General features: G+C 74.2%; 48 protein-coding genes and 2 pseudogenes (1 of these 50 cut by a window edge). 27 read left to right on the top strand and 23 right to left on the bottom strand.

Translation table 11 applies throughout. From position 1 onward, the window contains the following. A protein-coding gene (locus AC02VZ_RS20785; RefSeq protein WP_432056703.1) for an I78 family peptidase inhibitor crosses the window boundary here: on the top strand, window positions 1-190 show its 3' portion. The gene continues 26 nt to the left of window position 1, outside the view; 190 of the gene's 216 nt are visible here — the last part of the coding sequence; its start codon lies off the left edge, out of view; its stop codon occupies window positions 188-190. A 91-nt stretch (window positions 191-281) separates the two neighbouring features. Here AC02VZ_RS20785 and AC02VZ_RS20780 read toward each other — a convergent pair whose 3' ends face one another. After that, window positions 282-1,295, bottom strand: a complete 1,014-nt coding sequence (locus tag AC02VZ_RS20780; protein ID WP_432056702.1) for a phosphatase PAP2 family protein — start codon at window positions 1,293-1,295, stop codon at window positions 282-284. 248 nt (window positions 1,296-1,543) lie between these two features. Further along, window positions 1,544-2,719: a mannosyltransferase family protein gene (locus AC02VZ_RS20775; RefSeq protein ID WP_432056701.1), complete on the bottom strand. Its 1,176-nt coding sequence runs from the start codon at window positions 2,717-2,719 to the stop codon at window positions 1,544-1,546. A gap of 264 nt (window positions 2,720-2,983) precedes the next feature. On the opposite strand from AC02VZ_RS20775, the gene AC02VZ_RS20770 reads away from it, so the two are divergent. Together AC02VZ_RS20770 and AC02VZ_RS20765 are read left to right on the top strand one after the other, a co-directional pair. Beyond that, window positions 2,984-4,639, top strand: coding sequence for an MFS transporter (locus tag AC02VZ_RS20770; protein WP_432056700.1), 1,656 nt, complete (start codon window positions 2,984-2,986; stop codon window positions 4,637-4,639). Window positions 4,640-4,741: 102 nt separating this feature from the next. Beyond that, a complete protein-coding gene (locus tag AC02VZ_RS20765; protein ID WP_432056699.1) occupies window positions 4,742-5,932 on the top strand; it encodes an acyl-CoA dehydrogenase family protein in 1,191 nt (396 codons plus the stop codon). Between the two features lie 51 nt (window positions 5,933-5,983). On the opposite strand, the gene AC02VZ_RS20760 is transcribed toward AC02VZ_RS20765, so the two are convergent. Beyond that, entirely contained in the window at window positions 5,984-6,421 is a 438-nt protein-coding gene (locus tag AC02VZ_RS20760; RefSeq protein ID WP_432056698.1) for a cell division protein SepF, read from the bottom strand. Between the two features lie 300 nt (window positions 6,422-6,721). Here AC02VZ_RS20760 and AC02VZ_RS20755 point away from each other — a divergent pair, with 300 nt between their 5' ends. The 4 genes from AC02VZ_RS20755 to AC02VZ_RS20740 all read left to right on the top strand — a co-directional run bounded on the left by AC02VZ_RS20755 (window position 6,722) and on the right by AC02VZ_RS20740 (window position 12,365). Then, window positions 6,722-7,906 carry a DUF5685 family protein gene (locus AC02VZ_RS20755; RefSeq protein WP_432056697.1) on the top strand — a complete coding sequence of 395 codons (1,185 nt, stop codon included), beginning with the start codon at window positions 6,722-6,724 and terminating at the stop codon, window positions 7,904-7,906. 857 nt (window positions 7,907-8,763) lie between these two features. Further along, window positions 8,764-9,669, top strand: coding sequence for a S1 family peptidase (locus AC02VZ_RS20750; RefSeq protein ID WP_432056696.1), 906 nt, complete (start codon window positions 8,764-8,766; stop codon window positions 9,667-9,669). 232 nt (window positions 9,670-9,901) lie between these two features. Beyond that, window positions 9,902-11,005 carry a slipin family protein gene (locus AC02VZ_RS20745; RefSeq protein WP_432056725.1) on the top strand — a complete coding sequence of 368 codons (1,104 nt, stop codon included), beginning with the start codon at window positions 9,902-9,904 and terminating at the stop codon, window positions 11,003-11,005. 277 nt (window positions 11,006-11,282) lie between these two features. Then, window positions 11,283-12,365, top strand: a complete 1,083-nt coding sequence (locus AC02VZ_RS20740; protein WP_432056695.1) for a S1 family peptidase — start codon at window positions 11,283-11,285, stop codon at window positions 12,363-12,365. Window positions 12,366-12,473: 108 nt separating this feature from the next. Here AC02VZ_RS20740 and AC02VZ_RS20735 read toward each other — a convergent pair whose 3' ends face one another. After that, on the bottom strand, window positions 12,474-13,550 hold the full coding sequence (locus AC02VZ_RS20735) for a DUF3533 domain-containing protein (RefSeq protein ID WP_432056694.1): 1,077 nt from the start codon (window positions 13,548-13,550) through the stop codon (window positions 12,474-12,476). Window positions 13,551-13,704: 154 nt separating this feature from the next. Between AC02VZ_RS20735 and AC02VZ_RS20730 the strand changes: the two genes are divergently transcribed. Next, on the top strand, window positions 13,705-17,427 hold the full coding sequence (locus tag AC02VZ_RS20730; RefSeq protein ID WP_476476080.1) for a DNA polymerase III subunit alpha: 3,723 nt from the start codon (window positions 13,705-13,707) through the stop codon (window positions 17,425-17,427). Further along, window positions 17,424-18,392, top strand: a complete 969-nt coding sequence (locus AC02VZ_RS20725; RefSeq protein WP_432056692.1) for a DNA polymerase Y family protein — start codon at window positions 17,424-17,426, stop codon at window positions 18,390-18,392. Before AC02VZ_RS20730 ends, AC02VZ_RS20725 begins: the two co-directional genes overlap by 4 nt. Window positions 18,393-18,463: 71 nt before the next feature. Here the strand turns inward: AC02VZ_RS20725 and AC02VZ_RS20720 are convergent, their stop codons facing one another. Continuing rightward, entirely contained in the window at window positions 18,464-18,838 is a 375-nt protein-coding gene (locus AC02VZ_RS20720; RefSeq protein ID WP_476476079.1) for a cupin domain-containing protein, read from the bottom strand. Between the two features lie 90 nt (window positions 18,839-18,928). Here AC02VZ_RS20720 and AC02VZ_RS20715 point away from each other — a divergent pair, with 90 nt between their 5' ends. Together AC02VZ_RS20715 and AC02VZ_RS20710 are read left to right on the top strand one after the other, a co-directional pair. Further along, window positions 18,929-19,375, top strand: coding sequence for a MarR family winged helix-turn-helix transcriptional regulator (locus AC02VZ_RS20715; protein ID WP_476476078.1), 447 nt, complete (start codon window positions 18,929-18,931; stop codon window positions 19,373-19,375). A 174-nt stretch (window positions 19,376-19,549) separates the two neighbouring features. Further along, entirely contained in the window at window positions 19,550-20,446 is an 897-nt protein-coding gene (locus tag AC02VZ_RS20710; RefSeq protein WP_432056690.1) for an esterase/lipase family protein, read from the top strand. A gap of 81 nt (window positions 20,447-20,527) precedes the next feature. On the opposite strand, the gene AC02VZ_RS20705 is transcribed toward AC02VZ_RS20710, so the two are convergent. The 4 genes from AC02VZ_RS20705 to AC02VZ_RS20690 form a co-directional block, all read right to left on the bottom strand. After that, window positions 20,528-21,583: a lytic polysaccharide monooxygenase auxiliary activity family 9 protein gene (locus tag AC02VZ_RS20705; protein WP_432056689.1), complete on the bottom strand. Its 1,056-nt coding sequence runs from the start codon at window positions 21,581-21,583 to the stop codon at window positions 20,528-20,530. Between the two features lie 185 nt (window positions 21,584-21,768). Continuing rightward, window positions 21,769-21,903, bottom strand: coding sequence for a hypothetical protein (locus AC02VZ_RS20700; RefSeq protein WP_432056688.1), 135 nt, complete (start codon window positions 21,901-21,903; stop codon window positions 21,769-21,771). 311 nt (window positions 21,904-22,214) lie between these two features. Next, window positions 22,215-22,724, bottom strand: a complete 510-nt coding sequence (locus tag AC02VZ_RS20695) for a ribonuclease FAU-1 family protein (RefSeq protein ID WP_432056687.1) — start codon at window positions 22,722-22,724, stop codon at window positions 22,215-22,217. After that, the gene (locus AC02VZ_RS20690) at window positions 22,705-23,634 is read right to left on the bottom strand and encodes a GNAT family N-acetyltransferase (protein WP_432056686.1); all 930 of its coding nucleotides are present in this window, start codon (window positions 23,632-23,634) and stop codon (window positions 22,705-22,707) included. Before AC02VZ_RS20690 ends, AC02VZ_RS20695 begins: the two co-directional genes overlap by 20 nt. Window positions 23,635-23,714: 80 nt before the next feature. Between AC02VZ_RS20690 and AC02VZ_RS20685 the strand changes: the two genes are divergently transcribed. After that, entirely contained in the window at window positions 23,715-24,083 is a 369-nt protein-coding gene (locus AC02VZ_RS20685; RefSeq protein WP_432056685.1) for a GntR family transcriptional regulator, read from the top strand. A 30-nt stretch (window positions 24,084-24,113) separates the two neighbouring features. Here AC02VZ_RS20685 and AC02VZ_RS20680 read toward each other — a convergent pair whose 3' ends face one another. From AC02VZ_RS20680 to AC02VZ_RS20660, 5 genes are all read right to left on the bottom strand, one after another. Continuing rightward, entirely contained in the window at window positions 24,114-24,884 is a 771-nt protein-coding gene (locus AC02VZ_RS20680; protein ID WP_476476077.1) for a DUF72 domain-containing protein, read from the bottom strand. Window positions 24,885-24,930: 46 nt separating this feature from the next. Then, window positions 24,931-26,022 (bottom strand): DUF5925 domain-containing protein, encoded by a 1,092-nt coding sequence (locus AC02VZ_RS20675; RefSeq protein WP_476476076.1) that lies wholly within the window; start codon window positions 26,020-26,022, stop codon window positions 24,931-24,933. Between the two features lie 539 nt (window positions 26,023-26,561). Continuing rightward, the gene (locus tag AC02VZ_RS20670; RefSeq protein ID WP_476476075.1) at window positions 26,562-27,413 is read right to left on the bottom strand and encodes a polysaccharide deacetylase family protein; all 852 of its coding nucleotides are present in this window, start codon (window positions 27,411-27,413) and stop codon (window positions 26,562-26,564) included. Beyond that, window positions 27,410-28,489 carry a glycosyltransferase family 2 protein gene (locus AC02VZ_RS20665; RefSeq protein ID WP_432056681.1) on the bottom strand — a complete coding sequence of 360 codons (1,080 nt, stop codon included), beginning with the start codon at window positions 28,487-28,489 and terminating at the stop codon, window positions 27,410-27,412. The genes AC02VZ_RS20670 and AC02VZ_RS20665 overlap by 4 nt, the downstream gene beginning before the upstream one ends. Next, window positions 28,486-29,310 carry a glycosyltransferase family 2 protein gene (locus tag AC02VZ_RS20660; protein WP_432056680.1) on the bottom strand — a complete coding sequence of 275 codons (825 nt, stop codon included), beginning with the start codon at window positions 29,308-29,310 and terminating at the stop codon, window positions 28,486-28,488. The genes AC02VZ_RS20665 and AC02VZ_RS20660 overlap by 4 nt, the downstream gene beginning before the upstream one ends. A 745-nt stretch (window positions 29,311-30,055) precedes the next feature. Between AC02VZ_RS20660 and AC02VZ_RS20655 the strand changes: the two genes are divergently transcribed. From AC02VZ_RS20655 to AC02VZ_RS20640, 4 genes are all read left to right on the top strand, one after another. Then, window positions 30,056-30,862, top strand: a complete 807-nt coding sequence (locus AC02VZ_RS20655) for an SGNH/GDSL hydrolase family protein (protein ID WP_432056679.1) — start codon at window positions 30,056-30,058, stop codon at window positions 30,860-30,862. 824 nt (window positions 30,863-31,686) lie between these two features. Continuing rightward, a complete protein-coding gene (locus tag AC02VZ_RS20650; protein WP_432056678.1) occupies window positions 31,687-32,229 on the top strand; it encodes a sigma-70 family RNA polymerase sigma factor in 543 nt (180 codons plus the stop codon). Next, on the top strand, window positions 32,226-33,044 hold the full coding sequence (locus AC02VZ_RS20645; protein ID WP_432056677.1) for an anti-sigma factor: 819 nt from the start codon (window positions 32,226-32,228) through the stop codon (window positions 33,042-33,044). The genes AC02VZ_RS20650 and AC02VZ_RS20645 overlap by 4 nt, the downstream gene beginning before the upstream one ends. Window positions 33,045-33,170: 126 nt before the next feature. After that, complete coding sequence (locus AC02VZ_RS20640) at window positions 33,171-33,446, top strand: hypothetical protein (protein ID WP_164332602.1); 276 nt, start codon at window positions 33,171-33,173, stop codon at window positions 33,444-33,446. A 183-nt stretch (window positions 33,447-33,629) separates the two neighbouring features. Here the strand turns inward: AC02VZ_RS20640 and AC02VZ_RS20635 are convergent. From AC02VZ_RS20635 to hmgA, 4 genes and pseudogenes are all read right to left on the bottom strand, one after another. Then, window positions 33,630-33,992, bottom strand: a pseudogene (locus tag AC02VZ_RS20635) (ABC transporter permease); the annotation flags it as partial. A 69-nt stretch (window positions 33,993-34,061) separates the two neighbouring features. Next, on the bottom strand, window positions 34,062-35,246 hold the full coding sequence (locus tag AC02VZ_RS20630) for a type ISP restriction/modification enzyme (protein WP_476476074.1): 1,185 nt from the start codon (window positions 35,244-35,246) through the stop codon (window positions 34,062-34,064). Between the two features lie 25 nt (window positions 35,247-35,271). Then, complete coding sequence (locus AC02VZ_RS20625; protein WP_432056675.1) at window positions 35,272-36,021, bottom strand: GntR family transcriptional regulator; 750 nt, start codon at window positions 36,019-36,021, stop codon at window positions 35,272-35,274. Between the two features lie 215 nt (window positions 36,022-36,236). After that, window positions 36,237-37,586: a homogentisate 1,2-dioxygenase gene (gene hmgA, locus AC02VZ_RS20620; protein ID WP_432056674.1), complete on the bottom strand. Its 1,350-nt coding sequence runs from the start codon at window positions 37,584-37,586 to the stop codon at window positions 36,237-36,239. A gap of 299 nt (window positions 37,587-37,885) precedes the next feature. Between hmgA and AC02VZ_RS20615 the strand changes: the two genes are divergently transcribed. The 5 genes from AC02VZ_RS20615 to AC02VZ_RS20595 all read left to right on the top strand — a co-directional run bounded on the left by AC02VZ_RS20615 (window position 37,886) and on the right by AC02VZ_RS20595 (window position 45,573). Then, entirely contained in the window at window positions 37,886-38,587 is a 702-nt protein-coding gene (locus tag AC02VZ_RS20615; RefSeq protein WP_476476073.1) for a hypothetical protein, read from the top strand. A 335-nt stretch (window positions 38,588-38,922) separates the two neighbouring features. After that, a complete protein-coding gene (locus AC02VZ_RS20610; RefSeq protein ID WP_476476072.1) occupies window positions 38,923-39,558 on the top strand; it encodes a TetR/AcrR family transcriptional regulator in 636 nt (211 codons plus the stop codon). Window positions 39,559-39,961: 403 nt separating this feature from the next. Further along, complete coding sequence (locus AC02VZ_RS20605; protein WP_476476071.1) at window positions 39,962-42,229, top strand: molybdopterin oxidoreductase family protein; 2,268 nt, start codon at window positions 39,962-39,964, stop codon at window positions 42,227-42,229. A 304-nt stretch (window positions 42,230-42,533) separates the two neighbouring features. Next, a complete protein-coding gene (locus AC02VZ_RS20600) occupies window positions 42,534-44,087 on the top strand; it encodes a CitMHS family transporter (protein WP_476476070.1) in 1,554 nt (517 codons plus the stop codon). A 199-nt stretch (window positions 44,088-44,286) separates the two neighbouring features. Continuing rightward, the gene (locus AC02VZ_RS20595) at window positions 44,287-45,573 is read left to right on the top strand and encodes an MFS transporter (protein ID WP_432056669.1); all 1,287 of its coding nucleotides are present in this window, start codon (window positions 44,287-44,289) and stop codon (window positions 45,571-45,573) included. A gap of 150 nt (window positions 45,574-45,723) precedes the next feature. Here AC02VZ_RS20595 and AC02VZ_RS20590 read toward each other — a convergent pair whose 3' ends face one another. After that, complete coding sequence (locus AC02VZ_RS20590; protein ID WP_432056668.1) at window positions 45,724-45,864, bottom strand: hypothetical protein; 141 nt, start codon at window positions 45,862-45,864, stop codon at window positions 45,724-45,726. A 12-nt stretch (window positions 45,865-45,876) separates the two neighbouring features. Here AC02VZ_RS20590 and AC02VZ_RS20585 point away from each other — a divergent pair, with 12 nt between their 5' ends. The 3 genes from AC02VZ_RS20585 to AC02VZ_RS20575 all read left to right on the top strand — a co-directional run bounded on the left by AC02VZ_RS20585 (window position 45,877) and on the right by AC02VZ_RS20575 (window position 49,953). After that, window positions 45,877-47,223, top strand: coding sequence for an ABC transporter ATP-binding protein (locus AC02VZ_RS20585; protein ID WP_432056667.1), 1,347 nt, complete (start codon window positions 45,877-45,879; stop codon window positions 47,221-47,223). A 239-nt stretch (window positions 47,224-47,462) separates the two neighbouring features. Continuing rightward, window positions 47,463-48,851, top strand: coding sequence for an aldehyde dehydrogenase family protein (locus tag AC02VZ_RS20580; protein ID WP_432056666.1), 1,389 nt, complete (start codon window positions 47,463-47,465; stop codon window positions 48,849-48,851). 16 nt (window positions 48,852-48,867) lie between these two features. Beyond that, window positions 48,868-49,953 (top strand): Zn-dependent alcohol dehydrogenase, encoded by a 1,086-nt coding sequence (locus AC02VZ_RS20575; RefSeq protein WP_432056665.1) that lies wholly within the window; start codon window positions 48,868-48,870, stop codon window positions 49,951-49,953. Window positions 49,954-50,205: 252 nt separating this feature from the next. Here the strand turns inward: AC02VZ_RS20575 and AC02VZ_RS20570 are convergent, their stop codons facing one another. From AC02VZ_RS20570 to AC02VZ_RS20560, 3 genes and pseudogenes are all read right to left on the bottom strand, one after another. Beyond that, window positions 50,206-51,231, bottom strand: coding sequence for a DMT family transporter (locus AC02VZ_RS20570; RefSeq protein ID WP_432056664.1), 1,026 nt, complete (start codon window positions 51,229-51,231; stop codon window positions 50,206-50,208). A gap of 393 nt (window positions 51,232-51,624) precedes the next feature. Beyond that, window positions 51,625-52,346: pseudogene (locus AC02VZ_RS20565) on the bottom strand (ArsR/SmtB family transcription factor). Between the two features lie 186 nt (window positions 52,347-52,532). After that, on the bottom strand, window positions 52,533-53,183 hold the full coding sequence (locus tag AC02VZ_RS20560; protein WP_432056663.1) for a TetR/AcrR family transcriptional regulator: 651 nt from the start codon (window positions 53,181-53,183) through the stop codon (window positions 52,533-52,535). Window positions 53,184-53,241: 58 nt separating this feature from the next. Between AC02VZ_RS20560 and AC02VZ_RS20555 the strand changes: the two genes are divergently transcribed. From AC02VZ_RS20555 to AC02VZ_RS20545, 3 genes are all read left to right on the top strand, one after another. Continuing rightward, window positions 53,242-54,393: an acyl-CoA dehydrogenase family protein gene (locus tag AC02VZ_RS20555; protein WP_476476094.1), complete on the top strand. Its 1,152-nt coding sequence runs from the start codon at window positions 53,242-53,244 to the stop codon at window positions 54,391-54,393. A 209-nt stretch (window positions 54,394-54,602) separates the two neighbouring features. Further along, window positions 54,603-54,890 carry a YiaA/YiaB family inner membrane protein gene (locus tag AC02VZ_RS20550; protein ID WP_432056662.1) on the top strand — a complete coding sequence of 96 codons (288 nt, stop codon included), beginning with the start codon at window positions 54,603-54,605 and terminating at the stop codon, window positions 54,888-54,890. A 91-nt stretch (window positions 54,891-54,981) separates the two neighbouring features. Beyond that, window positions 54,982-55,629, top strand: coding sequence for a TetR/AcrR family transcriptional regulator (locus AC02VZ_RS20545; protein WP_432056661.1), 648 nt, complete (start codon window positions 54,982-54,984; stop codon window positions 55,627-55,629). A 135-nt stretch (window positions 55,630-55,764) separates the two neighbouring features. Here AC02VZ_RS20545 and AC02VZ_RS20540 read toward each other — a convergent pair whose 3' ends face one another. After that, window positions 55,765-56,226 (bottom strand): MaoC family dehydratase, encoded by a 462-nt coding sequence (locus tag AC02VZ_RS20540; RefSeq protein WP_362092828.1) that lies wholly within the window; start codon window positions 56,224-56,226, stop codon window positions 55,765-55,767. Window positions 56,227-56,330: the final 104 nt, after the last annotated feature.

Genomic DNA, 56,330 nt, shown 5'->3' with positions numbered 1-56,330 from the left:
GGAACCCGACGACAGCCCGGACGCCTACGTCGGTCTCGACGCCGGCCGGGCCGAGCACCGCGCGCGCGAGCGCGGCTGGTCCACCGTGCGGTCCCTGCCCCCCGGCGCGATCATCACCATGGAGTACCGCGTGGGCCGGCTGAACTTCGAGGTCAGCGGCGGCCGGGTGGCCCGGGCCTGGAAGGGCTGAGGAGCGCCCGCGGACGACGACACGGCCCCGGCCCCCGCGGAAGCGGTGACCGGGGCCGGAGTCCGGGTGCGGCGGCCGGGCGGGCCCTCCGTCAGGGGCGGGTGGCCGACGTGGTGCCGCGCGGGTGCCGCTCCGTGTGCGGGGGCCGTCTGCTCCCCGCCGGGGTGACCGGACTGCGCTCGGCGCGCGTGGTGTGCGGGCCGGGGGCCAGGTAGACGGGCGGCCTGGCCGCCGGGCGGCCCGCCGGGACCGGGTCGGGGACCGCCGGGCCCTCGCGGCCGGGCAGCGGCCTGACCACCACCGCCGGCGGCGTCCTGCTGCCGGCCGGGCGCCGTGCTCCGCGTCCCCAGCGGGCGAACAGACGGTCCCGCCGGTCGAGGATCCAGGCCTCGGCGCGCGCGATCAGCGGCTCGAACCAGGGCAGCGCCAGCAGGATCAGCAGACCCGCGGCCCAGCCGAGCAGGACGTCGCTGAGCCAGTGCGTACCGAGGTAGACGGTCGCCATCCCCACACCGAGCGAGGTCACCGCGGACAGCGCGGACAGCCAGCGCCGGGCTCTGGGGGTGGAGGCCAGATAGGCCAGGATTCCCCAGGTCACCACGGCGTTCGCGGTGTGCCCGCTGGGAAATATGTCGCCGCCGAGCCACATCTCGTTCGAGCCGACCTCGGTCGCGTAGTGCGGCCCGAGCCGCCCCATGCCGTACTTGGCGGCGCCCACGGTGGCGTTGAGCAGCAGCAGGGAGACCCCGAGCGCGAGCAGCGGACGCAGGGTGTGCTGCCGCCAGGAGCGCCAGCCGAGCCAGGCCGCAACCATCACGGCGGTCGGGCCGCGCTGGCCGAGGACGACGTAGTAGTCGACGAAGGGGTGCAGCTCGGGCCACTGTTCGTAGGGGCGGAAGAACATCACCTGCCAGTCCAGCCGGACCAGCCAGGAGGTGATGACGACGGCCCACACGATCGCCAGGTAGAAGGCCAGGGTGGACCCGAAGAGCACCACCCGGTGCCGGCTCATCCGCGGCACGTCGATGTGAGCCGGTCGTTCCGGCTCACGATCCAGCCTCGCGAACACCCGGTCCAGACGGGTGGGCTTCCGTTCGGTACGCACCCGATCGACGTTACAGCGAGTGAGCGCCGAACCCCGTCGAATCAGCGGGGTTGTGATGACGATGTGATGTGGCATTCCTCTCAGGAACGGCTATCCCCGGGCCATGTCCATAATCTGCGAACGCTTCGGGCTTTCTTTTGTCCGATCGTTTCCGAAAGTCGTTCCGACGCGCTTATCAATTCGTTCACGCGGGCCTCGGACGGAATTGCGCCGGAGGTCACGGCCGCCTCCGCGGGGTCACGGAGGCGTCACGGCGGGCCCGAGCCGTTGAGCCAGAAGGCGCCGTACACCGCCGAGACCGCCGCCAGGCCCCCCAGGACCGCCGCCGACCTGGACGGACCCAGCCGGGCCAGGGGCCGGGCGAGCGGCAGCAGCAGGGGGAAGGCGGGCAGCAGCAGACGCGGTTTGGAACCGAAGTAGCTCGACGCGCACAGGGCGAGCGCGGTCACCACTCCGGCGTACACCAGCAGCGCGAGCGGCTGCCGCTGCCGTACGCACACCACGTACAGCCACACCAGGAGGACCACCCCCGCGGCCAGCGCCAGCCCCGCCGGGACCGTGGGGAGGGCGGTGAACTTCCCGCCCACGAAACGGGCGAAGGCGTACCCCCCGTCGAAACCGTTGCGCCAGCCCGCCTGGACGTCGAGATATCCCAGCGGGCCCTTTCCGGTCCGATGCCCCACCCACAGAACGTAACCGGCGGCCCCGAGCGGGGCCACGGCCAGAGCGGACAGCAGCGCCGCCCGCTCCCGGGGGCCCGCGCGGTCCGCCGGGGCCGCCCGCCGGTCCCGCCACAGAGCGGCGCAGCCCGCCGCCCACACCGCCGCCACCACCGCCAGGCCCACCGGCCGGGTCAGCCCGGCGCACGCCGCCAGCAGGCCCGCCGTCACCCAGCGGCCGGTCAGCACCGCGTACAGCGACCAGGCGGCGAGCGCCGTGAACAGGGACTCGCTGTACGCCATCGACTGCACGATCCCGACCGGCAGCGCCGCCCACAGCAGCACCGCGCACACCCCCGCCCGCGCGCCGTACAGCCGGTCCGCCACCGCGAAGATCCCCCCGGCCGCCGCCAGCGACGCCAGCAGGCTCACCAGGAAGCCGCCGTCCGCGTACGACAGCGGGGAGGCGGCCGCCACCAGCCGCTCCAGCCACGGCAGCAGCGGGAAGAAGGCCAGGTTGGAGTGCACGTCCCCGTTGGGCAGCCGCACCTCGTAGCCGTACCCCAGCTCGGCGACCCGGGTGTACCAGAGCGCGTCCCAGCGGGCGGTCAGCAGCGTGTACCAGCTCGTCCCGCGCGCCGCGCTCCACAGGGCCAGCACCAGCAGCCCCAGGGCGCGTACGGCCGCGTACCCCAGCAGTGCCGGGGCCGCCCGGCGCAGCAGGTCCGGGCGGGCCGGCCGGACGCGCGTGTCGAGATCGTTCACGGGCCCGATTATCGACTCCGCGGGGCACCGGGCCGCCCCGCGGAGCGTGAGCACGGCGGGGAGGAGTGGTGTACGCCACACCGATTCGCCGGTGGTGTGAGAGACCCGCCACTCGACCACGCCGCGTCCTCGCGTACGCTGACGTGTCACTCGCCACTCGTTGCGCGGGCCGGGGACCTTCCGCTCCTCCCCGGCCGAGTCACGGGGGAGTCCCCCACCCCGTGTGCCCGCCGAGACGCGAGGGAGCATCTGGGAGGTACGTACATGTCCGGGACGACCACGGCCGCCTCCGTGCTGCGCCGTCGGGCGACCGGGGCCGGCGCCAACCGCTGGCTGGTACTGGTCGTCCTCTGCGTCAGCCTGCTGCTCGTCGCCGTCGACGCCACCGTCCTGCACGTGGCGGTCCCCGCCGTCACCGAGGACCTCCGGCCGGGCGCGATGGAGCTGCTCTGGATCGTCGACGCCTATCCGCTGGTCTGCGCCTCGCTGCTGATCCTGTTCGGCACGCTGGGCGACCGCGTCGGGCGCAGACGCGTCCTCCTGCTCGGCTACGCCCTGTTCGGCGTCGCCTCCGGCATGGCGGCCCTCGCGGACAACGGCCCGGTGCTCATCGCGGCGCGGGCGCTGCTCGGCGTCGGCGGCGCCATGATCATGCCGGCCACGCTGTCCATCCTGCGGCAGGTCTTCCCGGACCGCCGGGAACGGGCGCTCGCCATCGGCGTCTGGAGCGCGGTCGCCGCGGTCGGCGCGGCCGTCGGCCCGCTGCTCGGCGGCTTCCTGCTGGAGCACTTCTGGTGGGGCTCGGTCTTCCTCGTCAACATCCCGCTGATGCTGGTCAGTCTGCCCGTGGGACGCCTCCTGCTGCCCGAGTCCAAGGGCGACGGCACCGGCCCCTGGGACCTGCTCGGCGCGCTGATGGCCGCCGCCGGACTCTTCGCCGTCGTCCTCGGCGTGAAGCGGCTGGGCGCCGCCGAGACGGCCGGGAGCGTGTGGACCGTCCTGCCGCTGCTCGCCGGGGGCGCCCTGCTGGCCGCCTTCGTGCGCCGGCAGCGGCGCCGCACCCACCCCCTGGTCGACCTGCGGATGTTCGCCCGCCCCGCGTTCAGCACGTCCGTGGGCTGCATCGTGCTGGCGATGCTCGCCCTGGTGGGCCTGCAACTGATCGCCGCGCAGTACCTCCAGCTCGTGCTGGGGCTGTCGCCGCTGGAGACCGGGCTGCGGCTGCTGCCGCTGACCTTCGCCGCGATGGGCGCCGGGCTCGCGGGCGCCCGGCTGCTGCGCCGGTTCGGTCCGCGCCGCATGGTCTCGGCGGGCTTCTGCCTGACGGCCGCCGCGGTGGTGCTGCTGACCGCGATGGGCGCGCAGGACAACTGGCCGCTGCTGCTGGCCGGTTTCGTCCTGCTCGGCTGGGGCCTGGAGACGACGCTGTTCGGCGCGTACGAGTCCATGCTGAGCGACGCGCCCGCGGACCGGGCCGGTGGGGCGGCGGCCATCGGCGAGACCTCCTACCAGCTCGGCGCCGGCATCGGCATCGCCCTGCTCGGCAGCGTCATGAACGCCGCCTACGCGCCCGGCCTGACCGGGGTGCCTGGGGTGCCCGCCTCGGCCACCGCGGCGGCCCGGCACTCCCTGGGGGAGGCCTACGAGGTGGCCGCGCAGCTCGGCGGCCCCGCCGGAGTCGCCCTGCGGCAGGCGGCCCGCGAGTCCTTCGTGCACGGGCTGCACGTGACGCTGCTGGTCAGCGCCGGCCTGCTGCTGCTCGGCGCGGTGATGGCGCTCCGGCTGCCCCGGGCGATGCAGTGCGAGGCCGCCGGCACGGAACCGTCCGGCGCGGGCGTGCCCGGCGGGGAGACGCCGGCGCCGGCCGTGCCCGCGCCCCGGGAGGCCGCGACCGCCCCGTTCAACGGCCTGAAGGTGTGAGCGGTGGGCACCGGGCCGGGGTGGACGCGCGCGGGAGCGCGTCGTAACGTCGCCCCGAGCCGTGATCGCACGGCAGGCCGACCGTCCCCGGAGGGTGTTCCCGTGTCCGCGTCCGCGAAGTTGCCGCCCTTCGACCCCGCCGACCCCCTCGGGCTCGACGATCTGCTGGAGCCGGAGGACCTCGCCGTCCGGGACACCGTGCGGAGCTGGGCCGCGGACCGGGTGCTGCCGCACATCGCCGACTGGTACGAGAAGGGCGAGCTGCCCGGCATCCGGGAACTGGCCCGCGAACTGGGCGGGATCGGCGCGCTGGGCATGTCCCTCGACGGCTACGGGTGCGCGGGCGCGAGCGCCGTCCAGTACGGACTGGCCTGCCTGGAGCTGGAGGCGGCCGACTCCGGGATCCGCTCGCTGGTCTCCGTGCAGGGCTCCCTGGCCATGTACGCCATCCACCGGTTCGGCAGCGAGGAGCAGAAGCGGCGCTGGCTGCCGTCGATGGCGGCCGGCGAGACCATCGGCTGCTTCGGCCTCACCGAGCCCGACCACGGCTCCGACCCCGCCGCCATGCGCACCTACGCCAAGCGCGACGGCGGCGACTGGCGGCTCACCGGGCGCAAGATGTGGATCACCAACGGGTCCGTGGCCGGGGTCGCCGTGGTGTGGGCCCAGACCGAGGAAGGCATCCGGGGCTTCGCCGTGCCGACCGACAGCCCCGGGTTCTCGGCGCCCGAGATCAAGCACAAGTGGTCGCTGCGCGCCTCCGTCACCAGCGAACTCGTCCTGGACGACGTGCGACTGCCCGCCGACGCCGTGCTGCCCGGGGTGACCGGACTGCGCGGCCCGCTCAGCTGCCTCTCCCACGCCCGGTACGGGATCGTGTGGGGCGCCATGGGCGCGGCGCGCAGCTGCTTCGAGACCGCCGTGGACTACGCGACGTCGCGGGAGCAGTTCGGGCGGCTCATCGGCGGGTTCCAGCTGACGCAGGCCAAGCTCGCCGACATGGCGGTCGAACTGCACAAGGGGATTCTGCTCGCCCACCACCTGGGGCGGCGCATGGACGCCGGCCGGCTCCGTCCGGAGCAGGTCAGTTTCGGCAAGCTGAACAACGTCCGCGAGGCCATCGACATCTGCCGGACGGCCCGCACGATCCTCGGTGCCAACGGGATCTCGCTCGAGTACCCGGTCATGCGGCACGCGACGAACCTCGAATCGGTGCTCACCTACGAGGGCACCGTCGAGATGCACCAGCTCGTGCTGGGCAAGGCGCTCACCGGGCTCGACGCCTTCCGGTGATCCCGCGTCCGGCGGTGGGGCCCGACGGCGGCGCCGGTGAGCGGCCCTGCCTCAGCTCTGGTTGTAGAAGCCGTCCGAGCGGTGGGCGGCGGGTTCCCCGCTCAGCACCTCGGTGTCGGCCGGGCTCAGCAGGAACACCCGGTGGGACACCCGCTCGATGGACCCGCGCAGACCGAAGATCAGCCCGGCGGCGAAGTCCACCACGCGCTTGGCGTCGGAGGCGTCCATGGCGGTGAGGTTGATGATGACGGGAACGCCGTCGCGGAACAGCTCGCCGATGGCGCGGGCGTCCCGGAAGCTGTCCGGGGTGACCGTGCCGATGCGGCGGCCCTTCTCCTCGGCCACGTCGGCGGCCACCTTCACCCGCGGATCGGTGACCCAGGCGTCCCCGGAGTCGTTTCCGTCGGAGTAGTCGTCGTCGTAGTAACGCTCGTCTTCGTTGTCGTCGACGAGGCCGAGCCAGGCACTCGCCTTGCGTACCGATCCCATGGACGCCTCCTCTCACAGCGGTCTTTCTTGCTTTCCGCATCCCTATGGTCATCCATGATGCGGATGGCGCGCCAAGTGGATAGACGCCGCGCGGGGGGTTTGTGACGGTACTGGTGCACAGCGAATCCGTCGAGAGTCCGTGTTTCCCAAGGGTCTTGATGTAAACGGCTGCTGACTGTGAGTGAAATAATATTCTTCGCGGCGTACGGGTGAGCGGCGGCGCGTCAGGGTGAAAGACACCGCCGGTCGGCGGCCCGATACGATGCCGCCGCTCATCTTGTACGACTCACGGGGGATGTCGTGTTCGGAATCGTCAGGCCCTGCCGGCATCGGCTGGGCGAGAAGCTCACCGCCCAGTGGATGGCGCACCTGTGCGGGCTCTGTCTCGCGCTCCGCAAGGACCACGGACAGTTCGCCCGCGTCGTCACCAACTACGACGGTCTGCTCGTCTCGGTCCTGACGGAGGCTCAGTCGGAGCGCGCCGGCACGGGACGGCGCACGGCGGGGCCCTGCCCGCTGCGCGGCATGCGCACCGCCTCCGTCGCCCACGGTGAGGGCGCCCGGCTGGCGGCGGCCGTCTCGCTCGTGCTCGCCTCGGCCAAGGTGCGCGACCACGTCGACGACGGGGACGGGCTGCTGGCCCGCCGTCCGGTGGCGCTCGCCGCCCGCCGGGTCGCGGCGGGCTGGGACCGCGCCGGGGCGCGCTCCGGCGCGGACGTCGGCTTCGACACGGCCGTTCTCGTCGACGCCGTCGACCGGCAGACCGGCATCGAGGCGCTCGCCGGGCCCGGCACGCCGGTCCTCACCGTCACCGAACCCACCGAGACCGCCACCGCGGCGGCCTTCGCGCACACCGCGGTACTCGCCGGCCGGCCGCACAACGCCGCGCCGCTCGCCGAGGCCGGACGCCTCTTCGGGCGGCTCGCCCACCTCCTCGACGCCGTCGAGGACCGGGAGGCCGACACCGCCTCGGGCGCCTGGAACCCGCTCACCGCCACCGGCACCCCGCTGCCGGAGGCGCGCCGGCTCGCCGACGACGCGGTGCACGGCATCCGTCTCGCGCTGGCCGAGGTCGACTGGGGATCCGGGCCGGACGGGAAGGGCGGCGGCCGCCTCGTGCACCGGCTCCTGGTGCACGAACTGCCGCGCTCCGTCGACCGGGCCTTCGGGGCCGGCACCGCCGCGCACGGCTCCCACCCCTACGCCCCGCCGGGCGGCCCGGCCGGCCCCGGCGCCCCGCCGCCGCCCCGGCCGCCGCGCCGGCGCGGTCTGCTCGCGGGGTGCGCGGTGTGGGCGGGGCTCGCCTGCACCTGCCAGCTGTGCTGCGGCAGTTACCACGACCCGTGGAGCGGCGAGCACAAGGAGGGCGTCTGCTCGCGGTACGACTGCAGCGGGTGCGGCGACTGCTGCAACTGCTGCGAGTGCTGCAACTGTTGCAACTGCTGCGGTGAGGACGGCGGCTGCGACTGCGGCTGCGACTGCTGACCGGGCGGGAGGGCGCGCGGGAGGAGCGCGCGAGAGCGGGCGCGGAGGTGGACGCGGGCCGGACGGTCGTGCGGGGGCCGGGGTGGTGCACCCCGAGTGGAGCCCGGGGCGGTGCATGCCTCGTGCGCCCGCGCGGTCCTGAACGGCGGTCACGAACGGTCACGAGCGGTCGCGTGCGCCGGTGTCGCTGGGCGCGGGTGGGCGTGCGGGTGGGGATGGGCGCGCGGGCGGGGGTGGCGCGCTTCGGGTGGCCGGGTCTCGGGCCCCCGAGGCGCCGCGTCCCTCGGCGGTCGCGCGGACGGGGGAGGGGATGCGCGCCTCCGGCGGTCGCGTCGACCGGTCCTGTGCCTCAAGGGGCGCGCGGGCCGTGCTTCCGGTGGTCGCGCGGGCCGGGGTTTCTCGTGCTTCCGGTGGTCGCGCGGGCCGGGGTTTCTCGTGCTTCCGGTGGTCGCGCGGGCCGGGGTTTCTCGTGCTTCCGGTGGTCGCGCGGGCCGGGGTTCCTGGCGCTTCCGGCGGTCGCGCGGCCCGGTGGTCCCGCGTCCTCCGGCGGTCGTGCGGGCCGGGCGGAGCGGATCCGGAGGGTCGACTTCCGGACACCGGTCCGACGGGCCGGGGGAGCGTGACACAGAGGTGGCCACGGATGACGCTGTGCACGTGAAGGGACCAAGGCGCACAGATGGTTCAAAGGTTGACGGCCGAAAGGCACCCTTGTGCCGACCGGCCGTTCGGCCGAATACTCACGGACAGCGCTTGTCAGGGGCACGGCACATCCGGAATCCGGACGGCCGTCCGCTGACTGCGCCTCACGGGCCCACAACCCCACGAGGGCCCCCTACTTCCTTTGTGGAGGACGAGAAGTGAGGATCAAGCGCACCACCCCCCGCAGCGGTATCACGAGACGTACCCGGCTGATCGCCGTCACGTCCGGCCTCGTGGCCGCTGCCGCGTTCGCGGTCCCCAGCGCGAACGCGGCCGACACCCCCACCACCTTCAGCTCCGCCGAGCTCAAGAGTGTGAGCAGCTCGGTGCTGAAGGCCGACGTCCCGGGCACCGCCTGGGCCGTCGACAGCAAGACCAACCGGGTCGTCGTGACCGTCGACAGCACGGTCTCCCAGGCCGAGATCAACAAGATCAGGCAGCAGGCCGGGAACGACGCCGACGCGATCACCATCAAGCGCACCCCGGGCAAGTTCACCAAGCTCATCCAGGGCGGCGACGCCATCTACTCCAACAGCGGCCGCTGTTCCCTGGGCTTCAACGTCCGCTCCAGCAGCGGGACCGAGTACTTCCTCACCGCCGGTCACTGCACCCAGGGCGCGGGCACCTGGTACGGCAACTCCGCGCGCAGCCAGGTGCTGGGCTCGACCGCCGGCTCCAGCTTCCCGGGCAACGACTACGGCATCGTGCGTTACACCGGGTCCGTCAGCCGCCCCGGCACCGCGAACGGCGTGGACATCACCCGTGCGGCCACCCCGAGCGTGGGCACCACCGTCATCCGTGACGGCTCCACCACGGGCACCCACAGCGGCCGGGTCACCGCCCTCAACGCGACCGTCAACTACGGCGGTGGCGACGTCGTCTACGGCCTCATCCAGACCACGGTCTGCGCCGAGCCCGGCGACTCCGGCGGCCCGCTCTACGGCAGCAACGGCACCGCGTACGGTCTGACCTCCGGTGGCAGCGGCAACTGCCGCACCGGTGGCACGACCTTCTTCCAGCCCGTCACGGAGGCCCTGAGCGCCTACGGCGTCAGCGTCTACTGACGGCCGGCCCCGGGACCGGCGGCCCGCGTCGCGGAGCGGGCCCCACCGGTCCCACGGGCCCCACGGGTCCCCCCGCGGACGGCGATCACGGCGAGCCCCCGCACGCAACCGGCGTGCGGGGGCTCGCCCCTGCGCGGGCCGCGGAGTTACCGTCGAGGGACACACCAGGACGCGCCGGGCGGCGCCGGACGCGGGCTCACCTGATGCGCCACTTCGGACCCTGGGGGCCGTGATGGTCGAGGAACTGGTGACGGCGGGAGTCGCGCTGGCGTCCGCCGGAGCCGTCTATCTGATGGCGGCGGCGCGGGTCGTCAAGCAGTACGAGCGCGGGGTCGTCTTCCGCCTCGGCCGGCTCCAGCCCGGGGAGCGGACCCCCGGGTTCACGATGATCGTTCCGTTCGTGGACCGGCTGCACAAGGTGAACCTGCAGATCGTCACGTTGCCGGTGCCGGCCCAGGAGGGCATCACGCGGGACAACGTGACGGTGCGCGTGGACGCGGTGGTGTACTTCAAGGTGGTCGACGCGGCCGACGCCCTGGTGGAGGTGGAGGACTACCGGTTCGCGGTCTCGCAGATGGCGCAGACCTCGCTGCGTTCGATCATCGGCAAGAGCGACCTGGACGATCTGCTGTCCAACCGGGAGAAGCTGAACCAGGGCCTGGAGCTGATGATCGACAGCCCGGCGGTGGGCTGGGGCGTGCACGTGGACCGGGTCGAGATCAAGGACGTCTCCCTGCCCGAGACGATGAAGCGTTCCATGGCCCGCCAGGCGGAGGCCGACCGCGAACGCCGGGCCCGCATCATCAACGCCGACGCCGAACTCCAGGCGTCGAAGAAGCTCGCCGAGGCCGCCCAGCAGATGGAGGACACCCCCTCCGCGCTCCAACTGCGGCTGCTCCAGACGGTCGTGGCCGTCGCCGCCGAGAAGAACTCCACCCTCGTCCTGCCCTTCCCCGTCGAACTCCTGCGGTTCCTGGAACGTGCCCAGCAGCCGCTGCCGACGGCGGCCCCCGAACCCCCGCGGGCCCGGGTGGCACCGAGGTCGGCCACGGAGGCGGCTTCCCCCGGGGCGGCCCCCGCCGAGGCACCTCTGGCGGGGACGGCGCCCGTGGAGGCGAGGCCCGCGGATCCGGCGCCCGTGGAGCCGGTCGCGGCGGGGCCGGTTCCTGTGGGGCCGGCCTCCGGCGCGGGGTCCGGCGCGGGGTCCGGAACGGTGCGTGAGGCGGGGATCGGTGCGGCTGGGGAGCCGGTGTCCGAAACGGTGCGGGAGCAACGGCGCGCCGTCCCGCCCCGCGGGGAACCGGACGGCGAAGGGTCGAATTCGAGCCACGCGTAGGCGGCGGGGGCGGCCCCCCGGGTTACTCGCTCGTACTGTTTGCAGTCCGAACCGCCCTGCGTCTCCATGACCTGTCAGGACATAGGGGGCGCACGGCCGTTGCCGTACGCGCGTCCTGAAGTCGACCTTGTGTGCTCCCCCGGGGGCTGGGAATAGTAGGCGGCGTTCCACCGGCACGAGCGCGGCTTTTTTCGTCTGCCGCCCTCGTGGCCGCACGCCTTCCGGCCCGCGAGGTCCCCACAACCTCCCGGGCCGTCCCCCCACAGGAGGACGTCAGTTGAAGCACCGACGCATACCCCGGCGGCGCGCAGCGCTGGCCGGTGCGGGCATCGCAGCCCTGGTCGCCGCGGGAGTCACCTTCCAGACTGCGAACGCCAGTGAGACACCGGAGACCTCCGCGCCCCGGACCCTCTCGGTCACGGCGGCCGGAAAGCTCGCCTCGACGCTCGCCGAGGACCTCGGCGCCGACGCGGCGGGAACGTACTACGACGCGAAGAGCAAGCGCCTCGTGGTGAACGTGCTCGACGAGGCCGCCGCGCGGACCGTCGAGTCGGCGGGAGCCGAGGCGAGAGTCGTGGCGCACTCCCTCGCCGAACTGAAGGGCGCGCGCACCACCCTGAAGCAGGACGCGAGCATCCCGGGCACCTCCTGGGTGACCGACCCGACCACCAACAAGGTCGTCGTCACGGCGGACCGCACGGTCTCCGGGGCGGACTGGTCCCGGCTGACCGAGGTCGTCGAAGGGCTCGGCGCCAAGGCCGAACTCAAGCGCACGAAGGGCGAGTACCAGCCCTTCATCGCGGGCGGCGACGCCATCACCGGCAACGGCGCGCGCTGCTCGCTCGGCTTCAACGTGACCAAGGGCGGGGAGCCGCACTTCCTCACCGCGGGCCACTGCACCGAAGGGGTCTCGACGTGGTCGGACTCCTCCGGCGACGTGATCGGCGAGAACGCGGCGTCCAGCTTCCCGGGCGACGACTACGGCCTGGTCAAGTACACCGCCGACGTGGACCACCCGAGCGAGGTGAACCTCTACGACGGCTCCACGCAGGCCATCTCCGGCGCCGCCGAGGCCACCGTCGGCATGCAGGTCACCCGCAGTGGCTCCACGACCCAGGTGCACTCGGGCACGGTCACCGGCCTGGACGCCACCGTGAACTACGGCAACGGCGACATCGTCAACGGTCTGATCCAGACCGACGTCTGCGCCGAGCCCGGCGACAGCGGCGGCTCGCTCTTCTCGGGCAGCAGCGCGGTCGGTCTGACCTCCGGCGGCAGCGGCGACTGCTCCTCGGGCGGTACGACCTTCTTCCAGCCGGTCACGGAGGCCCTGTCGGCCACCGGGACGCAGATCGGCTGACCCCCGGGTCCGTACGTGTCCGCGACGTCCCGTCCCGCTCGCGCGGGGCGGGACGTCCGCGTGTGCGGGGGCGGAGCGCCGGCCTGAGGGGGCGTGGGGGACGTGGGGTCAGGCCGTGGGCGGAGCGTCGGCGTGAGGGGGCGTGGGCGGCGTGGGGTCGGACCGGGCGTGCAGCAGCGCCGCCCCCATCGTCACCGCGACGCCCACGACGGCCCACGCCGACAGCACCAGCAGGGAGCCGGTCAGGGCGTTGCCGTCGAAGTAGGTGATCGAGCGGGCCGCCCAGGTGCCCGCCCCCGGTGGCAGCGCCGGTCCGATCGCCTCCCAGAACGGCGGGAGCAGCGGCGGCGGCAGCGCGCCGCCCGAACTCGGGTTGCCCAGGATCACCACGATCAGGATGGCCACGCCGATGCCGACGACCCCGAGCAGGCTCTGCAGGGCGAGGGTGGCCGCGCCCACCGCGAAGGTGATCAGTGCGCCGAGTCCCCACAGGGCGAGGAAGCCGCCCGGCACCGCACCCAGGGCCGGCCCGGCGATGAGCGCCCCGCCGAGGCCGCCGACGATCGCGACCAGGACCAGGGTGGCGAGCCGGATCCCCGCGCGCCTCGGGGTGGACGGGCGGGCGCCCGAACTGATGGCCAGGATCGACGCGCACAGGTAGCCGCCCACGCACCAGCCGACGACGACGTAGAAGGACGACAGGCCGTTGGCGTCCCGTGAGGAGGTCGGGGCCACGTCGACGACCCGCACCGTGCGCTGCTGTTCCTCCTCCAGGGTGACGGCCAGCTTCTCCAGGGCGGTGGCCAGCGAGGTGCCGCCGCCGGTGGCGACCAGCAGGGTGTCGGTGGTGCCGGAGGGGGCCACCACCAGGGCGCCGTCGATCTTCCGGTCCAGGATCTGCTGCCGCGCGGTCGCCTCGTCGGCCACCGCGCGCGGGTCCAGCGGGGAGCCGGGCAACTGCTCCAGCCGGGTCACCGCCTGCTCGGCGACGGCCGGCGGCGCGGCCACCCCGAAGGGCGCGTCCCGCAGCTTCGGCTGGTGCAGCGCGCCCACGTAGGAGGTGATGAACAGCAGCTGGAGGGCGAGCACGCCGAGCACCAGGAGCGTGGCGCGCGGGGTGACGGCGTTCCTCACCTCGGCGAGGAGCGAGGGGGAGGAGGGGCGGGCGCCGGTGGTCTGCGTCATGCCCCCACGGTCCGGGGGTTCGCGTGTTCCCGCAGGTGGGAAGGGGCCGAAAGGGGGTCGTACACACATTCGAGAATTGGTCTATGGTGGGGGTGAAGCAGTTGGGAACACATGTTCGAGAGTCGATCGGGGCTCACGAGTGCGGGAGGTGCGTGTGCCGGGTTTCACGCATCTGCACACCGTCTCCGGGTTCTCCCTGCGGTACGGCGCCTCCCACCCGGAACGGCTGGCCGAGCGGGCCGGCGAACGGGGCATGGACGCCCTCGCCCTCACCGACCGTGACACCCTCGCCGGGAGCGTCCGCTTCGCCAAGGCCTGCGCGAAGGCGGGGATCCGCCCCCTGTTCGGCGCCGAACTGGCGGTGGCGGCCCCTCCGGCCGCCCCGGCCGGCGCGACGGGGCCCGGCGGCGTCCGGGGGGACGAGGCGGTGCGCAGGGAACGGCGCCGCACGCCGGTGCGCGGGGGCGCCTTCGTCGACGACTCGGCGCCCCGGGTCACCTTCCTCGCCCGGGACGGCGCCCGGGGCTGGGCCGACCTGTGCCGCCTGGTCTCCGCCGCCCACGCCACCGGGCCCGCGGTCCCCTCCGGGCAGGGCGGACCGCCTTCCGGCGGGCTCCCGCTCCTGCCCTGGGAGGACAACCACGGCGACGGCCTGACCGTGCTGCTCGGCCCCGACTCCGACGTCGGCCGGGCCCTGGCCGCGGGCCGCCCCGACCGGGCCGCCCGGCTGCTCGCCCCCTGGCGGGAGGTCTACGGCGACGCCCTGCGCCTGGAGGCCGTGTGGCACGGCCGCGGGGGCACCGGCCCCGGCTCCCTGCGGCTGGCCGCGCGCACCCTCGGCTTCGCCGCCGACCAGCGGATCCGCCCGGTGCTCAGCAACGCCGTCCGCTACGCCGACCCCGGCCTCGGGCCGGTCGCCGACGTCCTGGACGCCGCCCGCCGCCTCGTCCCGGTCGACCCGGCCAAAGGGCTGGACTCCGGCGAGGCATGGCTCAAGGACGCGGGCGCCATGGAGCGGGCCGCCGAGCGGATGGTGGAGGCCGCGGGCTTCCGCCGTACGGCGGCCCGCCGGCTGCTGGAGCAGACGCAGGCCACGGCCGCCGAGTGCCTGGTCGACCCCGACGACGACCTCGGCATGGGAAGCGTCCACTTCCCCGAACCGCACCTCGTCGGCGCCGGCCGCCGTACCGCCCAGCGGGCCCTGGCCTCCCGGGCGACGGCGGGCATGGTACTGCGCGGCTACGCCGGGCGCCGGGACTACTGGGAGCGGATGCACCACGAGCTGGACATCATCGGCCACCACGGATTCGCCTCCTACTTCCTGACCGTCGCCCAGGTCGTGGACGACGTGCGGGACCTCGGTATCCGGGTGGCCGCGCGCGGCTCCGGCGCCGGCTCCCTGGTCAACCACCTCCTCGGCATCGCGCACGCCGACCCGGTCGAGCACGGGCTGCTGATGGAGCGCTTCCTGTCCAAGGAGCGGGTCGTGCTGCCCGACATCGACATCGACGTGGAGTCCGCCCGCCGGCTGGAGGTCTACCGGGCGATCATCGGCCGGTTCGGCACCGAGCGGGTCGCCACGGTGGCGATGCCCGAGACCTACCGGGTGCGGCACGCCGTCCGGGACGTCGGCGCGGCGCTGTCCATGGACCCGGCCGAGATCGACCGGATCGCCAAGTCCTTCCCGCACATCCGCGCCCGCGACGCCCGCGCGGCCCTCGACGAACTGCCCGAACTGCGGGAACTGGCGGGGGAGAAGGACCGGTACGGCAGGCTCTGGGAACTGGTCGAGGCCCTCGACGCGCTCCCCCGCGGCGTCGCCATGCACCCCTGTGGCGTGCTGCTGTCCGACGCCTCCCTGCTCACCCGCACGCCGGTGATGCCGACCAGCGGCGAGGGCTTCCCCATGGCCCAGTTCGACAAGGACGACGTCGAGGACCTCGGGCTGCTCAAGCTGGACGTGCTGGGGGTGCGGATGCAGTCGGCGATGGCGCACGCGGTCACCGAGGTGGAGCGGGCGACGGGGGAGCGGATCGACCTGGACGCGGTGCCGGAGGGCGACCCGGCGACGTACGGGCTCATCCGGTCCACCGAGACGCTCGGCTGCTTCCAGATCGAGTCGCCGGGCCAGCGGGACCTGGTCGGGCGGCTCCAGCCGGCCACCTTCCACGACCTCGTCGTCGACATCTCCCTCTTCCGTCCCGGCCCGGTCGCCGCCGACATGGTGCGGCCGTTCATCGAGGCCCGGCACGGGCGGGCGCCGGTGCGCTACCCGCACCCGGACCTGGAGGAACCGCTGAAGGGGACGTACGGGGTGGTGGTCTTCCACGAGCAGGTCATCGACATCGTCTCGATCATGACCGGCTGCGGACGCGGGGAGGCGGACCGGGTGCGGCGCGGGCTGTCCGACCCGGAGTCGCAGGGGCGGATCGCGGTGTGGTTCGCGCAGCACGCGGCGGCCCGGGGCTACGACGCAGAAACGATTCAGCGCACCTGGGAGATCGTGGCCGCGTTCGGCTCCTACGGCTTCTGCAAGGCGCACGCGGTCGCCTTCGCGGTCCCCACCTACCAGTCGGCGTGGCTGAAGGCGCACCACCCGGCCGCCTTCTACGCGGGGCTGCTCACCCACGACCCCGGGATGTACCCGAAGCGGCTGCTGCTGGCGGACGCGCGGCGGCGGGGGGTGCCGATCCTGCCGCTGGACGTGAACAAGTCGGGAGTCACCCACCGTGTCGAACTGGTGTCTGACGCAAAGAGGGGGAAAGGGGCGAAAGGGCAGCAGGCGCCGGAGGGCGGCGGGACGTGGGGCCTGCGGCTGGCGCTCTGCGACGTGCACGGCATCAGCGAGGCCGAGGCCGCGCGGATCGCCGACGGGCAGCCGTACGCCTCGCTGCTCGACTTCTGGGAGCGGGCCCGGCCCAGCAGGCCCGTCGCCCAGCGGCTCGCCCAGGTCGGCGCGCTGGACGCGTTCGGCGCCAACCGGCGCGATCTGCAACTGCACCTCACTGAGCTGCACCGGGGTGCCCGGGGCGGACGCGGCGACCAGCTCCCGCTGCCCGGCGGCCGGCGGACCGCCCCGGCCGGGCTGCCCGACCTCACCCCGCCGGAGCGGCTGAGCGCCGAACTGGGCGTGCTGTCCATGGACGCCTCGCGCAACCTGATGGACGACCACCGCGCCTTCCTCGACGAACTGGGCGTGGTCTCCGCGCGACGGCTGCGCGAGGCCCGGCACGGGGAGACGGTGCTGGTCGCGGGCGCCAAGGCGGCCACCCAGACCCCGCCCATCCGGTCCGGCAAGCGGGTCATCTTCTCCACCCTGGACGACGGCACGGGCCTGGTCGACCTCGCCTTCTTCGACGACTCCCACGACACCTGCGCCCACACCGTCTTCCACTCCTGGCTGCTGCTGGTCCGCGGAGTGGTGCAGCGCCGTGGGCCGCGCAGCCTCAGCATCGTCGGCTCCGCCGCCTGGAACCTCGCCGACCTGCTGGAGGTACGCCGGGAGGAGGGGCTGGAGGGCGTCGCGGCCCGGCTGGCCGGAACGGGCGGCACCGGCACCGGCGTGGACGACGGCGACGGCCCGGCCCGCCGACGGCTCACCGGCTCGGACGGCCGCCCGGCGCCCGCGGGCTCCGCGGCCCGCGACCCGATGGAGGCAGGACAAGGCCGGAGGGCCGGAGAGGGCCGGGAGGCCGGAGAGAGCGGGGAGGGCCGGGAGGACGGAGAGCGCCGGGGAGACCGGGAGGGCCGGGAGGACCGGACGATCCGTATGCCCACGGGGTACGAGATGCACCCCTGGGCCGATCTGCGTCCCGCGGGCGAAGGGCCCGCGGTCGGAAGGAAGTTGTGGCACCAGAGTCCAGGGAGTGCGGGATGACCATCCTCTGCGTACGTTTCCAGGCGCCGTCGGCGGACGAGACCGTCCTGCCCCGGCTGCTCGGCCTGCTCGAGGAGTTCACGCCCGTCGTGCAGGCCCTGCCGCCGGACGGGGCGCTGGCCGATCTGCGCGGCGCCGAACGGTACTTCGGGCGCACCGCCCTGGAACTGGCCTCGGTGATCCGCGTCCGCGCCCTCGCCCTGTACGGCGTCGACTGCGTGATCGGCGCCGGGCCCGGCCCGATGCTCGCCCGCATGGCCCTGCGGGACGCCCGGCCGGGACTGACCCGCGTGGTGGCCGGGGACGAGGTGCGGGAGTTCCTCGCCGGCCGGCCCGTCGTCGCGCTGCCCGGGGTCGGCACGAAGACCGCCCGCACCCTGTGCGAGTACGGACTCGACACCCTCGGCCGGGTCGCCGCCGCCCCCCTGTCCACGCTCCAGCGGCTGGTGGGCGCCCGGGCCGGACGCGAACTGCACGAGAGGGCGAACGGTGTCGACCGCGGCCGGGTCGTCCCGAACGCCGTCTCCCGGTCGCTGGCCGCCGAACGCCCCTTCACCCGCGACGAACTGGACCCCGACCGGCACCGCCGTGCCCTGCTGTCGGCCGCCGGGGAACTGGGCGCCCGGCTGCGCGCCCTCGACAAGGTCTGCCGCGGCCTCACCCTCACCGTCCGCTACGCGGACCGGTCCGCCACCACCCGCACCCGCACCCTCCCCGAGCCGACCGGCCACTCGGCCGCGCTCACCGCGGCGGCGTACGGCCTGTACGAGGCGCTCGGCCTGCAACGCGCCCGGGTGCGGGCGATCGCCCTCCGCGCGGAGGGGCTCGACCCCGCCGAGCGGGCCTCCCACCAGCTCACCTTCGATCCGGTGGACGAGAAAGTGCGCCGGATCGAGGAGGTCGCGGACCGCGCACGGGCGAAGTTCGGGCCCCGCGCGGTGATGCCGGGGACGCTGGCGGCCTGAGCAGTCCGGTCCGGGTGGCCCGCGGTCAGGCCCGGTGCGGCCGGGACGGCGTCGTCCCGGGGCGTGCGGTGTCAGTTGGCCCACGGCGGAGTGAGGCGGGTGCCGTCGGCCAGGGTCGCCCGCAGGCCGCGGGAGGTGGTGACCCAGGCGGCGGCGGGGCGGGCGGTGGGGTTCTCGACGGCGAGGGTCGTGCCCGGGTTGACGATCACGGTGTCGCCGGCGGTGATCCGGTGGGCGGTGCCGTCGAGGGTGATCCGCAGGTCGCCGTCGAGCAGGTGGAAGATCTCCTCCCGGCTGACGGTGTGCGCGGGTGCCCGGGTGCCGGCGGGGATCTCGCTCCGCCAGGCACACAGCTCCCTGCTGCCGGCCGCGGGGGTGGCGTGCGCGACGAAACGTACGCCGTGCACCTCGTGGACGACGGCTTCGGACGGGCGGACGACGGTCATGAGGAGCCTCCCGGCGGGCGATGATGGTCAAGTTGCCTGACCATATATTCAAGCTACTTGACCATATGGTCAAGGTGCTTGAATGTCCTCGTGCAGAATCCCGAAGCCATGGCCCTGTCCGCGGCGCTGCTCGCGGTCGCCGGTGACCTGACCCGGCGCATCGACGACGGTGTCGCCGCTCGCGGGTTCGACGGCCTGCGGCCGGCGCACGGATTCGCCTTCACCCGGCTCGCCCCGGACGGTGCGACGGTCACCGAGCTCGCCGTCCACCTCGGGGTCACCAAGCAGGCCGCGAGTCAGCTCGTGGACGAGCTGGTGCGCAAGGGGTATGCGGAGCGCCGCCCGCACCCCGCGGACGCGCGGGCGCGGCTGGTCGTGCTGACGGACGCGGGGTGGGCCTGCGCCCGGGCGGCCGAGGAAGCGGCGGCGGAGGCGGTGCGGGCCTGGAGCGCGGAGCTGGGGGAGGCCGAAGTGCGGGCGCTCGGGCGGGTGTTGCTGCGCATCGCACCCGGGGGGCCGATTCGTCCCGTTTGGTGACCTCATATCAGGTGCGGAGGGCTGTCCGGCAACTGAAGCCGGAAGTTTTTACCGACCCGTAACCTCCAGGGTTTCCTACTCGCCCGTAACTTGATGAGTGAACAGCATCCTCGTGATCCGGATCACAAGGCGTACGCCGTCGCATCCTCCCCTTGAGCGCAAGGAGATCACCCGATGCTGCCCTGGAAGCGAGTGATCAGACCGCTGGCCGCGTTCCTGCTGGCCGCCGCAGCCGTCACCGTCCCCACCGCCACCAGCGCCCAGGCCGCCCCCGCCGCCCAGGCCGCTCCCGCCGCCGCCCGCACCGCCCCCGACCGCGGCTGGAACGACTACTCCTGCAAGCCGTCCACCGCCCACCCCCGCCCGGTCGTCCTGGTCCACGGCACCCTGGGCAACTCCGTCGACAACTGGCTGGGCCTCGCGCCCTACCTGAAGCACCGCGGCTACTGCGTCTTCTCCCTGGACTACGGTCAGCTCCCCGGTGTCCCCTTCTTCCACGGGCTGGGCCCGGTCGAGAAGTCCGCGGAGCAGCTCGACGCCTACGTCGACCGGGTGCTCGCCGCCACCGGCGCCGACGAGGTCGACATCGTCGGCCACTCGCAGGGCGGCATGATGCCCCGCTACTACCTCAAGTTCCTCGGCGGCGCCGCCGAGGTGAACGCCCTCGTCGGGATCGCCCCCAACAACCACGGCACCACCCTCAGCGGGCTCGCCGAGCTCCTGCCGTACTTCCCCGGCGCGGCCGACCTGTTGAAGAAGGCCACCCCCGCCCTCACCGACCAGGTCGTCGGATCCGACTTCCTCACCAAGCTCAACGCGGGCGGCGACACCGTGCCCGGGGTCCGCTACACCGTCATCGCCACCCGCTACGACCAGGTGCTCACCCCGTACCGCAACCAGTTCCTCAGCGGCCCGAACGTGCGCAACGTCCTGCTCCAGGACCTGTGCCCGCTCGACCTGTCCGAGCACCTGGCGATCGCCCTGATCGACCGGATCGCCTTCCACGAGGTGGCCAACGCCCTCGACCCGGCGCGGGCCGAACGGACCACCTGCGCCTCGGTGTTCAGCTGACACGTGACGGACACGTGCCACCGCGCGCAGCGCGACGGGGCCTGTCCGGCCTGAGCCGCCGGACAGGCCCCGCTCGTCGGGTCAGCGACCGTGCCGCGCGCCCGCCGCACGCCGGCGGGTGGAGGCGAACAGCGCCGCCGAGCCCAGTGCCAGCGCCGCCGCACCGCCGACCATCAGGTACGGGGTCGTGCTGTCGCCGCCGGTCTCCGCCAGGTTCGCCGAGGCGCCCGCCGCCTTGGGCTGGTTGCCGGCCGAGCCGTCGTCGCCGTCGTCGCCCCCGGCCTCGGCCGGCGGCGTCGGGTCCGTCGTGGTGTGCGGGTCGTCGTCCCCGTGACCGTGGTTCTCGATGGTCGACTTCTCGGCGCCGTCCTTGATCTGCTGCTCGGACGGGGCGGACGCGACCGGGGCCGGGGCGTCCGCCTTCTTCGGCGTGTCGGCGGACGCGTCCCCGCCGGTCTCTCCGCCCGCCGCCTCGCCGCCGGCGTTGCCGCCGCTGCCGCTGCCGCCGCCGAAGGTGACGTCCGAGCACGAGTAGAACGCCTCCGGGCTGTCCGAGCGCTGCCACACCGCGTACAGCAGCTGCTTGCCGGAGCGCTCCGGGAGGGTGCCGGAGAAGGTGTAGAAGCCGCCGGAGGGCGCCGGGTCGGTGGACGTCGCGACCGGGTTCGCCAGGTCGAGGTCACCCCAGCCCAGCGGCTTCGACGGGTCGTAGCCGGGCTTGGTGATGTACACCTTGAAGGTGCCCTTGTGCGGGGCCGTCACCCGGTACTTGAACGTGTACGAGCCGCTGTCGACGCTCGTCGCGGGCCAGTCGGCGCGGGCCAGGTCGAGCCCCTTGAACGTCGGGTCGCCGGCGCTGCAGAGCTTGCCGTCCGGGATGAGCTCCTGGTGGCGGCCGCCCGCGTCGCCGATGCGGACGCCGTTCCAGTCGTAGAGCGCCTGGGTGCCGCCCGCCGCGACCGCGGCCTTGCAGGCGTCCGACTTCGGGCTCTCCGGGCCCTCGGCGTAGCACTGCGCGACCCGGCTCACCGGGTCGCCCATCGAGCCGTGCGCGGACGCGGGCGCGGCGGACAGCCCGGCCAGGGCGAGCGGGACGACACCGACGACGGCGACAGCGACCTTGCGGCGTGCGGGCATGGGGCAGCAACTCCTCGGAACGATCACAGGACTTGGGGAGGGGATCCCGTGGGGGATGGCTCAGAAGCTAGCCCCACGGAACCGGGAAAACGTCCGGTGAAAGCCGTCCGGGGTGATCCTTATGGCCCCGTTAAGGAAGTGCTCAGGCTGCGCTCAGGTACGCGGACCGGGAACATCCGTTCCGGTCAGTCCTCGGGCCACCAGGTCCGGGCGATGTCCTTGCGGATCTCCGGTCGCCCGGCGGGGCGCTCGTCGGTCTCCTCGCCGGTGCGGCGGGTGCCGGTCCTCTTCAGGGGCTTCTGCACGGTGGTGCGGCGCATGGCTGCCTCCTCCGGTCCGCCGGGTTCCGCGGTCTCACGGGGGCAGACCTTTCGGGCGAGAGTTCCTCATCGGTCCCGGTCTGTCTGTGGCCGCGGTCACCCCGGCGGTGTCCGTGGCGGGTGTCACCCTGGGGCGCATGAACGACGACAGTGACGGGGCGGGCACACCGGGTCCGCCTGGAGCGGCTCTCGGGCGACCCGGCGCTGTGGGGCCGGGCGGTGGACGACGAGCGCTACGCGGTGATCGCGGCGGTGGGCTGACGGCGACCGGCGCGGGGCTCGGGGGCGGGTGCGCCGGGCGTCGGCGGCGGTCAGGCGAACAGGGGCGCGAAGCCGTCGGCGCCGCGGGCCAGCGCGTCCAGTTCGTCGAGCGCCCGGACGGCGGCGGTCGCCGCGTCCGGGTCCGCCGTGGCCAGGCCGCTCGCGGCGAACTCGTCCTCGTCCAGCCGCAGAATCAGCCCACCGTCCGCGGAGCGCCACAGGTCCAGGTCGAGGTCCTCCACGACCAGTTCGCCGCCGGACCGCGCGGCCGGACGGGTGACGTCGCAGTAGTGCCCCTTCAGCACGCCCCGGGCGGTGCGCACCTCCTTCACCGCGTACCACCGGTCGCGCCAGAAGTGCTCGGTGAAGACGTCACCGGGCTCGAAGCGGACGAAGCCGAAGTCGCGCACGCCGTCGCCCGCCCAGGGCGCGCGCACGGTGATCCGGGTGCCGTCGTCGTGGAGCAGCTCGGCCGGGTAGCGGATCTTCGTGCGGCCCGCCTTGACCAGGACGACCTCCAGCCGGGCGGTGGCCGAGGGGTCAGCCGAGTTCGCGGGCATACCGCACCTCCGTCGCGCAGATGTCGTAGCCGAACCACGTGTTGACGGCGATCATCGGCTCGTTGCCGGTGTCGTTCCCCGTGAACGCCTCCCTGCACCCGGCGGCCCGCGCCCGGTGCAGGGACGTGTTCTTGACCAGCTTGGCCAGGCCCCGCCCCCGGTGGTCCCGGGCGGTCCCGGTCATCGCGGTGCCGTACCGGCCCTCCCCGTCGGTGTGCGCGGCGGTGAAGGCCACGGGACGGCCGTCGACGACCGCGACCGTGGTCAGGCGGAGGTCGAGCAGGGGGTGCCGCCAGGTGTCCTCCAGCCAGGCCGCGTAGTCGGACAGCTCCGAGGTCACGTCGCCCGGCTCGTCCGCCGTGACCTCGGCGTCCAGCTCGAACAGCGGGCGCGGATCGTCCGCGAAGTCGGCCCCGGTACGCAGCTCGACGCCGGGCGGCGGGCCGGCGAGCGGGGGCAGGGCGCCTCCGTCCAGACCGAGGCGCAGGAAGTACGCGGACCGCCCGGGGCGGTAACCGTGCCGTTCGGCGAAGGCGCGGTTGCCCGGTTCGTCCGGCACCCAGCTGAAGACCGTGTGGACGCCCAGGGAGGCCAGCCGTTCCTCGGCGGTGCGCAGCAGCAGCGAACCGGCGCCCCGCCCGGTCCGCTCCGGGTGCACGTAGACGTTGGCGGAGCCCCGACCCGGCTCGGGACTGTCGTGGGCCACGCCGAGCTGCGTCGTGCCGACGATCTCGCCGTCCGCCTCGGCCACGAGCTGGCCGAAGTGGGCGTCGGGGTGGGAGTGGCGCAGGTGGTGCAGGACGGAGTCCGGGGTGGACAGCATGAAGGGGACGGCGAGGCGGCGGACGCGGGAGAACCCCTCGGCGTCGGCTCGCACCTCCGGTCGCAGGTCGCGCACGATGACGGTCATGAGGGCGCACGCTATGCCGGGAGGGCCGCCGGCCGCCTCTCCTTTTCGACCGCGCGGACCGGGTGCGGGACAATCGGGACGTGAGCCTGACGATCCACATCGACGACAGTGCGCCACCGTACGAGCAGGTACGGGCGCAGATCTCCGAGCAGGCGCGGTCCGGGGCGCTGCCCGTGGGCTACCGCCTGCCGACCGTGCGGGGGCTGGCGGAGACCCTCGGTCTCGCCGCGAACACGGTGGCCAAGGCGTACCGCGCCCTGGAGGCGGACGGGGTGATCGAGACCCGGGGACGCAACGGCACCCTGGTCGCCGCCGCGGGGTCGGCGGCCGAACGGGAGGCGGCGACCGCCGCGCAGGCGTACGCCGAGCGGGCGCGCCGGCTCGGTCTCGACGAGGCGGACGCCCTCGCCGCGGTCCGGGACGCGCTGCGGGCGGCCTACGGCACGTGAGCCGACGGCGTGCCCCGCTGCCGCTCCGGGTCAGGCGGACGCGGGGAGCCGGGGGGTGCGGGTCACCTCCAGTCCCGCCGCTCGTGCCGTACGGGCGAAGAGGGCCGCGTCGCCGACCGCCGCGGCGTTCGGGTCGTTGTTGAAGTAGGCGTACACGTCCTGGCCGCCGGGCCAGGTGTCCGCGACGCGTTCGGCCCAGGTGCGCAGCGACCGGCGACCGTAGTGCGGCCAGGCCCGGGCCCGGCCCTGGTGGAAACGGACGTACCCCCAGTCGGCGGTGCGCCACAACGGGGTCGCCGGGCGGGCCAGGACGTCGGCCCAGCACAGGGCGGCGCCGCGGGCCTCCAGGACGCCGCGCACCTCGGGTGTCCACCAGGACGCGTGCCGTGGTTCGACGGCGATCCGCTGCCCGGCGGGGAAGCGGCGCAGGCAGGCGTCCAGGAGGGCCGGATCGGCCCGCAGGCTGGGCGGCAGCTGGAGCAGGACCGGACCGAGCCGGTCGCCGAGTCCCTCCGCGCGGCTCATCAGCCGTTCGACCGGCTCCTCCGGTTCCTTCAGCCGCTTGATGTGGGTGAGGTAGCGGCCGGCCTTCACCGCGACCACGAAGCCGGGCGGGGTGCGCTCCCGCCAGGACGCGAAGGTCTCCCTGGACGGCAGCCGGTAGAAGGCGTTGTTGACCTCGACGGTCGCGAACCGGGCGGCGTACTCCTCCAGCCAGAGCCGCACCGGCAGCCCCGACGGGTACAGCACGTCGCGCCAGTCCCGGTACTGCCAGCCCGAGGTCCCGACGAACACGGTCATACGGCCATCACACCACCGGGCGGCGACGCGGACCCCTCGGCCGGGCCTACAGGTACAGCCCGGCGTCCGCGTTCCCGCGCGGTTCGGGCAGGGCGGTGGGGGAGGTGCCGCGGCGCAGCGCGTACAGCTCGGCCAGGGTGGCGCCCTCGCGGCCGATGCCGTCCTCGCGGCCCAGCCAGTCGACCGCCTCGGCGCGGGTCAGCGGGCCCACCTCGATCCGGGCCAGGCAGCGTCCGGGGCGGACGACGGCCGGGTGGAGACGCTCCAGGTCCTCGTTGGTGGTCACCGCGACCAGGACGTTGCGGCCCTGGCCGAGCAGGCCGTCGGTGAGGTTCAGCAGCCGGGACAGGGCCTGGCCGGCCGCCTGCTTGGCCTCGCCGCGGATCAGTTCGTCGCAGTCCTCCAGGAGCAGCAGCCGCCAGCGGTCGTTGCCGTCCTCGTCCTCCTCGCCGATGGCGATGTCCATGAGGTACCCGACGTCGGCGAAGAGCCGCTCCGGGTCCAGCACGCAGTCCACCTGGCACCAGTCCCGCCAGGACCGGGCCAGGGTGCGCAGGGCCGAGGTCTTGCCGGTGCCCGGCGGGCCGTGCAGCAGCAGGAGCCGGCCGGAGATGTCCTCGGGAGTCGTCTTCATCAGGCGGTCCATGGCGTCCGCCACCGGACGGGTGTAGTTGGGCCGGACCTCCTCCCAGCTGCCGGCCGTGATCTGCCGGGTGGTGCGGTGCGGGCCGCGCGTCGGGGAGGCGTACCAGAAACCCATCCCGACGTTGTCCGGCCGGGGCTCCTGCTCGTCCGCCGCGCCGTCGGTCGCCTCGTCCAGGACCTTCGTGGCCAGCTCGGCGGAGGTCGCGGTGACGGTGACGTCGGCGCCGCGCTTCCACCGGGAGACGAGCAGGGTCCAGCCGTCCCCCTCGGCCAGGGTGGCGGCGCGGTGCTCCTCGCGGACGGCACGCAGCAGGCGGGCGCCGGCCGGGAGCAGGGTCGCGGCGGAGCGCACCCGGTCGAGGGTGACGCCGCGGGCATGGGGCTGCTCACCCGTGCTGAAACGGTCGAGGAACAGCGCGTTGACGACGTCGGTCGGGCAGTCACTGTCGACGGAGAGCTGGATCGGCGGTGCGTCGTGCGGGTGCGCAGGCATGCCGACATGATCCGGCACGGAGCTCCGGGGGCGCATCCGATTTCCCGCCCCGCCTCGCCCTGCCTCGTACCGGCCTGCGCTGCCTCGCCCCGCTCTGCCGCGTACCGGCCTGCCGTGCCTCGCCCCGGCTCGTACCGGCCTGCCGTGCCTCGCCCCGCCTCGTACCGCCTCGCCGCCCCCCAGCTCGACGCGCCGGCCGCCGTACCGCCCGCCCGTGCGGCCCCGCGCGCCCCGGCGTCATGCCGGTCCCGCCGTCGCCCGCGCCGTCTGACCCGCGCGCCCCGCCGTCACGGTCGGCGCCGCCCCCGTCCCGCTGGTGCCGGGCACCTGCCGGGTCTGGGCGGGACGGGCGGGGCGGGAAGCGAGGCCGGTCCCCGTCATCCGGTCCGGCCCGTGCGTCACGGCCCGCGCCTCATCCGGGACGTGCGCCACGCGGCCCGCGCCCACGCGGCCCGCGCCCACCCGGTCCGGGCCGCACCCGGTCCGGGCCGCACCCGGTCCGGGCCGCACCCGGCCCGTCCGTCACCCGGCTGGTCCGGTCACCCGCCCCGTCCGGCGGTCGAGCAGGTCCGGCACGGGGTCCCTCCCGCGCGGGCCGGGGCGGGCGTCAGCAGGTGTCCGGCGCGGCGGGCGCGCCGGAGCACCGCGTAGCCCTTGGTCAGGGCCCGGTCGCGGGCGAAGACGCGGGTCAGGGCCCGGCCGTCGAGGAGCCGTACGAACTCGGCCGCGTCCGTCGACCGGCGCACCGTGACGCGGCGCAGGGCGTACGGGCCCTGGGCGCGCCGGGCGAGGCCGTTGCCGACGGCGAGCGCCTGCGCGTACCCGGTCTCCCGCACGGCCTGCCGTACCCGGCGGCTGGAGTAGCCGTAGGGGTAGGCGAAGGAGACCGGGACCCGTCCGAGCCGGTCGGAGAGGATCTCCTTGCTGTGGATCAGCTCGGTGCGCAGCCGCCCGTCGTCGAGCTGGTCGAGCTGGGGATGGCTGTGGGTGTGCCCGCCGATCTCCACGCCGGCGTCGGCCAGCTCCCGCACCTGGCCCCAGTCCAGCATCCGGTCCGGCGCCTGTCCGGTCGCGTACGGACCGCGCAGCCAGCCGGTGGTGACGAACAGGGTGGCGGGGAAGCCGTGCCGGGCGAGCACCGGCAGGGCGTGCCGGTGCACCCCTTCGTAGCCGTCGTCGAAGGTGATCAGGACCGGTCGGCGGGGCAGCGGGCGCCCCGTACGCCAGTGCGCGGCCAGGTCGGCGGTGCCGACCGGGGTGAGACCCCGCCCGGCGATCAGCGCCATCTGCTCGGCGAACGCCCCCGGGGTGACGGACAGGGCCCGGGTGCCGGGGGGCGGGTCGGTGGCGACCGCGTGGTACATCAGGATCGGTACGCGCAGGTCGGTCACGGGTGCCCCCCTGGGTGTGCGGCCCCGTCCACCGGTTCCGTGCCGGCCGGGACCGTCGTGTCGGCCGGGACCGTCGTGTCGGCCGGGACCGCCGTACCGACCGGGACCACCGAGAAGGTGACCCCGTCGCGCCGGGCGCGCAGGCTGCCCACCAGGTAGCCGCCCGCCGCCGTGAGCACCCCGGTGACGATCGCCGCCGCGCGCCCGGCGCCGCCGGGGCGGGCCAGCAGGGCGTCCCGCAGGCCCCGCGCGACGCCGGCCGGCAGGACCCGCGTGGTGTAACGGCGTTCCGACTCCAGCCCCTTGGCGGCGCCGACGCTGCGCGCCACCAGCGCCTTCGACAGCCCTTCGGCGTAGGCGCGGGTGCGGAAGTAGCGGAACGTCTCCCGGGCCTCGGGCACCCGGTGGTGGATGACCGCCCGGTCGTCGATCAGCAGGACCGCGTCGGGCCGGGCCCGGCTCAGCCGGATGCACAGCTCCGTCTCCTCCCCGCCGAGGGGGAGCCGGTCGCCGTCCCGCCCGATGCCGGTGGCGAAGCCGCCCGCCGCGTCGAACGCGGTCCGCCGGAAGGAGGCGTTGCCGCCCAGCACGTTGCGCACCTCGACCCGGCCGGGCGGCAGACCGCGGTAGGTGCAGCCCACCACCCAGTCGAACTCCTCCGGGAACCAGGCCGGGCGCCGCCCGGACGCCCACAGGGGTTCGGTGCGCCCGCCGACCGCCAGCACGCGCGGGTCGGCGTACGCCTCGGCGAAGTGCCGGAGCCAGTCGCGTTCGGCGACGGCGTCGTCGTCGAGGAAGGCGACGACCTCGCCGCGCGCCGCCGCGATGCCGGTGTTGCGGCCGGCGGACAGGCCGCGGGGGCCCGCGTTGGCGAGCACCCGCACCTCCCCGGTCTCCTCGAACTCCTTCTCCAGACGGTCCAGGAGAGTCTGGTTGTGGTCCACGACCAGCAGGGTCTCCCGGGCGGGCCGTGACTGCGCGCGCACCGAGGCGACGGCCGCCAGGACGTCCGTCCAGCGGTCCTCGGTGTAGGCGCAGATCACGACCGAGACGTCCGGGGTGCCGGGTCCGCTCAAGACACCTTCCTCCGCACCGCGCCGGCCACCGCCGGCGAGGGGTGGGCGCGGCGGCGCAGGGCGCGCCGGTTGGACCGCTCCCCGAGGATCACCCCGAGCACCCGGAACCCGTCCCGCACGGCTCTCAGGTTGCTGGTGCCGTGGATCCGGAGGTACTCGTGGCTGGGGATCTCCTGCACCTTCAGGCCCGCCTTGACGACCCGGATGTTCATCAGGGTCTCGACCTCGAACCCGGTGCAGTCGAGGTCGATCTCGTCCAGGCAGTGCCGCCAGAACGCGTTGTAGCCGTAGCAGAGGTCGGTGTACCGGGCGCCGAACTTGCGGTTGACGACGGCGCACAGCACCCGGTTGCCCAGTTTGCGGACGAACGTCATGTCGTCGGTGCCGCCGCCGTTGGCGAAGCGCGACCCCTTGGCGAAGTCGGCGCCGGAGACGAGGGCGGACACGTAGGACACGATCTCGTTGCCGTCGGCGGAGCCGTCCGCGTCGACCATCACGATGATGTCGCCGGTGCACGCGCGGAACCCGGCGTTCAGGGCGTCGCCCTTGCCCTTGCCGCGCTGGGCGACGACCTTCACGCCGGGCCACAGCCCGCGCGCGACCTCGACGGTGTCGTCGGTGGAGTTGCCGTCGACCAGGACCACTTCGTGGATCCAGTCGGGAAGCGTCTTGAAGACGTACGGCAGGTTCTCCGCCTCGTTCATGGCCGGGATCACCACGCTCACCGGCGGTGCGATCGCCAGGTGCGAGGAGACGGGCCGGTACTGGCCGGCGGGCCGCGAACCCTGGTCCGCGGTCGTCGGCGGCAGAACGGAGCTCATGAGTCTGGTCCCTCTCGTCCGGTGGACCGCCCGCCCCTCGGGCGGCCCGGCTCTACTTCCGGTTCGAAAGGGGGGTTTTCACACACGGCACGACGGAACGGAGCTCCGTGCACGCCGGGTGAGCTGGCTGAACTGGCCGACTGCGGACACACCGCCGCCGGCCGCGCGGCACGGCCCGGTCACGCTGGCGCTCCCGAGCACGGCACCCCCCTACCGCGCCCCGCGCCGGTGCGTCGCGGTCCCGAGCCCTCCCCTGAAGCCGCGTACTGACGGACCGGTGCGGGTGAGATGAGATGGATGACGGTATGGACGACTGAACCCGAACGGCAGGACCGCCCCTGCGGCCTCGCCTCGGTGCGATGCGGCCCCTGTGCACACATTCCGCCCTGATGCGGATGCCTGCATGACCGACTTTGCCCCCCTAGGTGTCGGATGCCGGGCTTCAATGTGGCGCACCCCGTTGGGGGCGTCAAGGGCCGTAAGTCCCTCGGGCCGAATTTCGTTCCGGATTGAACGGGTGCGGGCGTGTGGTGGGTTGACCCCCCGGTTCGGTGCGGGGTCGGCGCGGCGGGTCGTCGTGCCGGGCGGGCTCCCGGCACCCCGGGGGGATCGAACAGGGCGTGAAGAAGTCCTGCAGGTTCAGGAGATGCGGGAAGGAGCGTCCCAATTTTGACATGGACACTTCCGTTCAACACGCGTAGTTGGTACGAAGGTTGCGGCAGAGATCCTGCTAAAGGGAGGTTCCATGAGACGTTCCCGACTTGTGCTCATTCTGAGCGCGTTCCTCCTCGCCCTCGCCACCGCCCTCACCGGTGCGGCTGCGGCACAGGCGTCCCCACAGGCCGCGAACGGGGGCTACGTGGCCCTCGGCGACTCCTACTCCTCCGGCGTCGGAGCCGGCAGCTACATCTCCGGCAGCGGCGACTGCAAGCGCAGCACGAAGGCCTACCCGTACCTCTGGCAGGCCGCCAACTCACCCTCGTCCTTCGACTTCGTGGCCTGCTCGGGCGCTCGAACGGGTGATGTTCTGTCCGGGCAGCTCGGCCCGCTCAGCGCCACCACCTCACTGGTCTCGATCAGCATCGGCGGCAACGACGCCGGCTTCGCCGACGTCATGACGACCTGTGTGCTCCAGTCCGACAGCTCCTGCCTCTCGCGGATCGCCACCGCGAAGGCGTACGTCGACTCGACGCTGCCCGGCAAGCTGGACAGCGTCTACACCGCCATCCGCACCCGGGCCCCGCACGCACACGTCGTGGTGCTCGGCTACCCCCGCTTCTACCAGCTCGGCACCACCTGCCTCGGCCTGTCCGAGACCAAGCGGAAGGCGATCAACGGCGCCGCCGACCACCTCGCCGCCGCGCTCGCCCAGCGCGCCGGCGCCCACGGGTTCACCTTCGGCGACGTGCGCACCACCTTCGCCGGCCATGAGATCTGCTCCGGCAACTCCTGGCTGCACAGCGTCGACTGGCTCAACATCGGCAACTCGTACCACCCGAAGGCGGCCGGCCAGTCCGGCGGCTACCTCCCGGCCCTGGCCAACGCGGTCTGACCCCTCCGCGCCCTCGGCGCGTCAGCGAGCGGACACCGAACCGGAAGGAGAGGAGGAGACCCCGCCCGACGGGGTCTCCGTCTCGCACGTCACGGAGAACGGCACCGAACCGGACGGCACGCGCACCGGTTCCCGCGCCTCCCCCCTCGATCCGGCTCGCGAACGTCGAACGTCCCCGCCTCCCCCCTCGATCCGGCTCGCGGACGTCCCCGCCTCCCCATGCGGGCCGGGACCGTACGTCGTCACGACCACCGTGTCCCGCTCCTCGGTCCCGCCGCCCGCCGGGAACGACAGCGTCCGCCGGCCCGGGTCGGCCACCGAACCGTCCTCGGCCACCCACCGTCCCCGTCCCGATGCCCAGGACCCCGCCCGCCACGCCCGGACCGGCAACCACCGAGGACGCCGCGGCCCGAGGAGCCCGCGACCGGCAGCCCCGGCGCCACCACCCCCGGGGTGTGGGTGACCGTCACGGAGACGGCCGGTGGCGGTACCCGAGACAGCCGGCGGCGGTGCTCGAGACAGGTGTCATGCCGTCCGTGCCGTCCGTCCTCCGTGCCGACGTGCCTCTGACGCAAGGGGACGCGGAGCGGTGACGGCGGCGGACCAGCCGAGTTCCCACGAGGCCCGCCCGCCCGGCCGCTGCCGCCGGATCGGACCGGATCGGACCGGATCGGACCGGACCCGACCCGACCGGCCGTGGGATTTCCCGCCGCCCGACCCGCGTTTTCGGCCCGGTGATCCGTAGTCCCCTCCGGAGGCGCGCTCGTTGCGCACGCCTCGCTCGGCAGGACGGCCCGGCGGTGCCCGGGAGAGGGGGGTGGCTGGTGGAGGCCGACGAGCTTCTGGTGCGCGTGGCGGGAGGCGACCAGACGGCATTCGAGGACCTGTACGCACTGGTGTCCGGGCCGGTGTTCGGACTGGTGCGGCGGGTGGTGCGCGACCCCGCCCAGTCCGAGGAGGTGGCCCAGGAGGTGCTGCTCGAACTGTGGCGGTCCGCCGCGCGGTTCGACCCCGCCCGGGGCAGCGCGCTGTCCTGGGTCCTCACCCTCGCCCACCGCCGCGCCGTCGACCGGGTGCGCAGTGCCCGGGCCGCGGGGGAACGCGAGGAGCGGGAGGCCCGGCGCGCCGGCGGCCCGGCCTTCGACCAGGTCGCCGAGGAGGTGGAGGCCGGTCTCGAACGCGAGTGGGTGCGGCGCTGCCTGGACCGCCTCACCGCCCTCCAGCGGCAGTCGGTCACCCTCGCCTACTACGACGGCTACACCTACCGTGAGGTGGCGGAGCGGCTCTCGCTGCCACTGGGCACGGTCAAGACCCGTATGCGCGACGGCCTGACCCGGCTGCGCGACTGCCTGGGAGGCGCCGTATGAGCCTGTTCGATCGGCTGGGGCGCCTCGGCGACCTGCACTCGCTGGCCGCTCCCTACGCGCTCGACGCCCTGGAGCCCGCCGAACGGGTCCGCTTCGAACGGCACCTGCGCACCTGCGGGCGCTGCCGGGCCGAGGTGCGCGACCTCGCCGAGGACGCCGTCCGCCTCGCCTGGTCCACCGCCGCCCCGCCGCCGGCCGCCCTGCGCGACCGGGTGCTGGCCGCCGTACGGACCACCCCGCAGGACCCGCCGCCGCAGGAGGCGGCCCGCGCGCGTGCGCCGCGACTGCCGCCGCACGTGTGGGGCGCCGGACCCCCGCCGGGCGACCGCGGACGCCGCCTGGCGCCGCTGTTCGTGCCGTTCGCCACGGCGACCGCCGCGGCGGCACTGGTCGTCGCCTCGCTGTTCGCCGTCCAGGCGAACCGCACCGAGGACGAACTGGCCGCGGAACGCGACCGGTCACGTGAGATCGCCCACGTCCTGTCCGCTCCGGACGCCCGCGTGGACAGCGGGCGCGACGCGGACGGCCGCACGATCGGAGTGATCGCCTCCGCGTCGACGGCGAGCGCGGTCGTCACCCTCGGCGGCTACGAGGACCCGCCGAACGGACGTGTGCGTCAGCTCTGGCTCATGCGCCCCGGCGCACCACCGCGCTCGCTGGGCCTCTTCGAGGGCGACACGCCCCTGGTCGCCTCCGATCTGGAGACCTCGGCGACGTCACTCGCCGTGACCGTCGAACCGGACGGAGGCTCTCCGCAACCCACTGCGCAGCCCATCGTCCAACTCGCCCTGAAAACGGTCGGATTCGGAGAGTAGTCGTCGAGTGTTCGTCAACCCCCTTGCGGGGAAGGTGAATCCCGTGGGCGCGATACACGTGTGCCGGTACGGGGCGATAGGGTTACCCTGCCCGGGCCGGGTGGACTCGTACGGGTGGGGAGTGACATGGAACAGATAACAGTGCGCAGCAGGGCCAGGGTCCCTGCGATCACCTGCGGGAGCAGCGCGACCAGTTCGCGCCTCGACCGCCATCTCGCGGTGCTGTCGGGACCGGCGGTCCCCCAGCGGGAGACGGCCGAGGCGACGTCACTGATGCGTGAGCTCACCGCGCGTGACCCCGCGCACGACCGCGGTGCCCGCGGTGTCCGGGCCCGCACCAGCCGCGTCTCGCTCTTCGCGCCGCTGCGCAGGCTGCGCCGCACGCTCTTCGGCGGCCGTTAGGCCCCGCGCGCCCGGAGACTGTGCCCTCCCCGGCGCGGCAGCGTCCCGGAGCACGCCACCCCCGCGCGCAGCGGCGCACCCGCACGGTGCGTCACGCGCGGGCACGTCCCCTCCCGGAGCCCCCGACCCCACCCGGCAATCGGCCGGGGGCCCGCCCACCGCCTCGCCGGTCCCGCCCGGAGTTCAGCGCTCGCCGCGCCCGTACTGCCGCACCGCCAACGGGGCGAACACGGCGAGCAGCACCGCGCACCACAACAGTGACCCGGCCACGGGATGCGCCACCGGCCACGCGGCGTCCGCGGGCACCGGAGCGTTGCCGAACAGCTCCCGCAGCGCCGTCGCCACCGCGCTGACCGGATTCCACTCCGCCACCGTGCGCAGCCCGCCCGGCAGCCCCTCGGTGGGGATGTACGCGCCGGAGAGCAGCGGCAGCAGGAAGCTCGCGCCCCCCAGCTGACCGGCGGCCTCCTCGTCGCGCGTGAGCAGCCCGAGATACATGCCGACCCAGACGCAGGAGAAACGGAACAGCAGGAGCAGCGCGACGGACGCCGGGCCGGGTGCTCGACGGGCTCGATCCGGCACCGCGACGCGGGACCGTGTGGGGCCGTGGCGGGGTCAGAGCAGGGCCAATTGGCCCTCCGGGCCCTCCTCGTGCACGTCCAGCACCGAGGCGGGACGGCGGGCGGTGGGCGGGACGGGCAGGACGCCCGCCGTGCGCAGTGCGGACCGGCCGACCGGAGCGGGCAGCGGGGCGTCGCTCAACGCGGCCCGCGCGGGGCCCAGTTCGGCGAGCAGGCTGAGCACGGTGATCAGCTCCAGCAGCTCCGACGTCCAGCTCTGCGGCCAGGCCGTCGGGCGCACCGCCTCCAGGGTGCCGGGCTCACCGGCGTCCGTGCGTGCGGCGAACCACTGCTCCAGTACGCGGATCCCGCCCGTCTCGAAGTCCCACGCCGCGGGCGGCACCGGCGCGATCCGGCCGTCGTCGAGGAGCAGGGCTTCCCCGTCACGGTCGTAGTCCAGGGTCACCGGCCGGGCCGGCAGCGGGGCCCGGACGTAGGGGCGGCGTCCGCCCGGCAGTTTGGGCCGCTCGCCGTCGCGGCGCATCAGCCACAGCATCCGGCGGCCCGCCGCCACCCCCGACGCCCAGGCGTCGGCGTCGGCGGTGAGCGGAACCACCGGCCCGTTCGGCCCCGGCCGCGCCACGGCGAGGATCCAGGCCAGCACGTCCGCCGCGTCGACCGCCCCGCCGAGGCGGGCCGCGAGGTGTGCGGTCAGGCCGGGGGTGAGATTCGGTTCGGCGCCCCGGGGCCTGCGGTACAGCGGCCGGATCCGGCCGGGACGCAGCAGCGGGACGTGCGGAGTCGCGAGCAGCGGCAGGCCCGGCGCACCGGCGGGGGCGGGCGTCTCCACGACGAACGTCTGCCGTTCGTCCGCCACCCGCCACAGCTCGGGCCGGGCCGCGTCGATCAGCCGGTGGTCCGGGATCAGCCACTGCTCGTCGAACGGGGCGGCCAGCACCCGTACCGGTTCCGGGCACGGCCCGGAGGCGCGGGCGAGCCGCTCGGTGCCACCGCCGCCCCCCGGCAGCTGGGCGACCGGGGTGTGCGGCGTACGGGCGCGCGTCGGCCGGAACAGGGCCTCGCGCTCGGCCCCCTCCGCGGCCACCAGGGCGTTCCAACGGGCCTTCAGGGACCCCGCGTCGGGGCCCGCCGGCCACGCCCGGCCGAGCCGCGGCGGTGCGACGGACCACGGCATGAGGTCCGCCAGCGGCGGAGCGTCGTCGTGCGTCACGCAGGGCATCGTACGGCCTGGGCGGGAGCCGGGATCAGTGGGCGTCGAGGGTCACGGTGAAGGAGAAACGGTCGCCCCGGTAGTGGATCACGGCCACGTCCAGGGGCCGCCCGTCGGTGCCGTAGGTGATGCCCGTGTAGTGCAGGATCGGGCTGAGCAGCGGGACCCGGAGCAGCCGTGCGGTCTCGGGGTCGGCGAGCCGCGCCTCCACGGTGTCGGTGATGCGGCTGATGTCGACGCCGACGACGTCCCGCAGCACCTTCGTCATCGGCCAACGCACCAGGTCCTCCGGGTCGATGCGGGCGGCGATTTCGGGGCGGACCCAGTTGCGGGCGTGGTTGGTCGGCTCCCCGGTCTGCTCGTCGCTGCGCAGCCGGTGGTAGGCCGCCGCCTCGGTCAGGTCCGGGAAGTGCTCGGCGAGTTCGGCCGGCACCGGGGCGGGCCCGTGCTCCAGCAGCTCGGTGGTCATCCCGGACTGCTGGGCCACGATGGCGTCCACCGAACCCAGCAGCCGCACCGGGGTGCCCCGGGTGGCGCCCGGCTCGATGAACGTGCCGCGCCGCCGGTGCCGGCTGATGAGCCCCTCGTCCTCCAGCTCCTTCAGCGCCTGCCGCATGGTCAGCACGCTCACGCCGTAGTGCCCGGCCAGTTGTTCCTCGGTGGGCAGGCGCAGCGGGTCCTGGGGCGAGCGGCCGAGGATCGAGGCGCGCAGTGACTGCGACACCTGGTACCAGAGCGGCAACTTGCGGTTCAGGACGATCGAATCCGGAGCGAAGGAAGTCACGGGTCATCCGTATCGGTCGGGAACGCTCAGTGCAATCCGCGTACGGCGGAGCCGGGCATTCCGCCCCTGCCACGCGCGGGGCTTCCGCCCCCGCTGGGGCGCGGGCCTTCCGTCCCCGCCGGGGCGAAGGTCTTCCGTCCCTGCCCGGGGGACGGGTGCCTCCGTCCCCGCCCGGGGCGCGAGGGCTTCCGCCCCGCCGTACGCGGCTGCCCGGCTCACTGCACGCGGAAGTGCCGTTCGAAGGAGTGCCACACGTCGTCGTACCCCTCCTGCAGGTGCTCCGCGCGCGCCGCGTGCGGGGTGAGCGACAGCGGCCAGCGGGTCTCGAACATGAAGGCCAGACCGTCGTCGATCTTCTGCGGCCGCAGCTCGGCCGCGCTCGCCCGCTCGAACGTCTCGTGGTCCGGTCCGTGCGCCGACATCATGTTGTGCAGTGAGCCGCCGCCCGGCACGAACCCCTCCGCCTTCGCGTCGTAGGCGCCCTCGATCAGGCCCATGTACTCGCTCATCACGTTCCGGTGGAAGTACGGCGGCCGGAAGGTGTCCTCGCCCACCAGCCAGCGCGGCGCGAACACCACGAAGTCCACCCCGGCCAGCCCCGGGGTGTCGCTCGGCGAGGTCAGCACCGTGAAGATGGACGGGTCCGGGTGGTCGTAGGAGATGGTGCCCATCACATTGAAGCGGCGCAGGTCATAGGCGTACGGCACATGGTTGCCGTGCCAGGCGACGACGTCGAGCGGGGAGTGGCCGTAGGTCGCCGACCACAGGTTGCCGCAGAACTTGTTCACCACCTCCACCGGCCCCTCCACGTCCTCGTACGCGGCGACCGGCACCCGGAAGTCCCGCGGGTTGGCGAGGCCGTTGGCGCCGATCGGGCCCAGCTCGGGGAGTTCGAAGGGGGCGCCGTAGTTCTCGCACACGTAGCCGCGGGCGGTGTCGTCCAGCAGCTCCACCCGGAACCGCACGCCGCGGGGGACGACCGCGATGTGACCCGGCTCCACGTGCAGCAGCCCGAACTCGGTGCGCAGCAGCAGCCCGCCGAGCTCCGGGACGACGAGCAGCTCACCGTCGGCGTTGCTGAACACCCGGTCCATCGAGGCGGTGGCGTGGTAGAGGTGCACGGCCATGCCCGTGCGCTGCGTGACGTCCCCGTTGCCGCCCAGCGTCCACAGGCCCGCCAGGAAGTCCGTGCCCTCCGGGGGCTCCGGGAGCGGGTCCCAGCGCAGCCGGTTGGGGTCCGGCACCGCCTGGTTGAAGGGCGCCGTGCGCAGCGTGCCGTTGCCCGTCCGGGTGAACGCCGGGTGGGCCGCCGAGGGACGGATCCGGTACAGCCAGGAGCGGCGGTTGACGGCCCGCGGCTCGGTGAAGGCGGAACCGCTCAACTGCTCCGCGTACAGCCCGAGCGGTGCGCGCTGCGGCGAGTTGCGGCCCTCGGGGAGAGCTCCCGGGACCGCCTCGGAGCTGTGCTGGTTGCCGAAGCCGGTCAGGTGTTCCAATCCTTCCACGGCCTTGCGCGCGCCCCCGCGCAGGTCCGTGCCCACGCGGGCGGTGCCCCCATCGGTCATGTCCGGTGCTCCCTTGCGTCCGATTCCTATGCAACACCGTAGGATTGCGATTTCCCGCGCGCAAGGGGGCCGGGCGAATCCGGCGCGTGTCCTGCCGGCGTCCCTCGTCCGGCGCACCTCGGAGGTCGTTCTCCCGCGCCGCCCGCCTCAGGCCGTCCTCCTCACGCCGTCCGCCTCTGGCCGTCCGCCTCAGGTGTCACCCCGTCCGGTGTCCTCCTCTTGGCGGAGGACACCGGACGGGCGCGGACCAGACTCCAGGGGGGATCCCCGCGGTCGCCCCCCGTTCTACGCTCCTCGGCATGTCGTCGACACGGACCCCGATCACCGTGCTCGCCGTCGCGCTGGCCCTGACGGCCGGACTCGTCGGCTGCGCTTCCCCGGACGCGCGGGGGCAGGACGGGGCGCCCCCTGCGGCCGGCCGACTGCTGGACACGCGGGACCCCGAGGGGCGCCCGTACCGCGAGGTCGACGAGGAGTTGGCGCCGCGGGTGGGCGTCGAGGTGACGTCCGACGCCGACGGCGGCTGGGCCGTCCGCCTGCGGGTGCGCGGCTTCCGCTTCTCCCCGCACGGCGCCACCGGACGCGCCGTCCCCGGGCGCGGGCTCGCCCACCTCTACGTCGACGACCGTCTCGTCGCCCGGCTGCGCACCCCCGGCCACCGGCTGTCCCCGGACTCCGTCCCCCGCGGCACGCACCGGGTCACCGCCCGGCTGTACGCCGACGACGGCTCGGTGTGGGCCGTGAACGGCGAGCCGGTGGAGAGCACCGCCGACGTCACGGTGTCCCGACCGGACGCGGCACCGTCGGCCGGGGGGAGCGGCAGCGGGACGGGAGGCGGTGCCGGGGTCGGTGACGGGGCGCCTGCCGGGGCCGGTGATGGGGCGTCTGCCGGGGCGGGAGACGGAGCTTCTGCCGGGGCCGGTGGTGGGGGTGGTGCCGAGGTCGGTTCCGGTACCGGGGCGCCCGGATCCACCCAGCCGCCGCGCTCTGCGGCGCCCTGATCCACTGCGTGCGCACTGCTGCTGGGCGATCTGCCCGGCCCCGTCCGGCCCCGCCCTGCGGGGCCCTGCCCGACCCCGTTCCGCTCGGCCCCGGCCGGTGACGTCGGTCCGCTCCGGTCCGCTCCGCCTCGCGTTCGCTCCCGTGCGGGAGGGCGGCAGACCGGGGGTGGAGGGGAGCGGTGGTGAGGGTGAAGGGGTGGTGGTGAGGGTGGGCAGATGGGGGGTGAAGGGGCGGTGGTGAGGGTGGCGGGTCCGGGGTGAAGGGGCGGCGGCGGTGGTGAGGAGGTGCGGAGGGTGAGGTTCACCCGAACGTGCGGACGAGGCATCATGAGGGCGTGCCCCATCCGAGAACGCTCCGCCGCGCGCCCGTCCAGCGGCGCAGTGCCGAACGGCTGACCCGCATACTCGACGCCTGCGCCGAACTCCTCGACGAGGCGGGCTACGACGAGCTGACCACCCGGGCCGTCGCGGAGCGCGCCGGGGTGCCCATCGGCTCGGTGTACCGGTTCTTCGGCAACAAGCGCCAGATGGCCGACGCCCTGGCGCAGCGCAACCTCGAACGGTTCACGGACCGGATCGCCGACCGGCTGCGGGGGACCGGTGACCGGGGCTGGCGGTACGCCCTGGACGCGGTGATCGGTGAGTACCTGCACATGAAGCGCACCGCGCCCGGCTTCTCCCTCGTCGACTTCGGCAACCAGATCCCCGTCGGTTCCCCCCGCACCGGTCCCAACCTGCGGGTGGCCGACCGCCTCACCGATCTGCTCTCCGGCTACCTCGGCCGCACCCCCGACGAGGACCTGCGCCGGACCTTCCTGGTCGCCGTCGAGACCGCCGACACCGTGATCCACCTGGCCTTCCGGATGGCGCCCGACGGCGACGCCAAGGTCATCGAGGAACTGCGGGGGATGCTGCGGGCGTATCTGGCGGGTGTCCTGGACCCGCCCGCACCGGAGGCCGAGCAGCTGTAGGGCGCGGGCGCGGATGGCCCTGAGCGTCCGGGGTCGGGCCGTGGGCGTACCGCTCCCCGTCGCCTGCGCGTTCCGGTTCGGGGCGGCCCACGGGGCGCTGCCGTTCCGGTCCCGGGCCGTCCACGGGTCGCGCTGTGCATTCCGGTTTCGGGCCGCCCGCGGGTCGCCGCGCGTTGCGGTCCCGGGCCCGCCACGGGTTGCTGTCCGTTCCCGTTCCCGGCCCTCCCGGGGGAGGGGGTGCCGCGCGTCCCGTTCCGGACGGTCCCGGGCGCCCCCCGGCCGCATCCCGGACCGTCTCGCGGACCGCTCCCCGGCCGCATTCGTCCGCCCCCTCCCCGGCATGCGTACCGGTCGGTATGCTCGACCCGTCCGAGCGTCACCGCCGCCGTACCCGGGAGGCCCCGTGCCCCGCACCGCCCTGCGCATCTGCCCCCTGTGCGAGGCCACCTGCGGCCTGACCCTCACCGTCGAAGACGGTCGGGTCACCCGCGCCCGGGGGGACCGGGACGACGTCTTCAGCAAGGGGTTCATCTGCCCCAAGGGCGCCGCCTTCCCCGCCCTCGACTCCGATCCCGACCGGCTGCGCGCCCCGCTCGTCCGGGTCGACGGCGTCCTGCGCGAAGCCACCTGGGACGAGGCGTTCGACGCCGTCGCCGCCGGCCTCCGGCCCGTCGTGGAGCGGCACGGCCCGCACGCCGTCGGGGTGGTCCTCGGCAACCCCAACGTGCACACCATGGCCGGCGCCCTGTACCCGCCGCTGCTGCTCGCCGGGCTCGGCACCCGCAGCCTGTTCACCGCCTCCACCGTCGACCAGATGCCCAAGCACGTCTCCAGCGGCCTGCTCTTCGGGGACGCCCAGGCGATCCCGGTGCCCGACCTCGACCGCACCGACCACCTGCTGCTGATCGGCGCCAACCCGCTCGAGTCCAACGGGAGTCTGTGCACCGCCCCCGACTTCCCCGGCCGCCTCAAGGCGCTCCGGGCCCGCGGCGGGACGCTCACGGTCGTCGATCCGCGTCGCACGCGCACCGCCCGTCTCGCCGACCGGCACGTGGCCGTCCGGCCCGGGACGGACGCGCTGCTGCTCGCCGCCATGGTGACCGTTCTGCTGGACGAGGACCTGACCGACCTCGGCGGACTCGCCCCGCACGTCCAGGGGGCGGACGAACTCGCCGCCGCCCTCGCCGACTTCACGCCCGAGACGGTCGCCCCGGCCTGCGACGTCGACGCCGGCACCGTCCGCGCCCTGGCCCGGGAACTCGCCGCCGCCCCCACCGCCGCCGTCTACGCCCGCATCGGCAGCTGCACCGTCCCGCACGGCACCCTCGCCAGCTGGCTCGTCGACGTGCTCAACACCCTCACCGGCAACCTCGACCGGCCCGGCGGCGCCCTGTTCCCCCAGGCCGCCACCGACCGGACGCCCCGCCCCGCCGGCCCCGGCCGCGGTTTCGCCCTCGGCCGGTGGCACTCCCGGGTGAGCCGTCATCCCGAGGCCAAGGGTGAACTGCCCCTGGCCGCACTCGCCGAGGAGATCGACACCCCGACGGACCACGGCACGCCGGTCCGCGCCCTGATCGCCGTGGCCGCCAACCCCGTCCTGTCCGCGCCCGACGGCGACCGGCTCGACCAGGCGCTGGAATCGCTGGACTTCATGGTCAGTGTCGACCCGTACCTCAACGAGACCTCCCGCCACGCCCACGTTGTTCTGCCACCGCCGCCGCCCGCGCAGAGTCCCCACCACGACTTCGCCTTCAACCGGCTCGCCGTGCGCCACCAGGTCCGCTACACCCGCCCCGCGGTCCCGCTCGAACCCGGCCGCATGGCCGAGACCGAGATCATGGCCCGGCTGATCCTCGCGGCCACCGGACAGCACGGCGCCGACCCGGCGGCGGTGGACGCCCTGGTCGTCGACCAGACCCTCGGCAAGGCGGTGCGGGACCCGAACTCCCCGGTGCACGGCCGCGATCCGCGGGAGCTGGCCGCCCGGCTCACCGGCGACAACGGCCCCGAACGCCGCCTCGACCTGATGCTCCGCCTCGGGCCCTACGGCGACGGTTTCGGCGCGCGGCCGGACGGCCTCACCCTGGAGCGGCTGCTGGCCCACCCCCACGGCATCGACCTGGGGCCGCTGCGCCCCCGGCTGCCGCAGCCCCTGAAGACCGTGAGCGGCAAGGTGGAACTGCTCCCGGAACCGATCGTCGACGACCTGCCCCGGCTCCGCGCCGCCCTCGCCGAACGCCCCGCCGGACTCGTCCTCGTGGGACGGCGGCACCTGCGTTCCAACAACAGCTGGATGCACAACGTGCCCGCCCTCACCGGCGGCACCAACCGCTGCACCCTGCACATCCACCCGGAGGACGCCGGACGCCTCGGGGTCCGGGACGGCGAGCCGGTACGGGTGAAGGGTGCCGGGGGAGAGGTGACCACGCCCGCCGAGGTCACCACCGAGGTGCGCCGGGGCGTGGTCAGCCTGCCGCACGGCTGGGGCCACGACCGCCCCGGCACCCGGCTGCGGCACGCCGCCACCGACCCCGGTGTCAACGTCAACCAGCTCCTGGACGGCAGTCTCCTCGACCCGTTGTCGGGCAACGCCGTCCTCAACGGCGTCCCGGTGGAGGTCACCGCCCAGGCGCCGGTCCGGCCGAAGGCATCCCGCAGCGCCGCGACGTGAGCCGGGACGGTGCCGCGCGCCCTGTCGGGGTGAGGCCCGTCCGGCCCCGTGCCCGGCCCCGCCGCCGGACCGGCGCGGCCCCACCGCAGCGCTGGACCGCAGCACTGCCGTGACCGGAGCACTGCCGTGACGGGCCAGGGCCGTGACCGGGTCAGCGCTGTGACCTCAGCAAAGCCCTGACCTGGAGTTTTGCGCTTATTGCTCGCGCTCCGACGTCTTGCTCACGCTTTTTCGTACCGCCTAACGTCTCGTCGCACCGCCGGCCCCGGTGGGAGTTCAAGGGCGAACGTTAGGTGTTCCCTTCATGCTGACCATTCTCGGCTTCACCATGATCGCGACCTTCCTGGTCCTGATCATGATGAAGAAGATGTCGCCGATCGCGGCGCTCGTGCTGATCCCCGCGCTGTTCTGCGTGTTCGTCGGCAAGGGCGCCCACCTGGGTGACTTCGTCATCGACGGCGTCGTCGCACTGGCGCCCACGGCGGCGATGCTCATGTTCGCGATCGTCTACTTCGGGGTGATGATCGACGTCGGTCTGTTCGACCCGATCGTCCGTGGCATCCTCCGCTTCTGCCGGGCCGACCCGATGCGGATCGTCGTCGGCACCGCGATGCTGGCCGCGATCGTCTCCCTCGACGGCGACGGGTCCACCACCTTCATGATCACCGTCTCGGCCATGTACCCGCTGTACAAGCGGCTGGGGATGAGCCTGGTCGTGATGACCGGGGTCGCCGCCATGGCCAACGGCGTGATGAACACGCTCCCGTGGGGCGGCCCGACGGCCCGCGCCGCCACCGCGTTGGAGCTGGACGCCGGCGACGTCTTCGTGCCGATGATCCCGGCGCTGCTGGTCGGGCTACTGGGCGTCCTGGTGCTGGCCTACGTCCTCGGACTGCGCGAGCGCCGCCGGCTGGGCCCGCTGACGCTCGACGGGAGAGTCGCGAAGGAGAAGACGGTGGCGCAGGCGGGCGGGACGGTGCTGACCGGCGTCGGTGCCGGGGGGCACGCCGGAGCCGGTGCCGCGACGGCAGGTGCCACGACGGCGGATGCCACGGCCTTGGGTGCCACGGCGGCGGGTGCCGCGACGGCGGGTACGGCCTCCCGGCCGGGCGGGGGCGAGCCGGGCGCCGGCGGCTCCGGGGCCGACGCGGACACCGGGGAGCTGACCGGGGTGCGGCCGGGACACGGGCCCGGCAGGGAGGACGAGGACGACGACTTCCAGGGACTCGACCCCGCACGCCCCACCCTGCGCCCCCGGCTGTACTGGTTCAACGCCCTGCTCACGGTGTCCCTGTTGACCGCCATGATCATGGAGTGGCTGCCGATCCCGGTGCTGTTCCTCCTCGGAGCGGCGCTGGCCCTCTCCGTCAACTTCCCGCACCTGCCCGACCAGAAGGCCCGGATCGCCGCGCACGCCGACAACGTCCTCAACGTCTCCGGCATGGTGTTCGCCGCCGCCGTCTTCACCGGCGTGCTCCAGGGCACCGGCATGGTCGACAGCATGGCCGAGTGGCTGGTCGGCGTCGTCCCCGAGGCGATGGGTCCGCACATGGCCCTGGTCACCGGCGTGCTCAGCCTCCCGCTGACCTACTTCATGTCCAACGACGGCTTCTACTTCGGCGTGCTGCCCGTCCTCGCCGAGGCCGGCGCCGCACACGGCGTCACCCCGCTGGAGATGGCCCGCGCCTCCCTCGTCGGCCAGCCCCTGCACATGTCCAGCCCGCTGGTGCCCGCCGTCTACGTGCTGGTCGGCATGGCGAAGGTCGAGTTCGGCGACCACACGCGGTTCGTGGTGAAGTGGGCGGCGCTGACCTCACTGCTGATCCTCGGCGCGGGACTCCTCTTCGGCATCGTCTGACGGACCCCGTCCCGCGCCGCGGGCCGCCGTCCCGAACCGTTACGACCGAACCGTCACGACCGAACCGATACGACCGAACCGATACGACTGAACCGTCACGACCGAAGCGACCGGAACCCGTCCGACCGGAACCGGTCCGACCGGAACCCGTCCGACCGACCCGGTCCGACCGGCCCGATCCGCCCAGGAGGACCCGACCATGACGCCCGGCGGGAACCGCGGCTGGCTGCTGCGCCTCGTCATCGCCTTCAGTTTCGCGCAGGGGGCGGTGTCGATGGCCCGGCCCGCCGTCTCCTACCGGGCGCTCGCCCTCGGTGCCGACGAACGGGCGGTCGGCGTGATCGCCGGGGTCTACGCCCTGCTGCCGCTGTTCGCCGCCGTACCGCTCGGCCGGCGCACCGACCACGGCCGGTGCGCACCGCTGCTGCCGGCCGGGGTGGTGCTCATCTCCGGAGGCTGCGCGCTGAGCGGCGTCGCGGGATCCCTGTGGGCCATGGCCCTGTGGAGCGGGGTGATGGGACTCGGACACCTGTGCTTCGTCATCGGCGCACAGTCACTGGTCGCCCGCCAGTCGGCGCCGCACGAACAGGACCGCAACTTCGGCCACTTCACCATCGGCGCCTCCCTCGGCCAGCTCGTCGGCCCGATCGCGGCCGGCGGACTGATCGGCGGCTCCGACATGGCCCGCACCAGCGCCCTCGCGCTGCTCGCCGCCGGCGCCGGGGCGGCGGTCGCGTTCACCTCGCTGTGGCGCATCGAGCGGCCCGGCACCGGGACGGCAGCGCGCGCGGGCACGGACGGGCGCGTCCCCGTGGGGCGGATCCTGCGGGCCCGGGGCGTGCCCGCGGGCATCCTGATCAGCATGGCCGTGCTGTCCGCGACCGACATCCTCACCGCCTACCTGCCGGTCGTCGGCGAGCAGCGGGGGATCGCCCCCGCCGTCGTCGGCCTGCTGCTCAGCCTGCGGGCGGCGGCCACCATCGCCTGCCGGCTGGTCCTCACCCCGCTGCTGCGCCTGCTCGGCCGGACGGCGCTGCTGACCGTGACGTGCCTCGTCGCGGCCCTGCTGTGCGCGGGCATCGCGCTGCCCCTGCCGGTGGGGGCGCTGGCGGTGCTGCTCGCGGTGCTCGGCTTCTGCCTGGGCGTGGGCCAGCCCCTGTCCATGACGACGGTGGTGCAGGCCGCCCCGGACGGGGCCCGCTCCACCGCCCTGGCCCTGCGCCTGACCGGCAACCGTCTGGGCCAGGTCGCCGCCCCGGCCACGGCGGGCCTGGTCGCCGGGGTCGCCGGTGTGGCGGCCCCGTTCGTCATGCTCGGGGCGCTGCTCCTGCTCTCCGCGGGCGTCGCCCTGCGCGCCCCGGGCGCCCCCGGCCCGGCCTCGCCCGGCCCGGCCGCGGATCCCGGCGCTCGCGACGTGCCCGGCTCCGGGCACCGGTCCGCACGGGCGCCCGGCTCCCGGAACCGGGACGACGCCCACCACGGATGAGTCCACCGGAATCCGGTCGTCCCCCTTCTCACGTACTGGGACGACGGCAACGGGACGTGTCCGATCTCTTCCCCCGGCCGTGCACGATCCGTTAGCTTCCGTGACTCATACGCCCCGTACGGCTCGTACGGTTCGGGTGTTCCGGGCCGGTCAGGTGGGTGAGGCCGAGATCGGCCCGGTCGGCCCGGTCAGCCCGGTCAGCCGGTCGATCAGGCCGGCCCGGATGGCCCGGACGGCCGGACGGGCGTCGATCGCGGAGCACGGAGTACCCGCCGCCCTGCCGAACCCCATGGGGGCACCCTCATGACACGCGCCATCAAGCTGCACGACGTGAGCAAGTCCTACGCCAGAGGTCCCCGCGTGGTGGACCGGCTGACGCTGGACATCGCACCCGGCGAGTTCCTCGTCCTGCTCGGACCGTCCGGCTGCGGAAAATCCACCGTGCTGCGGATGATCGCCGGCCTGGAGGAGATCGACGCGGGGAGCCTGCTCCTCGACGGCGAGTACGCCAACGACCTGCCGCCCGCCGAACGGGACATCGCGATGGTGTTCCAGAACTTCGCCCTCTACCCGAGCATGACCAGCCGCGACAACATCGGCTTCCCGCTGCGCATCGAGGCACCCGGGGCCGATCCGTCCCCTCGGGTCGACGCCACCGCCCGCCTGCTGGGCATCGAGGACCTGCTCGACCGCTTCCCCGCACAGCTCTCCGGGGGCGAACGGCAGCGTGTCGCCATGGGCCGGGCGATCGCCCGCCACCCCTCCGCCTTCCTGATGGACGAGCCGCTGTCCAACCTCGACGCCAAACTCCGCAACCACCTGCGCGCCGAGATCTCCCGCCTCACCCGCGACCTCGGCGTCACCACGGTGTACGTCACCCACGACCAGGCGGAGGCCATGTCGCTGGGCGACCGGGTCGCCGTGCTGCGCGGCGGCGTCCTCCAGCAGGTCGGCAGTCCCCGCACGGTCTACGCGCTGCCCGCCAACGTCTTCGTCGCCGCGTTCATCGGCATCCCGCGCATCAACCTGCTGCGCGGACTGGTCCGGGCGCCGCTCGACGGGGCCATGACCATCAGCCTGGGCAAGCAGTTCCTGCGACTGCCCGAACCCCTGTCGCTGGACCACCAGTTGCTGCGGGTGCAGCAGGGCCGGGAGGTGATCGTGGGGCTGCGGTCGGAGGCCGTCCGGATCGCCCGGGCCGACGCCGCCCGTCCCGGCGAGGTGGTGCTCACCGGGCTGGTCGAGCACGTGGAGTTCCAGGGGCACGAGGTACTGGTCCACTTCGACACCGGCTCGCGCCCCGCCGTCGTCCCCGACCTGGAGGCGCCGCGCCCGCACCCCGGCCGCACCGACCGGCGCCGCCGTCGCGAGGGCACGGTCCTGGGCCGCCTGCGGGAGCGGGCCGGGGCCCTGCGCCCCGGCGCGGTGGCCACCCTGGAACCCGGCGGGCGGGCGCCGGAGCCCGCCCCGCCCGCGGGCGCCGATCCACGGTTGCCCGGTGACCTCATCGTGCGGACCACCCCGGACGTGCGGCTCCGGCACGGCATGCAGGTGCCGCTGTTGGTCGACCTCGCGCACCTGTTCGTCTTCGACCAGCACGGCGAGCGAATCTGCCCGAACCCGGCGCGGCTGCCCGACCTGGAGGAGTGACGCCCCGACCGGCACCGGAAGGGGCGGCCCAACGGCGCCCGAACGGCGTCCCAGCTCCCGAGTAGCGCCCCGAACCGCTTCCTCCGGGTGACGCGTCGAGCGACGCCCCGAGCCGCGCCCCGAGTGACGCCCCTCTCAGGCATCGTCCGGCGGGTTCCCCTGGCGTCCGTAAATTACCACCGCTAGTTTATGTGGCGGCAGACGACACCGACGACGCCCACCCTCCCGGAGGAAGCGCGATGAAGGCATACGACGGCATGTACATCGACGGCGCCTGGCGCCCGGCCGCCGGTCCGGAGGTGATCGAGGTCGTGAACCCGGCCGACGAGCAGGTGATCGCCACCGTCCCGGCGGGCACCGTCGAGGACGTCGACGCCGCCGTCCGGGCGGCCCGCGCCGCCCTCCCCGCGTGGGCCGCGACCCCGCCCGCCGAGCGCGCGGCCCGGCTCACCGCCCTGCGGGACGCCCTCGACGCCCGACGGGAGGAGATCGCCCAGACGGTCACCGCCGAACTGGGCGCCCCCCTGAAGCTGTCGCAGACCGTCCACGCGGGGCTCCCCGTCGCGGTCGCCGGTTCCTACGCCGAACTGGCCGCCACGTACGTCTTCGAGGAGCGGATCGGCAACTCGACGGTGTACCACGAGCCGGTGGGCGTGGTGGGGGCGATCACCCCGTGGAACTACCCGCTGCACCAGATCGTCGCCAAGGTCGCGCCCGCCCTCGCCGCCGGCTGCACGATCGTCGTGAAGCCCGCCGAGGACACCCCGCTGGTGGCCCGGCTGTTCGCGGAGGCCGTGCACGACGCGGGGATCCCGGCGGGCGTGTTCAACCTGGTCACCGGCCTCGGCCCGGTGGCCGGCCAGGCCCTCGCCGAACACCCGGGCGTGGATCTGGTCTCCTTCACCGGCTCCACCGCCGTCGGCCGCCGCATCGGCGCCATCGCGGCGGGCGCCGTCAAGAGGGTCGCCCTGGAACTGGGCGGGAAGTCCGCCAACGTCATCCTTCCCGACGCCGACCTCGCCCGCGCGGTCAACGTCGGCGTCGCCAACGTGATGTCCAACTCCGGTCAGACGTGCAGCGCGTGGACCCGCATGCTGGTCCATCGTGACCAGTACGACGAGGCCGTCGCCCTGGCCGCGGACGCCGCCGCGAAGTACGGCGACCGCATCGGCCCCCTCGTGAACGCCCAGCAGCGCGACCGGGTGCGCGGCTACATCGAGAAGGGCGTCGCCGAGGGCGCCCGCCTGGTCGCCGGCGGGCCCGACACCCCGCACGGGACGGGCTACTTCGTCAGCCCCACCGTCCTCGCCGACGTCACCCCCGGGATGACCGTCGCCCAGGAGGAGATCTTCGGCCCCGTCCTGTGCGTCCTGCGCTACGAGGACGAGGAGGACGCCCTGCGCATCGCCAACGGCACCGTCTACGGGCTGGCCGGTGCCGTCTGGGCCGGGGACGAGGAGCGGGCGGTCGCGTTCGCCCGCCGCCTGGAGACCGGACAGGTGGACATCAACGGGGGCCGCTTCAACCCGCTGGCGCCCTTCGGCGGGTACCGGCAGTCGGGCGTCGGCCGAGAACTCGGCGTGCACGGCCTGACCGAGTACCTCCAGACCAAGTCCCTCCAGTTCTAAGGGAGTCGTCACCGCCATGGCCGTACGTGCCGCTGTCCTGCCCGCCGTCTCCGCCCCCCTGGAGATCACCGGGATCGACCTGCCCGACCCCGGCCCCGGCCAGGTGCGGGTCCGCCTCGCCGCCGCCGGGGTCTGCCACTCCGACCTGTCCCTCACCAACGGCACCATGCGCCTGCCGGTCCCGGCCGTCCTCGGCCACGAGGGCGCCGGCACGGTCGTCGCCGTCGGCGAGGACGTCACCGCCGTCGCGCCGGGCGATGCCGTCGTCCTCAACTGGGCGCCCTCCTGCGGCGCCTGCGCCGCCTGCCGGCGCGGCGAGGTCTGGCTGTGCGGCAGCGCCCTCGACGGCGCCGCGCGGGTGCACGCCCACCGTGCCGACGACGGCACCGCTCTGCACCCCGGCCTGAACGTCGCCGCCTTCGCCGAGGAGACCGTGGTGCCGCAGTCCTGCGTGCTGCCCGCCCCGGACGGCGTCCCGCTCACCGACGCGGCCCTGCTCGGCTGCGCGGTCCTCACCGGCTACGGAGCCGTCCACCACTCCGCCCGGGTCGCCCCCGGGGAGAGCGTCGCCGTGTTCGGTGCCGGGGGAGTGGGCCTCGCCGCCCTGCAGTCCGCCCGCATCGCCGGCGCGTCGACGATCGTCGCGGTCGACGTCTCGCCGGACAAGGAGGAGCTGGCCCGGTCGGCCGGGGCGACCGACTACCTCGTCGCCTCGGACACCACCGCCCGGGAGATCCGCGCCCTCACCGGGAAGCAGGGGGTGGACGTGGCCGTCGAGTGCGTCGGCCGGGGCACCACGATCCGCACCGCCTGGGACTCCACCCGGCGCGGCGGGCGCACCACGGTCGTCGGGATCGGCGGCAAGGACCAGCAGGTCACCTTCAACGCCCTGGAGATCTTCCACTGGGGCCGGACGCTCTCCGGCTGCGTCTACGGCAACTCCGACCCTGCCCGGGACCTGCCGGTGCTCGCCGAACATGTCCGCGCGGGACGCCTGGACCTGGACGCCCTGGTGACCGAACGGATCCCCCTGGACGGCGTCCCCGCCGCCTTCGACACCATGATCGCGGGCAAGGGGGCTCGGACCCTCGTCGTCTTCTGACACCGGGGACTCGGGCGTCCTCCGGTTCCTCCCGTCCTCCGCTCCTCCGGTCCTCCCGTCCTCCGCTCCTCCGGTCCTCCCGTCCTCCGGTCCTCCCGTCCTCCGGTCCTCCCGTCCTCCGGTCCACGGCCCGGCGCGGCCCGGCGCGGCGGATCGGAGCCGTTCCGGGGAGGGGGGAGGGGGGCGCAGGACCGGGGTGGTGACCGGGACCGCCGCCGTTCTGGGACGACGCCGTGCCGGACCGTGCGGGGATCATGCGCGGTCCGGCATCGGCCGGTCCTCCGCCTCGCCCCTCGAACCGGGCGCCCGGCCCTGCTTCCGGCCCCCCTTCGTGCCCCGCTCCCGGGCGGGCCGCCCCGTCGCCGCCGCGCTCCGGGAGGCGCCGCCGGGGCCCGAACGGGACACCGCCACCCCCGCCAGGCAGAGGGCACCGCCGGCCAGCGTGACGAGGCCGGGCACCTCGCCGAGGGTCAGCCACGACATCAGCACGACCAGGGCGGGGACCGCGTAGGTGGTCGCCCCCATCCGCCCGGCCGTGGTGCGGGCCAGCGCGTACGCCCAGGTGGTGAAGGCGAGCGCGGTCGGGAAGACGCCCAGGTAGACCATGTTGAGCGTGGCGGACATCGGTGCCCGGGCGGCCTCGCCCACCAATTGCCCGGCGAACGGCAGGCACGCCACCGCCCCCACCAGGCACCCGTACGTCGTCACCTGGAGCGGACCGGCCGCCCTCAGGGCCGGTTTCTGCGCGACGACCCCGCCCGCGTAGGCCACCGCGGCCAGCAGGCACAGCACCACGCCCAGCAGGGACGACCCGCCCTCCCCGGACATCGACAGACCCACGGTCACCGCGCCCGCGAACGACACGGCCATGCCCGCGACCAGGCGCGGCGGCATCGCGTCACCCAGCAGGCGTGCGCCGAGCAGGGCGATCAGGATCGGCCCGACGTTCACCACCAGCGCGGCCGTGCCCGCGTCGACCTGCTGTTCGCCCCAGTTGAGGGCCACCATGTAGAAGCCGAACCAGAGCAGCCCCGATAGCGCGATCCCGCGCCACGCCGCGCGCGGTGGCGGGCCCTCGCGCCGCCAGAGGCAGATGATCCCCAGGGTCAGTGCTCCGGCCAGCAGCCGCCCCAGTGCGAGGGCGCCCGGCGAGTACGCGGTCCCGGCGCTGCGGATCGACACGAAGGCGGACGCCCAGAGCACGACGGTGACGGCCGCGGCACCCGCGGCGAGCAGTTCGCCGCGACGGGCGGGACGGGGGACGAGCCGGTTCATCATGCTCCCATGCTGGTCGGACGCGGCGCGGACGCACTCGCGGAGCTCGGAAGGGGACCCGATCCGGACCGGACGGACCGGATCCGGAGGGACCTGGCGGGCGTGACCGGGCCGGGTGAACAGGGGCCGGGCGAACGGGCGCCGGTGCGGTGGACGGGGGAGGGACGGGCGAGGACGCGCAGCGGACGGGACCGGGGGGCCGCACAGGACGGGCCCGGACGGAACGAGGGCAGGACGGAACGAGGGCCGGACGGAACGAGGGCCGGACGGTATGACGGCCGGACGGGGGCCTCGGACGGGCCCGCGGGCTCCCGCGGCGCGGGCAGGCGCGGGCCGGGGCGTGCGGTGTGGCACGGTCGGACGGGTCGCCGGCGGTCGAGGCGGGTGCCGGGCGGCTCACCGCAGGCCGACGGGGTCGATGCCCAGCAGGTCGGACAGGGCCCGTTCACCCGCCTCCGTGCCCCGCACCGCCCGCCCCGATCCGATCCGCACGCACCACCCCGCCGTCAGGGCGTGCCCGCACAGCGCGGCGCCGACCGTCCCGGCGAGATGGGGGCGCCGCTCCGTGCGGTCCAGGCAGGCGCGGGCCAGCGGCCGTCTCCCGCCACGGTCGAGGGCGATGCCGGCCCGGTCGAACCACCGCAGGCCCGCGTCCGTGAGCGCGAACCCGGTGTCCTGCCGCAACAGTCCGCGCGCCGTCAGGGCATCGGTGACGGTGACGGCGAGCCGCCCGGCGAGGTGGTCGTAGCAGGTGCGGCCCCGGGCGGACGCCTCCCCGGCGCCGTGCTGCCGCAGGCCGCGCGGGCGGGCGACGGCCTCGGGGGCGACCCGGGCGGCCAGGTCCTCCACCAGGTGGGCCACCCGCTCGTCGGCGAGCCGGACGTAACGGTGCCGGCCCTGCCGTTCCTGGTCAGCAGACCGCCCGCGACCAGCTTGCCGAGGTGCTCGCTCAACGTCCACGCGGCGACCCCGCAGGCGCGGGCCAGTTCACCCGCGGTCCACGCCCGTCCGTCCAGCAGCGCCAGCAGACAGGCGGCCCGCGTCTCGTCCGCGATCAGCGCCGTGAGCCGGGCGAGCCCCGGCGCGGCAGGGGCCCTGTGGGTCATGTGCTCCAGCATGGGCCACGGACCGTTCGGCCCCCGCCGAAGTGTGCGCCCCGGCCGCCGGAGCTCCGCGGGGGACCGTCGGGTGCCGTCGGAGCACTGCCCGGGGGGCGCCGGAGGCGTCGGGGGAGTCAGGGAAGTCGGGGATCGCCGGGGGTCCGAGGATCGCCGGGGCCAGGTGCCGCCCGACAGGCCCCGGGGCTAAGGCGTGTCGTGCAGCTGCTCGTACTGCACGGCCAGCCCGTCGAGCAGCGCCCGCAGACCGGTCTCGAAGGCGCGTTCGTCGATCTTCTCCTGCTTCTCGGCGAGCAGGTGGGCCTGGCCGAGGTGCGGGTAGTCGGCCGGGTCGTAGGCGCTGGCGTCGTCGACGAAGCCGCCGGCGAAGGAGCCGAGGACGGAGCCCATGACGAAGTACCGCATCACGGCGCCGATGGAGGTGGCCTGGGCCGGCGGCCAGCCGGCCTCGACCATCGCCCCGTAGACCGCGTCCGCGAGCCGCAGGGCCGCCGGGCGGCGCCCCGGGCCGTGGGCCAGCACCGGCAGGATGTTGGGGTGGTCGCGCAGGGCGGAGCGGTAGGACACGGCCCAGTCGTGCAGCGCGGTGCGCCAGTCGCGGCCGTCCTCGAACATCGACAGGTCGACCTGCGCGCTCACCGAGTCGGCGACCGCTTCGAGGATGTCGTCCTTGGTGCGGAAGTGGTTGTAGAGCGACGGCCCGCTGACGCCGAGTTCCGCGGCGAGACGGCGTGTGGAGACGGCCGGCAGGCCCTCCGCGTCCACCAGCGCGCGGGCGGTGGCGACGATCCGGTCGGTACTCAACAGGGGCTTGCGCGGTCGGGCCATGGCGCACATAGTAGGGCTGCGACCTAAAACTAGCAGTGATAATTAAACCCTGGTGGTGGTGACCCGCATGAACCTGGAGCTCAGCGAGGAGCAGAGCGCCGTCCGCCGGCTGGCCCGGGACTTCGTGGACCGCGAGGTCGTCCCGTACGCCGCCGCCTGGGACCGCGCCGAGGAGGTCGACCGCGGCATCGTCAAGAAGCTGGGCGACCTGGGGTTCCTCGGGCTGACCGTCGACGAGGAGTACGGCGGCTCCGGCGGCGACCACCTCGCGTACTGCCTGGTCACCGAGGAACTGGGCCGCGGTGACTCCTCGGTGCGCGGCATCGTCTCCGTCTCCCTGGGGCTGGTGGCCAAGACGATCGCCGCCTGGGGCGGCGAGGAGCAGAAACGCGCCTGGCTGCCGGGACTCACCTCCGGTGAGCTGGTCGGCTCCTTCGGGCTCACCGAGCCGGGCACCGGCTCCGACGCCGGCAGCCTCACCACCCGCGCGGTCCGCGAGGGCGACTCCTATGTGATCAGCGGCAGCAAGACCTTCATCACCAACGGCACCTGGGCCGACGTCGTCCTGGTCTTCGCCCGGTCCACCGACGCCCCCGGACACCGGGGCGTGAGCGCCTTCCTGGTGCCGGCCGACACGCCCGGCCTCACCCGCCGCGCCATCCACGGCAAACTGGGCCTGCGCGGACAGGCCACGGCCGAGCTGGCGTTCCAGGACGTGCGCGTCCCGGCGTCGGCGATGCTGGGCCCGGAGGGCAAGGGCTTCTCCGTCGCCCTGTCCGCCCTGGCCAAGGGGCGGATGTCGGTGGCCGCGGGCTGTGTCGGCCTCGCCCGCGCCGCCCTGGAGGCCGCCGTCGCCTACGCGGGGGAGCGGGAGCAGTTCGGCAGAACCATCGCCCACCACCAACTGGTGCAGGAACTGATCAGCGACATCGCCGTCGATGTGGACGCCGCCCGGCTGCTGACCTGGCGGGTCGCCGATCTGATCGACCGGGGACAGTCGTTCGCCGTGGAGTCGTCCAAGGCGAAGCTGTTCGCCTCCGAGGCGGCCGTGCGGGCCGCCAACAACGCCCTGCAGGTGTTCGGCGGGTACGGCTTCATCGACGAGTACCCGGTGGGCAAACTCCTGCGCGACGCACGGGTGATGACGCTCTACGAGGGCACCAGCCAGATCCAGAAGCTGCTCATCGGCCGCGACCTGACCGGGGTGTCCGCCTTCTGACCGCCCGAGGGGCCTGCCCCTCGACCGCCCGACGGGGCCGCCCTCCGGCCTCCCGAGGAGCCGTCTTCCGGCCTCCCGAGGGGTCGTCTTCCGGCCTCCCGGGGGGACCGCCTTCCGCGAGCGCGAGGTGTTCGGTGTTCGTCTCATGAGTACGTGACCTGAGTACTCCGGCGGATGTGGGGCGCGCCACGTCCGCCGATCCTTGCCCCATGAGCGACACACCGGTCAAGCAGCAGAGCACGGCCGCCTTCCATGCGCAGGCCGTCGCCTCCTTCGCCATCGCCATGGTGGCCACCGCGTTCGGCATCTTCCGCCTGGAGGCCGATGCCTGGGTACGCGCCTTCCTCGGCATCGCCGTCCTGTACCTCGTCACCTCCGCCTTCACCCTCGCCAAGGTGATCCGCGACCGCCAGGAGGCCGGGCAGATCGTCTCCCGGGTGGACCAGGCGCGTTTGGAGAAGCTGCTCGCGGAGCACGACCCCTTCGAGAAGCTGTGACGCCGGCGCCCCGGGGCCGCCCTGCCTCCCGCTAAGCGCTCGCTCACCCGTGCCGGTATGGTGTTACCCCTGCCAGTGGAAGAGGTGAGCGATGAGTACGGCGGAGGAGACGGCCGGCGCCGACGCGCAGCCGTGGGGTGAGGTCACGCCCGACGCGGCACGGCGACTGCTGCTCGCCGCGGTCGAGGCGTTCGCGGAGCGCGGCTACCACGCCACGACGACGCGGGACATCGCGGGCCGCGCCGGCATGAGCCCGGCCGCGCTCTACATCCACTACAAGACCAAGGAAGAGCTGCTGCACCGCATCAGCAGGATCGGCCACGAGAAGGTCCTGGAGGTGCTGCGGTCGGCGTCCCGTGCCGAGGGCAGCCCCACCGAGCGGCTCGCGGGCGCGGTCAGCTCCTTCGTCCGCTGGCACGCCGGCGGACGCACCACCGCCCGGGTCGTGCAGTACGAACTGGACTCGCTCGGCCCCGACGCCCGCGCCGAGATCCGCGAACTGCGCCGGCAGGTCGACGCCGAGGTGCGCACGATCATCGAGGAGGGGGCGCGCACCGGCGAGTTCGACGTCATCGACGTGCACGGCACGACCCTCGCGGTGCTCTCCCTCTGCGTCGACGTGGCCCGCTGGTTCAAGGTCGACGGCCCCAGCACCCCGGAGGAGGTCGGCGCGCTCTACGCCGACCTCGTCCTGCGCATGGTGGGGGCCCGGGGCGCCGCGGAGACGCAGCGGCAGTAGCGGGGCTCCGGGCGGTCGTGGGGCCTCCTGCTCCCGGCAGTCGTGGGGCCTCCTGCTCCAGGCAGTCGTGCGCTCGGGCTCCCCGGCGGTAGGGGCGCTCCGGGCCGGGGCGGGGCTCGGAGGTAGTGGCGGGGCTCAGAGGTAGTAGCGGGCCACCGACTCGGCCACGCACACCGGCTTGTCGCCGCCCTCGCGCTCCACGGTGAACGCCGTGGCCACCTGCACGCCGCCCGGTACCTCGTCGACGGCGGAGATCGTCGCCGTGGCGCGCAGCCGCGAGCCGACCGGGACGGGGGCGGGGAAACGCACCTTGTTGGTGCCGTAGTTGACGCCCATCTTCACGCCCTCGACGGTGAGCAGCTGCGGGCCGAACAGCGGCAGCAGGGACAGCGTCAGGTAACCGTGCGCGATGGTGGTGCCGAACGGGCCCGCTGCGGCCTTCTCCGGGTCGACGTGGATCCACTGGTGGTCGCCGGTGGCCTCGGCGAACAGGTCGATCCGCTTCTGGTCGACCTCCAGCCAGTCCGTGTACCCCAGCTGCTCGCCCACCGCCGCCTTCAGTTCGTCGACGGACGTGAAGATCCTCGGCTCTGCCATGTCCCGGCCTCTCGCGTCAGGGAAGTCGCCGCGCAATCCGCTGCGCAACTCTAAGCGACTGCTTAGCATGGTCCGCCCGGCCGTCCCTGTCAACGGACCGGGCG

The organism is Streptomyces sp. 3-6 (assembly GCF_056323165.1).
Note: the sequence above shows the minus strand (reverse complement) of the source record. Positions and strands in the feature narration are given on the sequence as shown.

Coding starts and splice junctions, on each gene's coding strand:
- hmgA (WP_432056674.1), bottom strand. CDS start 37,586: ATGACCGATGGGGGCACCGCCCGCGTGGGCACGGACCTGCGCGGGGGC.
- AC02VZ_RS20570 (WP_432056664.1), bottom strand. CDS start 51,231: ATGATGAACCGGCTCGTCCCCCGTCCCGCCCGTCGCGGCGAACTGCTC.
- AC02VZ_RS20645 (WP_432056677.1), top strand. CDS start 32,226: ATGAGCCTGTTCGATCGGCTGGGGCGCCTCGGCGACCTGCACTCGCTG.
- AC02VZ_RS20575 (WP_432056665.1), top strand. CDS start 48,868: ATGGCCGTACGTGCCGCTGTCCTGCCCGCCGTCTCCGCCCCCCTGGAG.
- AC02VZ_RS20640 (WP_164332602.1), top strand. CDS start 33,171: ATGGAACAGATAACAGTGCGCAGCAGGGCCAGGGTCCCTGCGATCACC.
- AC02VZ_RS20680 (WP_476476077.1), bottom strand. CDS start 24,884: ATGACCGTGTTCGTCGGGACCTCGGGCTGGCAGTACCGGGACTGGCGC.
- AC02VZ_RS20720 (WP_476476079.1), bottom strand. CDS start 18,838: ATGACCGTCGTCCGCCCGTCCGAAGCCGTCGTCCACGAGGTGCACGGC.
- AC02VZ_RS20675 (WP_476476076.1), bottom strand. CDS start 26,022: ATGCCTGCGCACCCGCACGACGCACCGCCGATCCAGCTCTCCGTCGAC.
- AC02VZ_RS20550 (WP_432056662.1), top strand. CDS start 54,603: ATGAGCGACACACCGGTCAAGCAGCAGAGCACGGCCGCCTTCCATGCG.
- AC02VZ_RS20690 (WP_432056686.1), bottom strand. CDS start 23,634: ATGACCGTCATCGTGCGCGACCTGCGACCGGAGGTGCGAGCCGACGCC.
- AC02VZ_RS20735 (WP_432056694.1), bottom strand. CDS start 13,550: ATGACGCAGACCACCGGCGCCCGCCCCTCCTCCCCCTCGCTCCTCGCC.
- AC02VZ_RS20760 (WP_432056698.1), bottom strand. CDS start 6,421: ATGGGATCGGTACGCAAGGCGAGTGCCTGGCTCGGCCTCGTCGACGAC.
- AC02VZ_RS20705 (WP_432056689.1), bottom strand. CDS start 21,583: ATGCCCGCACGCCGCAAGGTCGCTGTCGCCGTCGTCGGTGTCGTCCCG.
- AC02VZ_RS20555 (WP_476476094.1), top strand. CDS start 53,242: ATGAACCTGGAGCTCAGCGAGGAGCAGAGCGCCGTCCGCCGGCTGGCC.
- AC02VZ_RS20630 (WP_476476074.1), bottom strand. CDS start 35,246: ATGCCCTGCGTGACGCACGACGACGCTCCGCCGCTGGCGGACCTCATG.
- AC02VZ_RS20585 (WP_432056667.1), top strand. CDS start 45,877: ATGACACGCGCCATCAAGCTGCACGACGTGAGCAAGTCCTACGCCAGA.
- AC02VZ_RS20710 (WP_432056690.1), top strand. CDS start 19,550: ATGCTGCCCTGGAAGCGAGTGATCAGACCGCTGGCCGCGTTCCTGCTG.
- AC02VZ_RS20580 (WP_432056666.1), top strand. CDS start 47,463: ATGAAGGCATACGACGGCATGTACATCGACGGCGCCTGGCGCCCGGCC.
- AC02VZ_RS20770 (WP_432056700.1), top strand. CDS start 2,984: ATGTCCGGGACGACCACGGCCGCCTCCGTGCTGCGCCGTCGGGCGACC.
- AC02VZ_RS20695 (WP_432056687.1), bottom strand. CDS start 22,724: ATGCCCGCGAACTCGGCTGACCCCTCGGCCACCGCCCGGCTGGAGGTC.
- AC02VZ_RS20590 (WP_432056668.1), bottom strand. CDS start 45,864: ATGGGGTTCGGCAGGGCGGCGGGTACTCCGTGCTCCGCGATCGACGCC.
- AC02VZ_RS20560 (WP_432056663.1), bottom strand. CDS start 53,183: ATGTGCGCCATGGCCCGACCGCGCAAGCCCCTGTTGAGTACCGACCGG.
- AC02VZ_RS20545 (WP_432056661.1), top strand. CDS start 54,982: ATGAGTACGGCGGAGGAGACGGCCGGCGCCGACGCGCAGCCGTGGGGT.
- AC02VZ_RS20600 (WP_476476070.1), top strand. CDS start 42,534: ATGCTGACCATTCTCGGCTTCACCATGATCGCGACCTTCCTGGTCCTG.
- AC02VZ_RS20725 (WP_432056692.1), top strand. CDS start 17,424: ATGACCATCCTCTGCGTACGTTTCCAGGCGCCGTCGGCGGACGAGACC.
- AC02VZ_RS20655 (WP_432056679.1), top strand. CDS start 30,056: ATGAGACGTTCCCGACTTGTGCTCATTCTGAGCGCGTTCCTCCTCGCC.
- AC02VZ_RS20595 (WP_432056669.1), top strand. CDS start 44,287: ATGACGCCCGGCGGGAACCGCGGCTGGCTGCTGCGCCTCGTCATCGCC.
- AC02VZ_RS20540 (WP_362092828.1), bottom strand. CDS start 56,226: ATGGCAGAGCCGAGGATCTTCACGTCCGTCGACGAACTGAAGGCGGCG.
- AC02VZ_RS20700 (WP_432056688.1), bottom strand. CDS start 21,903: ATGCGCCGCACCACCGTGCAGAAGCCCCTGAAGAGGACCGGCACCCGC.
- AC02VZ_RS20615 (WP_476476073.1), top strand. CDS start 37,886: ATGTCGTCGACACGGACCCCGATCACCGTGCTCGCCGTCGCGCTGGCC.
- AC02VZ_RS20745 (WP_432056725.1), top strand. CDS start 9,902: ATGGTCGAGGAACTGGTGACGGCGGGAGTCGCGCTGGCGTCCGCCGGA.
- AC02VZ_RS20660 (WP_432056680.1), bottom strand. CDS start 29,310: ATGAGCTCCGTTCTGCCGCCGACGACCGCGGACCAGGGTTCGCGGCCC.